This window comes from Clostridium acetobutylicum ATCC 824, from assembly GCF_000008765.1.
GTDB lineage: Bacteria > Bacillota > Clostridia > Clostridiales > Clostridiaceae > Clostridium_S > Clostridium_S acetobutylicum.
This window is the reverse complement of record NC_003030.1, coordinates 3,110,733-3,168,403: the sequence shown is the minus strand read 5'-3', so window position 1 is coordinate 3,168,403 and position 57,671 is coordinate 3,110,733. Positions and strand designations below refer to the sequence as shown.

At 29.9% G+C, this 57,671-nt stretch carries 52 protein-coding genes, 1 riboswitch and 2 other annotated features (1 of these 55 only partly in view); of the genes, 36 read left to right on the top strand and 16 right to left on the bottom strand.

Translation table 11 applies throughout. The features are described 5' to 3' along the window. The 4 genes in view from CA_RS15560 to CA_RS15545 are tightly spaced (at most 17 nt apart) and all read left to right on the top strand, a layout consistent with a single transcriptional unit that may run on beyond the window. Window positions 1-65, top strand: the 3' portion of a protein-coding gene (locus tag CA_RS15560) for a metallophosphoesterase (protein WP_010966309.1). It extends 1,114 nt beyond the left edge of the window; 65 of the gene's 1,179 nt are visible here — the last part of the coding sequence; the start codon falls outside the window, past its left edge; its stop codon occupies window positions 63-65. A 17-nt stretch (window positions 66-82) separates the two neighbouring features. After that, the gene (locus CA_RS15555; protein ID WP_010966308.1) at window positions 83-985 is read left to right on the top strand and encodes an ABC transporter ATP-binding protein; all 903 of its coding nucleotides are present in this window, start codon (window positions 83-85) and stop codon (window positions 983-985) included. Between the two features lie 14 nt (window positions 986-999). Then, window positions 1,000-1,998, top strand: a complete 999-nt coding sequence (locus tag CA_RS15550) for an ABC transporter permease (RefSeq protein ID WP_010966307.1) — start codon at window positions 1,000-1,002, stop codon at window positions 1,996-1,998. Between the two features lie 12 nt (window positions 1,999-2,010). Continuing rightward, window positions 2,011-2,808: an SGNH/GDSL hydrolase family protein gene (locus tag CA_RS15545; RefSeq protein ID WP_010966306.1), complete on the top strand. Its 798-nt coding sequence runs from the start codon at window positions 2,011-2,013 to the stop codon at window positions 2,806-2,808. A 55-nt stretch (window positions 2,809-2,863) separates the two neighbouring features. Here CA_RS15545 and CA_RS15540 read toward each other — a convergent pair whose 3' ends face one another. Beyond that, complete coding sequence (locus CA_RS15540) at window positions 2,864-3,352, bottom strand: hypothetical protein (protein ID WP_010966305.1); 489 nt, start codon at window positions 3,350-3,352, stop codon at window positions 2,864-2,866. A gap of 84 nt (window positions 3,353-3,436) precedes the next feature. On the opposite strand from CA_RS15540, the gene CA_RS15535 reads away from it, so the two are divergent. From CA_RS15535 to CA_RS15520, 4 genes are all read left to right on the top strand, one after another. Beyond that, the gene (locus tag CA_RS15535) at window positions 3,437-4,123 is read left to right on the top strand and encodes an alpha/beta hydrolase (protein ID WP_010966304.1); all 687 of its coding nucleotides are present in this window, start codon (window positions 3,437-3,439) and stop codon (window positions 4,121-4,123) included. 236 nt (window positions 4,124-4,359) lie between these two features. After that, window positions 4,360-5,019: a histidine phosphatase family protein gene (locus CA_RS15530; RefSeq protein WP_010966303.1), complete on the top strand. Its 660-nt coding sequence runs from the start codon at window positions 4,360-4,362 to the stop codon at window positions 5,017-5,019. Window positions 5,020-5,185: 166 nt separating this feature from the next. After that, window positions 5,186-6,352, top strand: coding sequence for a bifunctional glutamate N-acetyltransferase/amino-acid acetyltransferase ArgJ (gene argJ, locus CA_RS15525; RefSeq protein ID WP_010966302.1), 1,167 nt, complete (start codon window positions 5,186-5,188; stop codon window positions 6,350-6,352). Between the two features lie 337 nt (window positions 6,353-6,689). Then, window positions 6,690-7,940, top strand: a complete 1,251-nt coding sequence (locus CA_RS15520; RefSeq protein ID WP_010966301.1) for a putative bifunctional diguanylate cyclase/phosphodiesterase — start codon at window positions 6,690-6,692, stop codon at window positions 7,938-7,940. Between the two features lie 69 nt (window positions 7,941-8,009). Here CA_RS15520 and rbr2 read toward each other — a convergent pair whose 3' ends face one another. The 4 genes from rbr2 to CA_RS15500 form a co-directional block, all read right to left on the bottom strand. Then, window positions 8,010-8,564, bottom strand: coding sequence for a rubrerythrin-2 (gene rbr2 / locus CA_RS15515; protein WP_010966300.1), 555 nt, complete (start codon window positions 8,562-8,564; stop codon window positions 8,010-8,012). A gap of 196 nt (window positions 8,565-8,760) precedes the next feature. Continuing rightward, on the bottom strand, window positions 8,761-9,609 hold the full coding sequence (locus tag CA_RS15510) for a polysaccharide deacetylase family protein (RefSeq protein ID WP_010966299.1): 849 nt from the start codon (window positions 9,607-9,609) through the stop codon (window positions 8,761-8,763). 243 nt (window positions 9,610-9,852) lie between these two features. Beyond that, complete coding sequence (locus CA_RS15505) at window positions 9,853-10,866, bottom strand: lysylphosphatidylglycerol synthase transmembrane domain-containing protein (protein ID WP_010966298.1); 1,014 nt, start codon at window positions 10,864-10,866, stop codon at window positions 9,853-9,855. Further along, the gene (locus CA_RS15500; protein ID WP_010966297.1) at window positions 10,847-11,914 is read right to left on the bottom strand and encodes a glycosyltransferase family 4 protein; all 1,068 of its coding nucleotides are present in this window, start codon (window positions 11,912-11,914) and stop codon (window positions 10,847-10,849) included. Before CA_RS15500 ends, CA_RS15505 begins: the two co-directional genes overlap by 20 nt. Window positions 11,915-12,137: 223 nt before the next feature. Next, window positions 12,138-12,286: riboswitch (TPP riboswitch) on the top strand. 92 nt (window positions 12,287-12,378) lie between these two features. Here CA_RS15500 and thiC point away from each other — a divergent pair. After that, window positions 12,379-13,689, top strand: a complete 1,311-nt coding sequence (gene thiC / locus CA_RS15495) for a phosphomethylpyrimidine synthase ThiC (RefSeq protein WP_010966296.1) — start codon at window positions 12,379-12,381, stop codon at window positions 13,687-13,689. 125 nt (window positions 13,690-13,814) lie between these two features. Next, window positions 13,815-14,543: a DUF2161 domain-containing phosphodiesterase gene (locus tag CA_RS15490; RefSeq protein ID WP_010966295.1), complete on the top strand. Its 729-nt coding sequence runs from the start codon at window positions 13,815-13,817 to the stop codon at window positions 14,541-14,543. 115 nt (window positions 14,544-14,658) lie between these two features. On the opposite strand, the gene CA_RS15485 is transcribed toward CA_RS15490, so the two are convergent. Continuing rightward, entirely contained in the window at window positions 14,659-16,557 is a 1,899-nt protein-coding gene (locus CA_RS15485; protein WP_010966294.1) for an ABC-F family ATP-binding cassette domain-containing protein, read from the bottom strand. Window positions 16,558-16,952: 395 nt separating this feature from the next. On the opposite strand from CA_RS15485, the gene CA_RS15475 reads away from it, so the two are divergent. Next, window positions 16,953-18,539 carry a DEAD/DEAH box helicase gene (locus tag CA_RS15475; RefSeq protein ID WP_010966292.1) on the top strand — a complete coding sequence of 529 codons (1,587 nt, stop codon included), beginning with the start codon at window positions 16,953-16,955 and terminating at the stop codon, window positions 18,537-18,539. A gap of 105 nt (window positions 18,540-18,644) precedes the next feature. Beyond that, a complete protein-coding gene (pdaA, locus tag CA_RS15470; RefSeq protein ID WP_010966291.1) occupies window positions 18,645-19,532 on the top strand; it encodes a delta-lactam-biosynthetic de-N-acetylase in 888 nt (295 codons plus the stop codon). A gap of 125 nt (window positions 19,533-19,657) precedes the next feature. Here the strand turns inward: pdaA and CA_RS15465 are convergent, their stop codons facing one another. Beyond that, on the bottom strand, window positions 19,658-20,059 hold the full coding sequence (locus CA_RS15465; protein ID WP_010966290.1) for a CBS domain-containing protein: 402 nt from the start codon (window positions 20,057-20,059) through the stop codon (window positions 19,658-19,660). 442 nt (window positions 20,060-20,501) lie between these two features. Between CA_RS15465 and abc-f the strand changes: the two genes are divergently transcribed. Both abc-f and CA_RS15455 read left to right on the top strand, forming a co-directional pair. Then, the gene (abc-f, locus tag CA_RS15460) at window positions 20,502-22,088 is read left to right on the top strand and encodes a ribosomal protection-like ABC-F family protein (protein ID WP_010966289.1); all 1,587 of its coding nucleotides are present in this window, start codon (window positions 20,502-20,504) and stop codon (window positions 22,086-22,088) included. Between the two features lie 117 nt (window positions 22,089-22,205). Further along, complete coding sequence (locus tag CA_RS15455) at window positions 22,206-25,136, top strand: insulinase family protein (protein ID WP_010966288.1); 2,931 nt, start codon at window positions 22,206-22,208, stop codon at window positions 25,134-25,136. Between the two features lie 37 nt (window positions 25,137-25,173). On the opposite strand, the gene add is transcribed toward CA_RS15455, so the two are convergent. From add to CA_RS15435, 4 genes are all read right to left on the bottom strand, one after another. Next, entirely contained in the window at window positions 25,174-26,178 is a 1,005-nt protein-coding gene (gene add, locus CA_RS15450; RefSeq protein ID WP_010966287.1) for an adenosine deaminase, read from the bottom strand. A 3-nt stretch (window positions 26,179-26,181) separates the two neighbouring features. Then, window positions 26,182-26,643: a dihydrofolate reductase gene (locus tag CA_RS15445; RefSeq protein WP_010966286.1), complete on the bottom strand. Its 462-nt coding sequence runs from the start codon at window positions 26,641-26,643 to the stop codon at window positions 26,182-26,184. Next, window positions 26,643-27,434, bottom strand: a complete 792-nt coding sequence (locus CA_RS15440; protein WP_010966285.1) for a thymidylate synthase — start codon at window positions 27,432-27,434, stop codon at window positions 26,643-26,645. Before CA_RS15440 ends, CA_RS15445 begins: the two co-directional genes overlap by 1 nt. Window positions 27,435-27,724: 290 nt before the next feature. Then, the gene (locus tag CA_RS15435) at window positions 27,725-28,288 is read right to left on the bottom strand and encodes a rubrerythrin (RefSeq protein WP_010966284.1); all 564 of its coding nucleotides are present in this window, start codon (window positions 28,286-28,288) and stop codon (window positions 27,725-27,727) included. Between the two features lie 228 nt (window positions 28,289-28,516). On the opposite strand from CA_RS15435, the gene CA_RS15430 reads away from it, so the two are divergent. The 3 genes from CA_RS15430 to CA_RS15420 are packed head-to-tail and all read left to right on the top strand — an operon-like array spanning window position 28,517 to window position 29,561. Beyond that, the gene (locus CA_RS15430) at window positions 28,517-28,912 is read left to right on the top strand and encodes a DUF2089 domain-containing protein (protein WP_010966283.1); all 396 of its coding nucleotides are present in this window, start codon (window positions 28,517-28,519) and stop codon (window positions 28,910-28,912) included. 1 nt (window position 28,913) lies between these two features. After that, window positions 28,914-29,297 (top strand): SHOCT-like domain-containing protein, encoded by a 384-nt coding sequence (locus tag CA_RS15425; protein WP_010966282.1) that lies wholly within the window; start codon window positions 28,914-28,916, stop codon window positions 29,295-29,297. Window positions 29,298-29,309: 12 nt separating this feature from the next. Then, entirely contained in the window at window positions 29,310-29,561 is a 252-nt protein-coding gene (locus CA_RS15420; protein ID WP_010966281.1) for a hypothetical protein, read from the top strand. Between the two features lie 35 nt (window positions 29,562-29,596). Here CA_RS15420 and CA_RS15415 read toward each other — a convergent pair whose 3' ends face one another. After that, window positions 29,597-30,685, bottom strand: coding sequence for a tetratricopeptide repeat protein (locus CA_RS15415; protein WP_010966280.1), 1,089 nt, complete (start codon window positions 30,683-30,685; stop codon window positions 29,597-29,599). Window positions 30,686-30,937: 252 nt separating this feature from the next. Between CA_RS15415 and CA_RS15410 the strand changes: the two genes are divergently transcribed. The 3 genes from CA_RS15410 (at window position 30,938) to CA_RS15400 (ending at window position 35,295) form a co-directional block, all read left to right on the top strand. Beyond that, entirely contained in the window at window positions 30,938-31,558 is a 621-nt protein-coding gene (locus CA_RS15410; RefSeq protein WP_010966279.1) for a uracil-DNA glycosylase, read from the top strand. Between the two features lie 14 nt (window positions 31,559-31,572). Further along, entirely contained in the window at window positions 31,573-34,731 is a 3,159-nt protein-coding gene (locus tag CA_RS15405) for an SNF2 helicase associated domain-containing protein (RefSeq protein ID WP_010966278.1), read from the top strand. A gap of 90 nt (window positions 34,732-34,821) precedes the next feature. Continuing rightward, window positions 34,822-35,295, top strand: coding sequence for a PTS sugar transporter subunit IIA (locus CA_RS15400; protein ID WP_010966277.1), 474 nt, complete (start codon window positions 34,822-34,824; stop codon window positions 35,293-35,295). Between the two features lie 64 nt (window positions 35,296-35,359). On the opposite strand, the gene CA_RS15395 is transcribed toward CA_RS15400, so the two are convergent. Next, entirely contained in the window at window positions 35,360-36,487 is a 1,128-nt protein-coding gene (locus CA_RS15395) for a toxic anion resistance protein (protein WP_010966276.1), read from the bottom strand. Between the two features lie 28 nt (window positions 36,488-36,515). After that, window positions 36,516-37,502, bottom strand: coding sequence for a YceG family protein (locus tag CA_RS15390; protein WP_010966275.1), 987 nt, complete (start codon window positions 37,500-37,502; stop codon window positions 36,516-36,518). 196 nt (window positions 37,503-37,698) lie between these two features. Here CA_RS15390 and CA_RS15385 point away from each other — a divergent pair, with 196 nt between their 5' ends. Next, entirely contained in the window at window positions 37,699-38,487 is a 789-nt protein-coding gene (locus tag CA_RS15385; RefSeq protein WP_010966274.1) for an SDR family NAD(P)-dependent oxidoreductase, read from the top strand. Between the two features lie 65 nt (window positions 38,488-38,552). Further along, window positions 38,553-38,799: a binding site (T-box leader), on the top strand. 60 nt (window positions 38,800-38,859) lie between these two features. Next, on the top strand, window positions 38,860-40,794 hold the full coding sequence (metG, locus tag CA_RS15380; RefSeq protein ID WP_010966273.1) for a methionine--tRNA ligase: 1,935 nt from the start codon (window positions 38,860-38,862) through the stop codon (window positions 40,792-40,794). A 53-nt stretch (window positions 40,795-40,847) separates the two neighbouring features. Here the strand turns inward: metG and CA_RS15375 are convergent, their stop codons facing one another. Beyond that, on the bottom strand, window positions 40,848-41,045 hold the full coding sequence (locus CA_RS15375; RefSeq protein ID WP_010966272.1) for a cold-shock protein: 198 nt from the start codon (window positions 41,043-41,045) through the stop codon (window positions 40,848-40,850). A 468-nt stretch (window positions 41,046-41,513) separates the two neighbouring features. On the opposite strand from CA_RS15375, the gene CA_RS15370 reads away from it, so the two are divergent. The 13 genes from CA_RS15370 (at window position 41,514) to gatB (ending at window position 56,913) form a co-directional block, all read left to right on the top strand. Beyond that, window positions 41,514-42,275 carry a TatD family hydrolase gene (locus tag CA_RS15370; RefSeq protein ID WP_010966271.1) on the top strand — a complete coding sequence of 254 codons (762 nt, stop codon included), beginning with the start codon at window positions 41,514-41,516 and terminating at the stop codon, window positions 42,273-42,275. A 314-nt stretch (window positions 42,276-42,589) separates the two neighbouring features. Continuing rightward, window positions 42,590-43,657, top strand: a complete 1,068-nt coding sequence (locus CA_RS15365) for a G5 and 3D domain-containing protein (RefSeq protein WP_014519025.1) — start codon at window positions 42,590-42,592, stop codon at window positions 43,655-43,657. A 177-nt stretch (window positions 43,658-43,834) separates the two neighbouring features. Next, the gene (gene rnmV, locus CA_RS15360; protein WP_010966269.1) at window positions 43,835-44,392 is read left to right on the top strand and encodes a ribonuclease M5; all 558 of its coding nucleotides are present in this window, start codon (window positions 43,835-43,837) and stop codon (window positions 44,390-44,392) included. Further along, window positions 44,379-45,209: a 16S rRNA (adenine(1518)-N(6)/adenine(1519)-N(6))-dimethyltransferase RsmA gene (gene rsmA / locus CA_RS15355; protein ID WP_010966268.1), complete on the top strand. Its 831-nt coding sequence runs from the start codon at window positions 44,379-44,381 to the stop codon at window positions 45,207-45,209. The genes rnmV and rsmA overlap by 14 nt, the downstream gene beginning before the upstream one ends. Window positions 45,210-45,274: 65 nt before the next feature. Then, complete coding sequence (locus CA_RS15350; protein ID WP_010966267.1) at window positions 45,275-46,750, top strand: hypothetical protein; 1,476 nt, start codon at window positions 45,275-45,277, stop codon at window positions 46,748-46,750. Between the two features lie 32 nt (window positions 46,751-46,782). Beyond that, window positions 46,783-47,448, top strand: a complete 666-nt coding sequence (locus tag CA_RS15345; protein WP_010966266.1) for a hypothetical protein — start codon at window positions 46,783-46,785, stop codon at window positions 47,446-47,448. Window positions 47,449-47,521: 73 nt separating this feature from the next. Then, complete coding sequence (locus CA_RS15340) at window positions 47,522-48,376, top strand: hypothetical protein (RefSeq protein ID WP_010966265.1); 855 nt, start codon at window positions 47,522-47,524, stop codon at window positions 48,374-48,376. Window positions 48,377-48,429: 53 nt separating this feature from the next. Continuing rightward, window positions 48,430-49,263 (top strand): Mrp/NBP35 family ATP-binding protein, encoded by an 834-nt coding sequence (locus CA_RS15335; RefSeq protein WP_010966264.1) that lies wholly within the window; start codon window positions 48,430-48,432, stop codon window positions 49,261-49,263. Between the two features lie 308 nt (window positions 49,264-49,571). Beyond that, window positions 49,572-52,019, top strand: coding sequence for a sugar phosphate nucleotidyltransferase (locus CA_RS15330; protein ID WP_010966263.1), 2,448 nt, complete (start codon window positions 49,572-49,574; stop codon window positions 52,017-52,019). 65 nt (window positions 52,020-52,084) lie between these two features. After that, window positions 52,085-52,338: a binding site (T-box leader), on the top strand. A 55-nt stretch (window positions 52,339-52,393) separates the two neighbouring features. Further along, window positions 52,394-53,686, top strand: a complete 1,293-nt coding sequence (gene aspS / locus CA_RS15325; RefSeq protein WP_010966262.1) for an aspartate--tRNA(Asn) ligase — start codon at window positions 52,394-52,396, stop codon at window positions 53,684-53,686. A 42-nt stretch (window positions 53,687-53,728) separates the two neighbouring features. Then, the gene (gene gatC / locus CA_RS15320) at window positions 53,729-54,022 is read left to right on the top strand and encodes an Asp-tRNA(Asn)/Glu-tRNA(Gln) amidotransferase subunit GatC (protein ID WP_010966261.1); all 294 of its coding nucleotides are present in this window, start codon (window positions 53,729-53,731) and stop codon (window positions 54,020-54,022) included. 14 nt (window positions 54,023-54,036) lie between these two features. Further along, window positions 54,037-55,473 (top strand): Asp-tRNA(Asn)/Glu-tRNA(Gln) amidotransferase subunit GatA, encoded by a 1,437-nt coding sequence (gene gatA / locus CA_RS15315; RefSeq protein ID WP_010966260.1) that lies wholly within the window; start codon window positions 54,037-54,039, stop codon window positions 55,471-55,473. A gap of 3 nt (window positions 55,474-55,476) precedes the next feature. Continuing rightward, window positions 55,477-56,913, top strand: coding sequence for an Asp-tRNA(Asn)/Glu-tRNA(Gln) amidotransferase subunit GatB (gene gatB, locus CA_RS15310; protein ID WP_010966259.1), 1,437 nt, complete (start codon window positions 55,477-55,479; stop codon window positions 56,911-56,913). A 50-nt stretch (window positions 56,914-56,963) separates the two neighbouring features. Here the strand turns inward: gatB and CA_RS15305 are convergent, their stop codons facing one another. After that, window positions 56,964-57,119, bottom strand: a complete 156-nt coding sequence (locus tag CA_RS15305) for a hypothetical protein (RefSeq protein ID WP_158306569.1) — start codon at window positions 57,117-57,119, stop codon at window positions 56,964-56,966. A gap of 166 nt (window positions 57,120-57,285) precedes the next feature. Between CA_RS15305 and CA_RS15300 the strand changes: the two genes are divergently transcribed. Beyond that, window positions 57,286-57,540 (top strand): hypothetical protein, encoded by a 255-nt coding sequence (locus CA_RS15300; protein WP_014519021.1) that lies wholly within the window; start codon window positions 57,286-57,288, stop codon window positions 57,538-57,540. Window positions 57,541-57,671: the final 131 nt, after the last annotated feature.

The window sequence follows — 57,671 nt, the reverse complement described above, 5'->3', positions numbered from 1 at the left end:
GTCCGCCTATAAGAATTGGAACAAAAGGAGAAATAGTTAATATAAAAATTGACTTTATGAATTAAACGGGAGAAGGTGTTTTATGAATAAAAGAATTTTACTTGTTGAAGATGTGCATAAAGTAATACGAGGTAGGGAAATTATAAAGGGTATAAATTTTTCTATAGATGAAGGTGAGGTTTTAGGGTTTTTAGGACCCAATGGATCAGGAAAATCCACAACACTTAGAATGATTGTTGGACTTTCAAAACCAAGTTCGGGTAAAATTGAGATTTGTGGTTATTCCATTTTACATAATTATGTGAAGGCTATGGAAAGTGTAGGTTGTATAGTAGAAGGACCAGACTTATACGAGTATATGAGTGGAGAAGACAATCTAGAAATGCTTGCAGCTATGGACAAAAATGTTACTAATGAAGATATAGAATATGCAGTTAATTTAGTTAATATGGAGAAGAGTATTAAAGATAAGATTTCAACATATTCTCTTGGGATGAAGCAAAGAATGGGCATTGCACAGGCCCTTATGAAAAGACCAAAACTTCTTATTCTAGATGAGCCAACAAATGGACTTGATCCTGCAGGTATAAATGATCTTAGAAATTTGATACAAAGGTTATCTAAGGAGGAAAAGATATCTGTTCTTATTTCAAGTCATTTAATTGCTGAAATTGAACTTATATGCGATAAGGTATCTATAATTAAGGATGGAGAAATTCTTAAAAATGCTTCAGTTGCAGAACTTTTAAAAACTAAGGAAGTGTTTTGGGAGCTTAATGATAATGAGAAGGGTAGAGAAGTATTAAAAAATAGTTGGAGGATTGATAGTAGGATTAATGGCAGTAAGCTTGAGGCTTCGGTGGATGAAGAAAAGCTTATAAGTATAAATGATTCTTTTTTAAGTAATGGAATAAAAATAAAATTTGCCAGCAGTAAGCAGAGAAATCTTGAGGATTTATTTTTAAATATTACTGAAGATAAATGAAGGGTGGTGGAAAGGTGATAAAGTTAATTAAAAATGAAATAATAAAAATGCTGTTTAAAAAGAAAGTAATTTTGATTATGGCGATTATTTTAATAGAAGCCTGTGCTTTTGCATACGGACAAAATAATAAGTATCAAAGAACAGTGAGAAGCTATGTTAACAGCAATAGTTCAAGTTATAATTGGAGACCTCTTATAAATCAGCAAATTCAAGACCTACAGAGTAAGTTAAAATATAGAACTGTAAAAAAATCAGAAGAAAAAAGTATAAATATTCAAATGGAACAGTACAGGTATTATCTTAAAAATAACATAAACCCAATAACACCCACAGCAGGAAATTTTACCTCAAATATAATGGCGCAGTCAGTTACTTTGTTATTACCACTTCTCGTAATAATATTAGCTTCAGATATTGTTTCGTCAGAATTTTCTAGTAGAACAATAAAAGTTCTATTGACAAGAGCCGTTCCAAGGTGGAAAATACTCTTGAGTAAATATATAGCTCTCATTATAATGTCAGCCTTTGTAGTATTTTTGACAACAATAATACCGCTAATAGTTTCTTTAGTTGTTTTTAAGCGTACTGGCTTTGGAGAACCAGTTATAACAGGATATAAGGTAATAGCGGGAAAGGTTGATGCTTCTAATGTGGTTGGGATATACCAGTGGTATTATATATTAATTATGTCTGCTTTAAGTTTCTTTATATCAATAGTTGTGGGTTCAATATCTTTTATGATATCCATTTTCGTAAAAAGTATTGGAGCATCAATAGGAATAATGATGTCAGCATTAATAGGAGGAAACATTTTAAGCGTATTTTTAGATGATATAGAAGCTGCAAAGTACTTTTTTGTAGTGAATCTAAATTTACCACAGTATCTTACGGGTAAAATGAGGATAGTGTCAGGAATGAATTTTGATTTTTCTATAATGGTTTTATTAATTTGGAGTATGGCTTCCATTGTAATAAGTTTTTATGTATTTAATAAAAAGGATGTACTTGTTTAGAGGGGTGAAGAAATGCTAAAAAAATTGACTATAGGGTTTGTTGTTATTGCGGCAGGTATAGTTTTGCTATTATCTATTTTTGGAATTAAAGAAGCGGCAAGTTTAACATCATCTCCTGTGGACAAGTATATAAGTAAGAGTAGTAAAGAGACGGTAGTTAGTAAAAAGAATAATTATGATACTGTCTCCAATTCGTACAATATACTTGTAATGGGAGATTCACTGGCAAAGGGTACAGGTGATGAGAAAGGTAAAGGCTTTAGTGGATATTTTGCAGATTATTTTAGGGTGAAAAATAATAGAAATGTTAGGTTGGATAATATAGCTGTTAATGGTGATGTATCAAACGGACTTCTTCAAATAGTTAAGAATAAAGATACTGAAAATTTGATAAAAAAATCCAATATGATATTCATATCTATTGGAGGTAATGAGGTAAGTAAATTTAAATTTGAAGGGAATGTTTCGGCAGCTGATTTAAAAGACACAGAGAATAAATATTTGAATAATGTTAGAGATATATTTAGGCTGATAAGAGATAATAATTCTAAGTGTACCATTGTATTTATAGGTCTATATAATCCATTTGGAAGTTCTATAGGGACCGATAAAATAGAGTTGCTTAACTCCTGGAATTATCAAACACAAAATATAATTTCGGTTGATTCAAATGCTGTCTTTATTCCTACCTATGATTTATTTGAATATGATACAGAGAAGTATCTTACTATAGATAATTTCCATCCAAATAGCTCTGGCTATAAGGCAATAGCTCAAAGAATAGAAGAAGTTTTAAAAAATCATAAATAAAAATAGTGCTGTAGGCAAGTCTTATAAAGAACTATTTGCAGCACTATTTTTTATATTAGTTAAATTCTATATACACAATGCCGTTATGAGCTTTTTTAGCTGTAACTTCAATATTAAATCCATTACTATCAACTCCAGTTACATTTAAGGTTATGTTTGAATTTACGCTTTTGTTAGAAATAGTCTTATCAAAAATAATAATATTATTATTTTTCTTCAATTTTAAGTTTAAATCTCCTGTTTTAACTTTAGATAAAATTCTTATACTACACTTTGATGATTTTGGTTTTATATTTCTAATGTCCCTGCCATCCAAATAATAAAACTTTACATTGTAGGTGTTACCAGAAGTATTGTCAGTGTACATTATACCTTCAATATCTTGTGATATATTTTTTATATTAGTTAAATTAGTATGATTATTATTCGCTGCTTTTACATATTTAAAGCTCAAATAGCTTATAATTGATAAAAATAGCAAACATATAATAATAATTAAAGATATAACAACTTTCTTATTCTTTAAAAATCCCATTATTAACATCTTCCCTCCAAAGTGATATTATAATATAATATACTGCCTTATACAGTAAAAGGCAATATAAACTTTTTATGTAAGAGGGTTATTATGAATAAAATAAAAATAAAAAATATTCCGGCTATTTTGTGGGGAGAAACTTCGGATAAAGTATACATATTTGTTCATGGAAAAATGTCAAGTAAGGAAAGTGCACATGAATTTGCGACAATAGCAGTAGAAAGAGGATATCAAGTTCTTAGTTTTGATCTTCCAGAACATGGCGAGAGAAAAAATGAAGATTATAAATGCAATGTTTGGAATGGTGTACATGACCTTAAAGTGATTGGAGACTATGCCAAAAGAAACTGGAAAAGCATAAGTTTATTTGGATGCAGTCTCGGTGCATATTTTAGTTTGCTTGCATATAAAAACTTTTCCATAAATAAATGCTTATTTCAGTCACCAATTGTTGATATGGAACATCTTATAGGAAAGATGTTCAAATGGTTCAATGTAACAGAAGAATTACTTAGAGAAAAAAAGGAAATAAGTACGCCAGTAGAAATTCTTTCATGGGATTACTACTGTTATGTGAAAGATCACCCAATTGATAAATGGTGTGTACCAACTGCAATTATTTATGGAACAAAAGATAATTTGCAAAGCTCTTATGTTATAGATACTTTTGCAAAAAGATTCAAGAGTGATCTAACTGTGTCAGTTGATAGTGAACATGATTTTCATACAAAGGAGCAGGCAGAGGCAGTTATAGAGTGGTTTAAGAAGTGTATCTGACTATCCTTGATTTATATAGAAAGAGAGCGAAATTATATTTTGTAGTTAAAAGAGTGCATGAAGGATGAAGAGAGATAGAATTTCTAAAAAGAACTAAATCACCGAAGCAAGTACAATATAAACCTAAAACCTGTTATATTTTGTACTTGCTTCGGTGAAAGTTCTTTTAAGAAATTCTAGGTTTGACAGCTTCTTTAAGGGGTTGTATAATAGCCACATAAAAGGATGTGGTGATTATGAAAACAACGGTTTTGCTGGTTAGACATGGAGAGACTGAATGGAATGTTCAGGGAAGGTTTCAGGGATGCCATGATATAAACCTTACAGATAACGGAATTGAACAAGCTAAGAGAGTTGCAAAGCGATTAGAAGGAAGTTTTGATTGTGTTTATGCAAGTCCATTGAAGAGAGCCTTTAATACTGCTAAATTAATTGCTTCGACTAAAGGGATTAGTCCAATAATAGAAGACGACTTAAGAGAAATAAATTTTGGACTTTGGGAAGGTTTAACCATTAAGGAAATGAAAAGTAAGTTTCCGAAGGAATTTGACATTTGGAGAAATGATACTGAGGATGGACCTTTGTGTGGAGGAGATTTAAGTATAAAAAGAGCTTCAATAAGAGTTGAACATGCTGTATTAAAAATTGTAAATGACAATAAAGGTAAAAACATTGTAGTAGTTGCTCATGGAGGGATAATAAAAGCAGCGCTTATAGCTCTTTTTAACTGGAATATGGCAATGTATCATAGAATTTTATTAGGCAATACATCTATATGCAAAATAGAATTTAATGAAAATAATATACCTAAAATAGTAACAATTAATGATGTCAGCCATCTTCCGGAAGAATATGCAGAAAAGGACCCGATGCATGATAAGAAAGAAATAGTATAGTATAAGCTTTTCTTATGTAAATACATAGTTTTTATTAAAATATGTGTTATGTAGGAAGAGCTTTGTTTTTTATTATAAATGCATAAATATAAATTATATTGAATAATTATAAAAACGGCTATATAATATATTACATGCACATAGTGTTTAAGGAGATGTAGTATATATGATTAATTATATGATTCCAAAAGGGTTTTTATGCTGCGGTAAGCATGTTGGAATAAAAAAAAGAAAATTAGATTTAGGTGTTGTATATTCAGAAAAATTGTGCAGTGCAGCTGCAGTTTTTACAAAAAATAAGTTCTGTGGGATTCCAATTATTGTTGGCAAAGAAAATATTAAGGATAATAAGCTTCAGTCTATTGTTGTTACCAGTGGTGTTGCAAATGTAGCAACAGGAGAAGAAGGGCTTAAAAATACCTATAGAATATTAAATAAGCTGTCTTGTGAACTAAATATAAAAAGTGAAAATATACTTCCTTCATCTACAGGAATAATAGGTAAACAACTGCCTATAGATTGTATTATTACTGGGATAAATGGAATAAAGTCTTCTTTAAGTAAATATAATTGGGAAGAATTTAATAGGGCAATTATGACAACTGATAAAGAACTTAAAATAAAAAGTTGTAAGATTGGAGACGCAACTGTATTAGGAATTGCAAAGGGATCTGGGATGATTGAACCTAATATGGCTACTATGCTTGCATATTTTTTTACGGATGCTTCTATTAAAGCTGTAGAACTTAAAGGGATTTTAAAAAGAGCAGTGGACAAATCTTTTAATATGATAAGTATAGACCATGATACAAGTACAAGTGACACAGCGGCAATCCTTGCAAATGGATATGTTGGAAATGTTAATTTGGAGGTTTTTGAGAAAACTTTTACAGATATGTGCATTGATATGGCTAAAGATATAGTTAGAGATGGGGAGGGAGTTTCTAAGCTTATAGAAGCTACAGTAATGGGCTGTAGTAGCTTTGAGAGTGCTAAAGTAATAGCTAAATCAATTATAAACTCACCGCTTGTTAAAATTGCGATTTATGGCTCTGATCCAAATTGGGGAAGGATAGCTATGGCCATAGGAAAATCATTTGAGGATGATGTAGATCCTTTGAAAATAGAAATAGCCTTCAATTCTAATGTTATATATGATAAGGGAAAAATATATGAAGAAAACTTTGATTGTATCGAAAGATATCTTAGGGATAATAATGAATGTAAAATACAGGCTAATTTAAATGTAGGTGATTTTGCTGCAACTGTTTGGGGATCAGATTTTACAGAAGACTATATTAGAATAAATTCTTATTATACTAAAAGAAAATAAGGAATATCAAAAAAACAATTTGATAAAACCATCCACAGAAAGAAAAATAGGTATTAATATAAATAATTATATCGAATTTGGCATATTTTAATAAGGATTATAATGTAAATAAAAAACATATATTAATATTTGTGGTTTAAGTTATACTATGATATAATTAGTAAATAAAATGTAATATTTAAATTTTAAATTTATGCTAAACATAGGAAAATTAGTGAAAATATTAAGTGAAGTACATAGCATTATGTTTTGAAAGTTAGCTTTATGAAATGTGCATAACTTAAGATTTTTCTTGGTTTTCCTACATAATAATAAAGGGTATGAAAGCAGTGATTTTATGTGGAGGGATATAATAAATTTTACTGAAAAATGTAAAAAAGATAAATTACTACTTAGTGACAATAAATTCGCACTGTATCTCATAGATATATCTAAGTTTAGAGTTTATAATTACAAATATGGATATGAAAATGGAGATAGGTTACTAAGGGAGATTTCTATTAATTTAAAAAATAACTTGGAAGATAGTTGTCAAGCAACAAGGATAAGGGGAGACAAATTTGTTGTTCTATTTCCTTTTAAGGAAAGAAGAGAATTCAAGATTATGGCACAAAGTATAGTTGAGTTTTTTCATTCATATGCAATTAAATATCATACAAGTTTTAGGGTTGATATAAATATGGGTGTTTCATTATATCCATATAATGGCGATAATGTAGAGAGTGTTTTAAGCTGTGCAGAAGTTGCTTTAAGTATTGCTAAGAATTCTGAAAAAAGTTGCTATGAAGTTTTTGACTATAAATCTTGTGAAAAGTTATTTAAAGATGAGAGAATACTTCATGATATAAGTCATGCTTTGCAAAATAAAGAGTTTGAACTATATTATCAGCCTCAGGTAGATACTAATAATAAGGATATTTATGGCTTAGAAGCTCTTTTAAGATGGCGTCATCCACAAAAGGGAATATTAGGGCCTAATTATTTTATAGCTATGGTTGAAAGAAATGGCATGATAAATTCAATTGGAAAGTTTGTTATAAAAGAAGCTTTGGCGGAACTTAGAAGATTTAATGATATGGGATATGAAAAGTTGAGTATGTCTATTAATATAGCAGAAAGTCAGCTTTGTGAAGAGTCTTTTGTAAGTTTTGTTAAAGAAACCGTAGAAAATGAAGGTGTGAATTCTAGAAATATTATATTTGAAATAATTGAAAGAACAGCCTTAAGTGAAAAGGTTCTTTGTGTCTTAAATCAATTAAGAGAGTTAGGTATAAGAATATACATTGATGACTTTGGGACTATGTACTCATCACTAAATTATTTATATAATATACCTTTAGATGGCATAAAGCTTGATAAATCTTTTGTTGATAAGCTTTATAGTTCTAACCGCAATCTTATTGTTACAAGGAACATAATCAATCTTGCAAGAGATTTGGATATTGATATAATAGCAGAGGGTGTAGAGTATAGAGAACAACTTAAGTGTTTGAACAGTATGAATTGTAGTAAAATACAAGGATTTATTTTTAGCAAGCCAGTTGATTCAAATAGTGTTATGGATTTTTTTAGAAATTTTAAAATTTAGTGAGAATATACTAAAGGGTGTTGTAATAGTACTGCAACACCCTTTTTAGGTAAGGAGAAAGTGTACCCCCTAGAAAGCTTGAAATTTATCCTTTTTAACGCCGCAAATAGGACATTGTTCTATATTCTCATCAAGAGTTGTAAAACCACAAACAGGACAAATATAAACTTTTCCTATATTAATATCTTTATTCTCTTTAGCAGAATCTTGAGCATCTTGAAATAGTTTTGCATGAATTTTTTCAGCTTCTAAAGCATAGTGAAAGGTTCTTTCAGCTTCTTTTTCTTCTTGATATCTAGCAGTTTCTAAATATACAGGATACATTTGTTTTATTTCATGTAATTCTCCATTTATTGCACCTTGAAGATTATCTATTAAATTTGTACTTCCGAATACAGCACCAGCAACTACAGAGGAATCATATAAGTCTTCCTTTAAAACATTAAAATGGTTTTTTGCATGAATATGTTCTGAGTAGGCAATTGCCTTAAATAATCTACCTATGTTTGGATAATTAGAATTTTCAGCTTCTTCTCCCCAAATTAAGTACCTCATATGTGCCATACTCTCTCCACCGTAGGCTGAACGTAAAAAGTCGGCTGTCATTGCATTTTTAACACTCATAATAATATACTTCCTTTCATTATTTGACTTGAAATTCTATATATAGTATAAGTAGAAAAAAAAATATAATACGGATAAACTTTATAAATATTTTATCTTTTTATTATATATATTTTATCACCGTATGATAAAATTTAAATAAGCTTGAAGTAGTATAGAAAGTAAATTATTCATACACTTATGGTGTATGAATAATTTATGTTATTTTATCGAATGAATAGCCTAGGCTTTTCAAATAATCAATTATAGTTGGCAATGCTTCAACAGTAGTCGTTTTTGCAGGAGCATCATGCATTAGAATTACTACCGTTTGTTGATTTCCAGTGTATCTCTTAATATTTTGTATTAATTGTTGAGTTGAGACATAAGGGTGTTCCGCATCACCATTCATATCATTCCAATCTACAAATCTAAAGCCGGCAGAGGTTACTGCATCTTTAAAAGGTTTTAGCCTATTTCCAAAAGAACCTCCAGGAAATCTAATTAATTTAGGCGTATATCTATCACCTAAAATTGATTTTAGGACAGAATCGCAATGATTAATATCATCTAAAAACTGTTGTGGAGTCTCTCTATAAGATATCATATGAGAATATGTATGATTACCTATAGAATGTCCATCATTAGCCTCATCTTTAACCAAATCAGGATATCTTTCTGCATTTTGACCAATTAGAAAAAATGTAGCTTTAATTTGATTTGCATCTAATATACTCAATATCTTTTTTGTATTGTTTGATGGTCCGTCGTCAAAAGTTAAGTAGGCTACTTTTTTATTGTCTGTTCTCTTAATTAGCCATGGTTGAAAATCTCCTGGTACTATTGTTGAAGTTTGTTTTGCTTGCTTGTCTTTTTTCTTATCGTGATTTTTTGATTTCGCCAGCATACTCTTTTTATGAGCTGTATGGGCCGTTGCTACGTTTTTTTTACGATAGTATGTCCCAAAGATAAAAAAAGATGTCCAGCATATTATTACAATTGAGAATACTATTATAGACCTCATAATCAAAAGTTTTCTTCTCTTTTTTTGTTTTTCATTATTCAAGAAATTCACCCTCTAAAATATTATAATTACCATTAATAAAAACTACATATTAATATATTAGTTTACAGTTGTTTTAATTCATACAAAATAATTACAAGGTGCATAGTTGCAGAGTTAAAAATTATAATTGTAGATTAACCAGTTACTCACCTTCTTCCTTAAACATTATAACTCATAATATATATATATTAGAATAGTATTTTGTTAAATCTTTGAATATTTTTTGTAGATAAATAGTGTATTTTATTTTTTTATTGGTTTTTTAGAGGATATCATTGAAAACAAACTCCCGGAAAGAATACAAGAATAATAAGAAAGTATTCTCCAAATTAGTATGGCTGATAGAATAATTTTTCTAGGAAAAAATAAACCAAATATTAAGAAAAAGCCTCCTTCAGCACCACCTTCACCACCAGGAAGAGGTATACAAGACATAATTATTGTTAAAAAAACTTGAGCTGATATCATAGTGAAAATACTTGCTGAACTGAACCCAAAGCTTCTATAGACACAATAGGGAATTGAGTAATATATTGTCCATTGAATAAAGGTTAAAATACAAGCATTAAAACACACTATTTTGTTATTCCATATTATCGATGAATTTTTATGAAAATTAACCAAGCCAGCTTTTATTTTTTCAAATCTTTTTTCTGGATTCTTTAGAATTCTAATTTTGCCTAAAAAGTGTGTTATAACATAAAGCAATTTTTCAGTTAACTTGTGGTTTATTAAGAAAGAGCATGCAACTACAATAATTAAAGTATTAAAGGTAAAACCTGCAACCCAAAAGTATGTGAAATATTTTATATTGTTCTTAAAATAATTAAATTTAAATAGTACAACCAGTATAGAATATATTGTGAATACCGTTTGGTGAACTATAAATTTTATCATTAGTATTGAGCTTGCACTAGCTCCAGGAATTCCGTATTCTGTCATAGCATAGAATTGAGCTGGTTGACTACCAGATGCAAAAGGAGTAATTGATCCCCAAAATTGACCTATCATAGCGAACTTTATGGATTTAGTAAATAGGTGTTTAGATTTATGAATTATTATAGTTATAATATGAAGTATTATAGATTCAAGTATCCAAAATATAACCATAAAAAACAAAGCTATGATTATCCAATAAATATTTAAGCTTGATATAATTGAAACTAAGGATGCTGAATTTTTGTTAAATAGAAAGAAAGATAAAAATATGCAAGCGCATAATACTACTACGATTAAATTAAATATTTTGTTTCCCATTAATATTATTACTCCTGGATTTTATTTTTTTATAGGATATCTTATAGTAAAATGATTCCCATTGTTTTAAAACATGTTCTTTAGAATAAAAATTGTGACAGCGCGCTGAGTTTTCAGACCACTTATTATAGATAGTATTATCATTTTTAAGATTTCTTATTATATTAGCAAAATCATTGACACTATTTCCTTTTAAATAGTAATCGAATAATATAGCGTTATATATGTCTATATCGCGTAAAAGAACTGGTAATTTTAATGAAAGTGCTTCTAATATTGACATTGGAAATAATTCATTATAAGAAGGTAAAAACATTAAATCTGCAATATTATAAAGAGAATTCATTTTGTCTCTATCTATAATTCCTAAAAATTTCACATTAGCAGGAGGATTTTTTACTATCTTTTTTAATTCTTCATAACCTTCAGTTATACTACCAAAGGAAAAACCACCTGCCCATATGAATTGAATATCAGGAAGCTTTTTTGCGGTTTCTATAAAATCTAAAACTCCTTTTCTAGTTTGTACCTGGCCAACACCTAAAACTATAAATTTACTTGTTTCAACGCCAAAAGATTTTTTTAAGGTGACTCTTTTTTCTTCATCGTATTTATAAAAATTATCTTCTGATACGAAGTTTGGTATATAAGTAACCCTTGATTTATCTATACCGTAATTTGATAAGACATCTATAAAATATGGGTTTACAACTACCAAATAATCAACACTTTTGTAAAACCAAATTATGTATTTATAAAAAATTTTCTTGATTATAAAGGGAAGCTTAAGACTATTTTCAATGGTTTCAGGTACAAAGTGAACGTATGCTACTGTAGTACCTTTAAGTTTGAAAAGCGGTATACTAAGAAAAAATTTGAAGTCTATAGTGTGATAGTGGGTTATATCGCAAAACTTAAATTTATTTATATAAGTTCGGAAACTTGAATTAAGTTCGGTTTTAACTAAATTAACCTGTTCAAGATAGGCTGACATAACACCTTGACCTTTAACTTTTTCTGCTGAAGATAACATGTTGATTGTATGCATAAATAAGTCTCCTTTGAATAGTTAATTGGTTTATAGAAATATTGCATAATTAAATACAACTGTTAATCATTTATTTCCATACAAATTCTATTATATACCATAAACATTAAAAATCACTTTAAAATTTCTTAATAATTTCTTTTGTTATTCATATTTTAATGAGTGATAAATAAGTACTTGATGCATAGGAGTGTAAAGTGATATAATTAAGGAAAATTAAATATATTTTAGCTAGGGGTGCCTTTTAAGGCTTTTATAGTTGATATCATTAAAAATATTTAACTAATAAAAGACTTTAGGCTGAGAGGAGAAATCCAACCCTTTGAACTTGATGTAGTTAATACTACCGTAGGGAAGCAGTGCATTGTATATTATAGAAGTTTAGTAAGCTTGCCCTTTTGGCGAGCTTTTTTTATTTTTATGATGCAACTGAATCCTAATATAAAATTAAAGGAGAGTATATTATGGATTACACAACGCAAATGGATGCAGCGAAAAAAAATGTGACAACTAAGGAAATGGAGGTTGTTGCAGAAAAAGAACAAATGGAAATCAGTGAATTAAAAATGCTAATGGCAGAAGGTAAGATAGTAATACCAGCTAATAAAAACCATAAGTCATTAAGTGCAGAAGGTGTTGGACAAGGACTTAAGACAAAAATAAATGTAAATTTAGGTATATCTAAGGATTGTCAAAATGTAGATATGGAGATGAAAAAAGTTGAAATAGCAATAGCTATGAAAGCAGAAGCAATTATGGATTTAAGTTCTTTTGGTAAGACGGAGGAATTTAGAAAAAAATTAATTAATATGTCAAAAGCTATGATTGGAACTGTGCCCATATATGATGCTATTGGATTTTATGATAAGGAATTAAAGGATATAACAGCAGAAGAAATGATAGGTGTTGTTGAAAAACAAGCTAAAGAGGGCGTTGACTTTATGACTATTCACGCTGGAATAAATAGAGAAACTGCTGAAACTTTTAAAAGAAATAAAAGGGCTATGAACATAGTTTCAAGAGGAGGCTCTCTTTTATATGCTTGGATGGAGTTAAATAATAAAGAGAATCCGTTTTATGAATACTATGATAAAATACTTGATATATGTGAAAAATATGATGTAACAATAAGTCTTGGCGATGCATGTAGACCGGGCTGTATAGATGATTCTACAGATGCAAGTCAAATAACAGAACTTATTAAATTAGGAGAACTTACAAAAAGAGCATGGGATAGAAATGTGCAGGTTATGGTTGAAGGTCCAGGACATATGGCATTAAATGAAATACAATCTAATATGATTATTGAAAAAAAGCTATGCCATGGAGCACCATTTTATGTGTTAGGACCTATTGTTACTGATATAGCACCGGGATATGACCATATAACTAGTGCTATAGGAGGAGCTGTTGCTGCTGCTAGTGGAGCAGATTTCTTGTGCTATGTAACCCCAGCAGAACATTTGAGGCTTCCTAATATTGAGGATATGAAGGAAGGTATTGTAGCGTCAAAAATTGCTGCACATGCTGCTGATATTGCTAAAAATGTAAAGGGAGCTAGAGATTGGGATAATAAAATGGCAGAAGCTAGACAAAAATTAGATTGGAAGGCTATGTTTGATTTATCAATAGATCCTGAAAAGGCTATAAGATATAGAAAAGAGTCTACGCCTGAAGATCCTGATACTTGCACTATGTGTGGTAAAATGTGTTCAGTTAGAAATATGAATAAGGTTATGGCAGGTAAGGATGTTAATATATTAAGAGAGGATTAATTTTTAAGTAAGTTAGGTACAAGAAAAGTTAAATTAGCTTTTTTTGTACCTTTTATTTATATAATTAGACTAACTTTAAAACCTCGTGTATTATTATATATTATAAGATAATTTAGGGGGAAAATATGGCTGCTAAAGATAGAACAGAATCAGATATGAGTAAACCCATTGAAGATTTTTTTACAAACGATGGGTATGTGGTTAGAAATGAAGTTGAGGATTGTGATGTAACTGCTATTAAGGAAGATATATTAATTGTTATTGAACTTAAAAAGAATTTAACTGTAAAGTTACTTTCGCAAGCTGTAAAAAGGCAAAAGACCGCAGATCTTGTGTATATTGCTGTTCTGAAACCTAAGAAGATGAAAATGAATTCTAGCTTAAGGGATATATATCATTTAATAAGAAGGCTTGAATTAGGTTTAATATGGGTTTCGTTTGTAGGCAATAAAGGAATTCTTGAAATAGCGATAGAGCCAGAAGCTTTTGATAGGAAGAAAATCGTAAGTATGAACAAAAAAAAGAGGGACAAAATAATAAATGAAATAAAAAATAGACATAAAAATTTCAATGTTGGCGGAAGCGTACATAAAAAGCTTATAACGGCATATAGAGAGCAAGCTATTTTTATTGCGTGCTGCCTTAAAGAGTTTGGGTCTATGTCACCAGCTTCTTTAAAAAAGTTAGGTACAGATGAGAAAAAGACATCTTCTATATTATATGTCAATCATTATGGGTGGTTTGATAGGGTTGGTAGAGGAATATATAAACTAAATGATATGGGTTACAAGGCTCTAGAAACCTATAAAGAAATTGCTGAATATTACTATGAAAAAATAAACCAAAATACATAGAGGTAAAATAGGAATTTTATATATGAAATTTTTTATTTTGGCTATTGAATTCATTTTAAAATACTAAAAAGCTGAATTGATTAAGGGTATGCGTATCAATTCAGCTTTTTAGTTGTTAGCTGTTTTTAATCCTTTCAGCTAATTCATTTAAATATTCCCATCTATCATATAAAGTTTGAAGTTTTTCCTCTAGCTCTTTCTTTTGAGGCATAAGATCTTCTAGAAGCATATAATCGCTTCCAGCGGAATTAATTTTAGCTTCAATTGAAGTTAATTCGTTTTCAGCAGCTTCAATTACGGAATCTATTTTTTCATATTCCATTTGTTCTTTAAAAGAAAACTTAAGCTTTGTAGATTTGGGTTTTTCTGATTTTACTTTATTTTTAGTAGGTGTATTAGCCATTTCTAACTTTTCTTCAGATTTTGATTTCTCAAGGTAGTCAGAATAGTTTCCAGTATTATAATCAATAACGCCGTTTCCCTTAAATATTAAAAGTTTGTTCGCAAGCTTATCAAGGAAGTATCTGTCATGTGATACTGTTAGTATAGTACCTTCAAAATATTGGAGATAATCTTCTAGTATAGTTAGTGTTTGTATATCTAAGTCGTTGGTAGGTTCATCTAAAATAAGTACATTTGGAGCTTCCATTAAAATTCTAAGAAGATATAACCTTCTTCTTTCTCCTCCAGATAACTTTAATATAGGTGTCCACTGCATTTCTGAGGAAAACAAAAATTTTTCAAGCATTTTTGACGCGCTTATGAGCTCGTTATTTGAATCTCTTATGAATTCAGCGCCTTCTTTTATATAGTCAATAACACGTAAATTTTCATTCATATTTGAAGAATCTTGAGAAAAATAACCTATTTTAACTGTTGCACCTAAATCAATTGTTCCACTATCAGGTGATGTTTTGCCGCATATAATGTTTAAAAGGGTAGACTTCCCGATACCATTATGTCCTACAATACCAATTCTATCTCCTTTTGAGAAAATGAAACTAAAATTTTTTATGAATTCGGTGCCATTAAAGGATTTGTTAAGATTTTTAATTTCAATTACTTTTTTTCCTAATCTAGAACCAGAAGTTGAAATTTCAATTTTATCTTGAATTATAGTGTCATCTTGACTATTTAACTCATCAAATCTTTGAATTCTGGCTTTTTGTTTTGTTGATCTAGCTTTTGCACCTCGCCTAATCCAAGCAAGCTCTCTTCTTAATAAATTATCCTTTTTTTGCTTTGAAGATATTTCAAGTTGCTCTCTTTCTAGCTTTTTTTCAAGATAAACGCTGTAGTTACCAACGTAGGAATAAAGATTTCCGTTATACAGCTCAAAGATTTTATTTGAAATTCTGTCAAGAAAGTATCTATCATGAGTTATCATAAATACAGAACTTTTTGTTGAAGTTAGGTACTGTTCAAGCCATTCTATTGTTTCATTATCTAGATGATTTGTAGGCTCATCTAAAACTAAAAGGTTTGAAGGAGTTATAAGAGTTTGAGCAAGACAAATACGTTTCTTTTGACCACCTGATAAGGTTTTTATTTTAGCATTGAAATTTTTTATACCTAATTTAGTGAGTATCGTCTTAGCATTACTCTCTATATTCCATAAATCTAGTGCATCCATTTGCTCAGTTAAATTAAGAAGTGTTTTTTGAACTTTTTCGTCATCAGGATGCATAGCGGAATTTTCAAGAGCAGTCTCATATTCTCTAAGAAGATTCATTTCTTTAGAATTTCCTTGAAAAATTTGTTCTAGTACTGTGGCATTGTCGTAGAAGTTTTCGTTTTGAGAAAGATAACTCATAGACAAGCTATTTGAGGTTATTATATTTCCACTGTCATACTCCTGAATTCCACATAAAATTTTGAGGAGTGTTGATTTACCTGTACCATTGATACCTATGAGACCTATTTTTTCGCCTTCACTTATGCTGAGTGAAATTTTATTTAAAAGAGTTTTTTCTCCATAACTCTTTGATATATTTTCTAAAGTTATTAAATTCATAATTGAAATCCTTTCTTATTATATAGGATGTTTTAGCAGATATTTCAGTGAGAAGTTTATTCTGCTAGCTATTTTATATAGATTATAACATGTCTTGAGTAAGCATGGCTACAGGAAGCTTATTTAAAATACGGAGAACAAAGAGTTTAATAATAAATATAATGGGCTTCGCCCAAACCTTGATAGGTTTATTTTCATTTAAACGTATACTTAGGTTGCTTATTGCTTTACTGTATGTTAATATTGTTTATGGTAAAATACTTATATTTTTTACTGGTGCATGAAAATTTTTAATTTGGGCAATACTAAAACTATAGTTTGATTTTAGTGGCTGTTGATGCGTCAACAGCTTTTTTTTAGAGCGAAAGTTATGAAGTACAGGAAGGAAAGATTTAATGGAAAACAAAAAATTTAGTGATTTAAAATTGAACAGTAGTGTTCTAAAAGCAATAGATGACATGGGGTTTGAGGAGCCATCGAAAATACAAGCAGAAGCTATTCCAGTTGTTATAGATGGATATGATATGATAGGTCAGGCTCAAACAGGAACGGGAAAGACTGTTGCATTCGGAGCACCAATAATAAGTAAAATAAAAGACATTGATGAAAAAGAGGGCGTACAGGCAATTATATTAACTCCTACAAGAGAACTTGCCATTCAAATAACTGATGAATTAACAAGATTGTCTAAATATGCAAGAGTAAGGGTACTACCAATATACGGTGGACAGTCAATAGAAAGACAAATGAGAGCCATTAAAAGAGGAGTAGATGTTATAGTTGCAACTCCTGGAAGAATAATGGATCATATAAAAAGAAAAACAGTAAAATTAGATAAAGTTAAGTTTTTGGTTTTAGATGAAGCGGACGAAATGCTTGATATGGGATTTATAGATGATATAGAAGGCATAATAAAGAATATAAGCGGTGATAGGCAAACAATGCTTTTCTCAGCTACAATGCCAGCACCTATAAAGAAGTTAGCATCTAATTATATGAAAAAAGAAGTTAAACATATAGCGATAATAAAAAATTCTTTAACAGTAGAAAGAATACAACAATTTTATTTTGAAGTAAAGAATAAAGATAAATTTGAAGCTCTATGTAGGATAATAGATGTAGAAGAACCTGAAACAACCATTATATTCTGTAGAACTAAGAGAGGTGTAGATGAACTAGTTGAATCTATGCAATTTAGAGGATACAATGTTGAGGGTATGCATGGAGATATGAGCCAAAATCAAAGAATAAATACACTTAAAAAGTTTAAAGAAAATAATATTGACTTTTTAGTTGCGACAGATGTAGCAGCTAGAGGAATAGATGTTCATAATGTATCTCATGTAATAAACTATGATATACCTCAAGATATGGAATCATACGTTCATAGAATAGGAAGAACTGGAAGAGCAAATGCAGAAGGTATAGCTTATTCATTAGTAACTCCAAGAGAGTATGTAATGATTAAACAAATTGAAAAATTTACAAAGAGCAAAATAAGAAGAAAAGAAATACCTACAATAGATGATATTTTTGAAACTAAATACAATACTTTGACAGATAAAATAACAAAAAATATCGAAAAAGATGATTTTAAAAAGTATATCCCATTTGTACAAAAGCTTGATGATGAATTTAATTTAGTAGATGTATCAGCAGCTTTAGTAAAAATGATTTTTGATAAGGAAATGGGCTTTGATTATTCTGATGACGATAAGCTTAAGAGTGATGAAAGTGTTAGATTATTCTTTAGTGCAGGAAGAAAAGATAAACTAACAGTTAAAAAACTTCTTGAGTTTATAGATAATGCATCAGGTGTTGAAGGAAATGAGATAGGAGATATTGATATCCTTGATAAATTTACATTTGTTGATGTTCCAGAGAGACTAAGAGATGTTATAATAAGAACCTGTGATGGTAAGAAATTAAATGGAAGAAAAGTAAATATAGAAGTAGCAAAGTCTAAAAAGAAATCTAAATAATATTTTAAAAAACACTTTAGGATAAAAAGCCCTAAAGTGTTTTTTTTTACTTAAAATATATTTTAAAAAAGGGAACATAATAAATATGAAAAGGAAGTGTTACAGGTGAAAAAAAGATTTATCTTAATTTTAGTTGTGATATTAGTAAGCGTTATAGTATTACCGAATAAAGTTGCGGCTGTTAATGTACCTGTTATGCAAGAAAACACTAGATTTGATGGGGCAGAGGAACAAAAGCTTTTAGACAAAATAAAAAATACATTTTTGAATAGAGAATATAGAGGATTTAAAACTCAACCACATGAATGGTATTATATGAATAAAGGAAAGGCTTCAGAACAAGGACCTCCAAAGGAAACTTCTGAGTATGTTCCTAAATATAATTGTTATTACATTGGGGATTCTTCTAAGAAGGTAATATATCTAACCTTTGATGAAGGATACGAGAGAGGCTATACACCAAAGATTTTAGATGTTTTAAAGAAGCATAAGGCAAAGGCTGCTTTTTTTGTAGTTAAACCTTATATAACCTCAAGTCCAGAGATAGTAAAGAGAATGGAAAAAGAGGGGCACTATGTATGTAATCACAGTGTTCATCATAAATCTATGCCAAGTATATATGATGAAGCAAAGTTTAAGAGTGAGCTGGATGGTGTCGAAGAGGAATATAAAAAAGTTACAGGGAAAGAGATGCCTAAATATTTTCGACCTCCAATGGGCAAATATAGTGAATTATCTCTATATTATACTCAAAAGTTAGGATATAAGACTATATTTTGGAGCTTTGCTTATGGAGATTGGGAACCTGATCATCAGCCGGGAAAAGCAGAAGCTAAGAAAAAGATATTAGAAAAAACTCATAATGGAACAGTACTTCTTTTACATGCGGTTTCAAAAACCAATGCTGATGTATTAGATGAACTTTTAACTCATTGGGAAAAAGAGGGCTATAAAATTGGAACGTTAGATGATTTAACTATGAAAAAAAAATAAGTTACTTTATAATTCAAAATGAGTATCCTGGTAGACTTAGGATACTCATTTTTGAGGAATTCTAAAATTTATTTATCAATTAAAGGTGCAGCATTCACAAAGAATTTATTGTATATTTAAATGAATTAAACAGCATATGATTTTGAATAGTTTAAAATATCATCTTTTTTAACTATTCCTATAAATTTGTTATTATCATCTGCAACAGGTACGAAATTAGTATTACACATTGGTATGGAGATATCTTCAACGTTGTAGTTTATATTTATAGGATTATTTATTACATGTTTAATTATATCTAAAATGCCAACCTTATTAAAATCTTTTAAGTGAAGGTTTGGCGAATTCTTTATCTTTTTAACAAGATCTTCTTTGGTAATAAAACCAACATATTCACCTTTATCATTTAAAATTATAAGTTCGTGGCATTTATAATATTTCATTCTTTCAAAGGCCTGTCTTAAAGTAGAAGTTAATTTTGCGTATACAACTTGTTTTTTTGGTGTTATAAAAAACGCTATATTCATGTTTATTAACCTCTTTTCTCTTAATTACTATTACAATACTTATTATATAATACATTGTTTAAAAAGTCCATATTTTTATTGATAAATTAATAAAAATATGCAATTAAATTAATAAATTGTTAATAATACTATTGGGTTGAATTTAAAACCTATGTAAGATAAAATATAAGAAAGAAAATAATGAAAGGTAAGGTATATACAGGTGCGAAAGTAATCTTTTTTAGAATCATTAAACAAAAAGTGCATAAATTTAGTATGTTTTTTTGTTGTATTTAAAATTCTAGAGAGGATTACAAACTTAATAATTTTTATATAATGATGATAGGTTAAAGTATGTAATTAGCTTTGATACCTAAATTTTTTGTTATAGTATTAACTATTAAAGTCTAATTCTCTCTTGATAGCTGTTATGTAAGAGCTATTACTAATAGGAGGGATTTTTTTGTTGTATTTAGAAATTAATAATTTAAAAAAATATTTTAAGGATAGATTAATATTAGAGATAAATAACCTAAAAATATATAGTGGAGATAAAATAGGAGTGGTAGGCGTAAATGGTGCAGGTAAGACTACACTTCTTAATATACTATCAGGAAAAATTAAAGCTGAAGAAGGAGTTGTAAAGCTGCAAGCTTCTTATTCATATATAAGCCAGCTTGATGATATGTATTCACAGCGTGAGAAAAATTTAAGCGGGGGAGAAAGAACGAAATTAAAGATAAAAAACTCATTTAAAGAAAATGCAGAAATATTAATGGCGGATGAACCTACAGCAAATCTTGATATAGCTGCTTCAAATAAATTAGAAAAGATGCTTCTTGACTTTAATGGGGCTTTAATTTTGGTATCTCATGATAGAGAGCTTCTTGATAAGGTGTGTAATAAAATAATTGAAATTGAGAATGGAAAAGAAACTTTGTATAATAGTAATTTTTCTGGGTTCTTAAAGCAAAAAGAACTTGAAGTAAGGAGAAAAGAGTTTGAATATATCAGTTATGTAAATGAAAAGAAAAGACTTGTGAAGGTTATGAATAATATACACGATAAGACGCAGTCTATAAATAAAACACCCAAAAGAATGGGAAATTCTGAGGCTAGGCTTCATAGGATGGGAGGTCAAAAAGGAAAAGCAAATTTAGATAAGAGAAGAAAGGCAGTAGAGTCCAGAATTAAGCATATGACTGAAAAAGAAAAGCCAGCTGAGGTTATAAAATCGAAAATAGATTTTATATATTCTAAAAAAATATATTCTAAAATAATTATAAAAGGAAATAATATAAATAAGAGGTTTGGCGAAAAAATAATATTTGAAAATGCTGAGTTTAGTATACCAAATGGAATAAAGGCTGCGCTTATTGGAGAAAATGGGGCAGGCAAAACAACGTTACTTAAAATGATAATGACACATAATAAAGGTATAATTACAGCTGAAAATGCTCAAATAGGATATTTTAGTCAAGAACTTGATGTAATTTCGAAGAATAAAACTATATTAGAAAATGTTATGGAAAAGTGTATTTACGATGAGAGTTTTGCAAGACTTACACTTGCTAGATTATTATTTAAAAGTGAAGATGTTGATAAAAAGGTTTCTGAGTTAAGTGGAGGAGAAAGAGTTAAGGTGTCATTTGCCAAGATAATATTAAGTGGAAATAATGTACTTATATTAGATGAGCCTACAAATTATCTTGATGTGTATTCTATGAATGCGTTAGAAGAGGTACTTAAGGATTATGCAGGAACGGTAATTTTTGTATCACATGATAGAAGGTTTGTAAATAATATTGCTAATTTTATAATAACAATAAAGAATAACAGGATAGAACAATTTGATGGAACATACAGTGAGTATGTAAAAAAGTTAGGCAAAGGTGAAGAGGATAAAAACACTAAGGAGAAAAAAATGATTTTACAAAATAGGTTATCCAATATTATTGGGAGGATATCAGTACCATCTAAAAATGATAACTTAGAAGAATTAGATAAAGAGTATAAATTCATATTAGAAAAACTAAAAGAATTTAAGTAGGATTTTTGGATAAATTATTAATTATAGGAAATATTCTTGTAAAGATTGGGCAAAGTACCTTATAATATGTATATATTGTCACAACGTTGTTGAATTTAAATTAAGGAGTGATATTGAGTGAATTGTTTTAAAAAGGATAGCATTTATCATGGTTTTAAGTTTGTAAGTGAAGAAGATATAAATGAAATAAATTCAAAGGCTTTTATGTTTGAGCATGTAAAAAGCGGAGCTAGACTACTATATTTACAAAATGAAGATAAAAATAAGGTTTTTTCAATAAGTTTTAGAACACCACCTAAAGATAGTACAGGAGTTTTTCATATACTTGAACATTCTGTTTTATGTGGATCAGATAAATACCCTGTTAAGGAACCATTTGTTGAATTACTAAAGGGATCTTTAAATACATTTCTAAATGCATTTACTTTTAGTGACAAAACAATGTATCCGGTTGCAAGCCAAAACGATAAGGATTTCTTGAATCTTATGGATGTATATCTCGACGCTGTTTTTCATCCAAATATTTATAAGTATGAAGAGATATTTCAGCAAGAAGGTTGGCATTATGAGTTAAATAATAAAGATGAAAACATAAGTTATAAGGGTGTTGTTTACAATGAGATGAAAGGTGCTTTTTCATCCCCAGAGGGAGTTCTTATGAGAAAGATACAAAACTCTTTGTTCCCTGACAATACTTATGGTTTTGAATCTGGTGGAGACCCTGATGATATACCAGATTTAACATACGATGCTTTTTTGGATTCTCATAAGAAATATTATAGCCCTAGCAATAGTTATATATATTTATATGGAGATATGGATATAGATGAAAAACTAAAATATATCGATGAAGAATATCTAAAGAATTATGATAGGATAGAAGTGGATTCTAAAATAGAACCACAAAAGCCTATTGGAAAGTTAGTTGAGTCTTCACATGAATATCCAATACTTCAAGATGAAGGAGAAAAAGATAAAACTTATTTAAGTCTTAATTTTGTTGTAAGTAGTCCTACTGACAATGAAAAGTATTTAGCTTTCGATATGCTTGAGTACATTCTTCTTGAAAGTGAGGCTGCACCTCTTAAAAAGGCAATTATAAAAGCTGGGCTTGGAAAAGATGTATTTGGAATCTATGACAATGGAATAATGCAGACTTATTTTAGTGTGATAGTTAAAAATTCTAATGAAGAGAGAAAAGAAGAATTTAAGAAATTAGTTTTTGATACCTTGAACGATTTAGTTAAGAATGGTATAGACAAAAAATTAATAGAAGCAGCAATAAATATAAGAGAATTCGAACTTAGAGAAGCAGATTTCAAAAGTTATCCTAGAGGATTAGGATATAGTATAAAGACAATGGATAGCTGGCTTTACGATGCCAATCCAACTAATAATTTAAGATTTGAAGATGCTCTTAAAAATATTAAAAAGTCTCTTACAGAGAACTATTTTGAAAAGCTAATTGAAGATTACCTAATAAACTCTAATCACAGCAGTTTAGTAATTGTAAAACCTTCAAAAACAGTTGAGGTTAAAAAAAGTAAGAAAGAAAGTGAAGAGTTAAGTAGTTTGAAAAGTTCTCTAAGCGATGAAGAATTAAATAAAATTATTTCAGATACTAAGAAATTAAGAGAAAGGCAAACTAGTGAAGACTCTGAAGAGGATTTGAGAAAGATACCTATGCTTTCTTTAAAGGATGTAAACAAAGAAGTAGAAAAACTTCCACTTGAAGAAAGAGAAGAAGATAAAATAAAGGTTTTATACCATAATGTATTTACAAATAAAATACTTTATTTAAGGATGTATTTTGAATCTGGTGTAGTTAAATATGATGACTTGCCTTATCTCGGACTTCTTGAGAATATTCTTGGAAAAGTAAATACAGAAAAGTATAAATATGAGGATTTGGCAAATGAGATAAATATAAAAACTGGGGATATCAGTTTTGAAAATAATCTTTTTACATCAAAGGATGATGATAAGGACTATACCACAAAGTTTGTTTGCAAAACTAAAGTTATAATGGATAAGGTTGGAGATGCATTCCAGCTAATAGATGAGATAATATATCATAGTTTATTTGATGATGAAAAAAGAATTAAGGAAATAATTCAGGAAATGAGATCTAGACTTGAGATGATTATAAACCAAAGTGGAAATTCCATAGCAGCTATTAGACTTAAATCATATTTTTCACCATCTGGGGAATATAGTGAAAGACTTAATGGAATTAGTTTCTACAAGTTTATATGTAACTTAGATGAGAATTTTAGTGAAAAATTTGATGAGGTAAAGAACAAATTAAAGGGAATATGCGATACTATATTTAATAAAGATAATGTTATTATAAGTGTAACAGGTAATGATGAAGTTTATAATAAGTTTAAAGAACAATTGCCAAAGATTAAGTTAAAGAGTTTTGAGGTGCCAGCTAAATCAGAAGAATATAATAAAGTAGCTCAGTCCAATAATGAAGGATTAATTACTTCTAGTAAGGTTCAATATGCGGCTAAAGGATTTAATTTTAGAAGGCTTGGGTATGATTACTCAGGAAAAATGAAAGTTTTAAAAAGCATAATAAGTTTAAGTTACTTGTGGAATAATGTAAGAGTAATGGGAGGAGCATATGGCTGCTCTGCATACATTCAAAGAAATGGAAGTATACTCTTTGCATCTTATAGAGATCCAAATTTAACAGAAACACTTAAAATATATGATGAAGTTTATAAATACATTGAGAATTTCAATGCAGATGATTATGAAATGACAAAGTATATATTAGGAACAATATCTTCAATTGATCAGCCTCTTTTACCAAAGCAAATTGGGCAAAAATCAGATTCTTACTACTTTAATAAATTAACATATGAGGATTTACAAAAAGAAAGAGATGAGATTTTAAGCACGAAAAAGGAAGAAATAAAATCATATTCTAAACTTCTCAAGGATGTTATGGAACAAAATTATATATGCGTCCTTGGAAATGATGTTAAAATAACAGAGAACAAGGATATATTTGGAAGATTAATAAATGTATTTGAATAAAAATAAGGAGCATTTGCTCCTTATTTTTATTCTGAATTTAATCTAATTTTTTTAAAAGGTTAACTTTAAACTCTTCAGTGGCAAAAGATGCACTTATGCCATTTCTTATAACGGTTTTAATTTCTTCAATCCCGAAATCAAAAATATTTGCTAAATTTAAATATTCATCAACTAGCGAAACGTTTGATACGGTTCTGTTATCTGTATTTAATGTTACTTTAACTCCTAAATCAAAATACTTTTTAAAAGGATGATTTTTATAATTTTTTACTGCTTTAGTATCTACATTGCTTTTAGGACACATTTCCAGTGGAACTTGATTTTCGATAACATATTGCAAAATTTCTTCACTTTTATAGGCAAAAATTCCATGACCTATTCTATCTGCATGGAGAAGTTTTATAGATTTTAATATGTTTTCAGCTATTCCGGTTTCTCCAGCATGTATAGTTATTTTAATACCGTTATCATATGCTAAGTCGAAAGCTTCCTTATGTAGTTCTGGTGGAAAATCACTTTCGTTTCCAGCCAAATCCACAGCACAAACACCCTCATTATAGCTGTTAGCAAGATTAACAAGATCTATTGAACGTTCTACAGGATCATGCCTAAGAGAGCAAAGAATTAGATTTGAGTGTATACCCAGTTTACTTTCGCCATCTTGTAATGCTTCTAGAGCTGCTTCTACAACATCATTTTCATTTAAATCTTGTTCCGTGTGCTGAAAAGGTGCAAATCTTATTTCGGTATATTCAATACCATCTTTTTTTGAATCCTCAAGAAGTTCCATAGTAACTCTATATATATTTTCTTTTTTTTGCATTACCCTAATTGGAAAATAGAATTTTTCTAAATATTCCTTTAAAGAGCTACAGTTCTTAGAAATTTTTAAAGAGGACTTAAAATCTTCAGGATTTTCGTATGGTATATTTATGTTTTCTTTTAAACACAAGTCGAGTACAGTTTCTGGTCTTAAACTTCCATCCAAGTGACAGTGAAGTTCAACCTTAGGTAAATTTATAATTTGTTCTTTTATATTCATGCTTTACCTCCTTTTAAATGTTACAAAGTCATAGTCTCCATGTTTTTCAGTTGCAATTATTGAATAGTCATTTTCATCAAATTTTGGGAAAAAAGCATCTCCAGTTTGATTAGAATGAACTTTAGTTAAATAGAGAATACTGCAATACGGGATAAGTGCTCTGTATATTTCCCCTCCACCTATTATAAAATTTTCCTCGGTAGTATCTTTGAGTTCTATTATTTCATCTATACTGTGTACTATTGATACATTTTCTCTAGAGTAATTAAGGTTTTTGGTTATTACAATATGTTTTCTATTAGGCAGAACACCAGGAAGAGATTCGAAGGTCTTTCTTCCCATTATGATTGTTTTTCCTGTAGTTAATTTTTTAAACCTTTTTAAATCATCAGATATATGCCATATAAGCTTATTTTCATTTCCTATTACATAATTTTCATTTAATGCAGCTATTATACTAAGCATTACACGGCCACCTCCATTTTTATTTTATCGTGATGTTTGTAATCTATTAATTTAATGTCATCAGCTGTAAAATCATAAAAATTTTTAATGTTAGGATTTATCCACAGCTTTGGTGCTTCGTATGCCTTATCTCTTCTTTTAAGTTGAATTTTCATACCTTCAATTTGATTTTTATATATATGAGCATTATTTATCACATGAGTAAAGAGACCTGGTTTAAGGCCAGTAACCTGGGCTATTAAATGTACTAAAACTGCATATTGGCACATATTAAAAGGTACACCTAAAGGCATGTCACCACTTCTTTGAACTAGCATACAATTTAGTTTGCCATTTTGTACATCCCACAGTGTTTCATAGCAGCAAGGTGTAAGAGACATATCCTTTAAGTCGGCTATATTCCATAAGGATATAAGCATTCGTCTACTTTGAGGGTCCGTTTTTAAGGTGTCTATTAGATTGTCAATTTGTTTAAATTTAGCTACTTGATAACCGTAAGCTTTTCCTATAGTGCCGTCTTCGAGCATCCATTCATCCCATATGGTAACATTCTCATTTTGAAGTTTTCTCACATCGTTTGATTGATCTTTATATATCCACAAAAGCTCCTTTACAGAAGTTTTAAAAGCAACAAATTTTGTTGTGAGTATTGGAAACTCTTTGGACAAGTCAAACTGCATAATTTGATGAGGAAGCTTATAGGTTTCAATTCCTGTTCTATTGTTATCATAATAACCATTTTCTAAAATGTTTTCTATTATATCTAAATATTTTTCATCAGCTTTGCTCATATTTATTCCTCCAAAAGTGTGATTAAAGAAAATAAGACATGCCTATTTTCCACATAAGTAAACCAGATTTAAAATTAAGTTGAACTGGTTTTTCATCTATTTAATTATACATGTATATAAGAATTAAATGAAGTTTAAAATGTAGGAAACTAAATGAGAGGCTTAACTTAAATTAGAGCACTAAAAATTTGCCGATAAAATTATTTATAAATTAATTTTCTAAGAAATTAGATGAAAACTGAACAAAAGGACTGCTATATTATATCTATAACAGTCCTTTTTAAGATAGGTTATCTTGATGGGTTTAGATTAAGAAGCATATTGTAAAGAGATGCATGCCTTAATTCATCAGAAAGTATTTCTGTCAACATGTTTATGTGAACTCTATTTTGAAGTGCAAAGAGAATAGTTCTATAACGCTTAACAGCGTCTGTTTCTCCAATAATAGATTGCCTTATGCCATCAATATAAGAGGATGGTTTTTGGAAAGTTCCATCTTGACCTTGTGGCAATGTTCTTCTTGTAAGTTGAGTGTAGATTCGTCTGAGCATTACATTGTGTTTTCTTTCATCATCTCTTATTCCTGTTATTATACGTTTGGCTTCTGCGTTTGGAGCCACGCTAAGTAAATAGTTATAAAACAGTTCATCCTCTCTTTCACCACCTACTGATTCCTCTATTAATCTAATTGCACCTGCTAGATTTTGAGGATAAGAGTATATATTGGTGACTGTGCTAGGTGTGTTTTCTGTTCTGTATAGGTCATCATAATTATAGTTATTATAATCATAATCATCATTATAGCTATAATCATCGTAATCATTTGTGTAATTAAAAGGACAGTTATAATACATTGTAGACCTCCAAGAATTACATACATAAATAGTATATTAACTCTCGGAGAAATATGTTACAAAAAATATATTTAATCACATGAGGCTTTGAATAAAATTAATATATATATTAATAATATTAATGTATACTTTAAAAAAATTAAAAAAATTAATTTTCTAATTGAATAAATCAAATATATATGCTATATTATAGATAGTGATTAATATTTATGTAAATGAGGTGACAATTTGTCATATAAAGTTATAAATAGATGTCCTGTATGTGGAAGAAAACTTATTATTACCAGGCTAAAGTGCAGTAATTGTGAGACAACTATAGAAAATAACTTCAAAATGTCAAAGTTTGAGTACTTAACAAGTGATCAACTTATGTTCGTAGAGGTATTTCTTAAATGTAGGGGAAGTATAAAGGAAGTTGAAAAGGAATTAAATATATCATATCCAACAGTTAGAACAAAGTTAGATGAGGTTATAAGAGCTCTTGGGTATAATACTGATTCTGAAAATTCAGTTAATATTGGGAAAAAGAAAATAATAGACATGCTTGAAAAAGGAGAAATAAGTCCTGATGATGCTATAAAAATGTTAAATAAGGAAGGTAATACAAATAATGGAGGAGAATAAAATGAGCGAAGAAATGTTGAAAATATTAAAGATGGTTGAAGATGGTAAAATCAATTCTGAAAAGGCACAGGAATTAATAGAGGCGCTTGATGTAAGTAATGGCAAAGGTGAAATACAAGTAATAAATAATGAAGATATAATGGATAAAATGCTTAAGATAAAAGTTAATTCAGCAGATGGAGATAATGTAGATATAAAATTACCTATAAAACTTATAAAAACTCTTCTTAAGACTTTAGGTAAACTTCCAATAAAGGAAACAACCCCAGGAATGGAAAATATAGATTTAGAGGTTATTTCTGAAGCCATAGATAATGGTCTTATAGGAAAAATAATTGATGTTAAAAGTGCTAAAGGAGATAACGTAGAGGTTGTAATAGAGTAGGAAGTGGTTTCTTTGAGAATATATATTAAAAATAAAAATATGAGATTTGTAATACCTATACCCAATTTTTTTATAAGATTTTCCTTAAAATTTATTCAAAAGCCATTCATTCTTAGAAATATTCCTCTTAAGGATAGAAAGTATATCGAGATGATTGATTTTGATGCTTTGTATAGATGTGTTGATATACTAAAAGAATACAAGGGATTAAAAGTTGTAGATGTTGAAGATAAAGAAGGGACTAAAGTCATAATAAAAATATAAAATTTAGGAGAGTGACATGTTCACTCTCCTAAATGCTACAATGCATTTGCCTTCTTTTGAAATTCTTCAGCTTCTTTTGTCTTTCCCATTCTTTTTAAAATAAAGCTCTTGTTTGTGTAAAAATCTTTTGATTCAGGGTTTATCTCAATTGCTTTATTAATACTTTTTAGAGCATCTTCAAGATTGCCTTTATCTGCAAGAACACAAGCTTTATCATTATACGCTGCACTATTATAAGAATTGTATTTTATTGCATTATCAAATTCTTTTACAGCATCTTCTAGCTTATTAAGTGAGCGAAGTGCAAGACCTTTTGCATCATAAGCATTTGAGTATTTTGAATTTAATGAAATAGCTTTGTTAAATAGATCAATGGCTTCTGTATAATTATTACTATCGGTTAATACAAGACCTTTATTGTAATAAAGTACAGCATTTTTAGGAGATAATGAAATAGCTTTATCTAAGCAAGCTTTTGCATCATCATACAGACCCGCTGACTGAAAAAGTAATCCTTCTTTATTGTAAAAATCAGTTTTATTGGTGCTCAACTTAAGAGCCTCATCTAAGCAGCTCTTTGCATCTGTATAGTTCTTGTTGTTAACTAATGCCGAGGCTTTGTTTAAGTAGGCATCATAATATTTTGGATTGATTTTTATTGCTTCAGTTAAAGGATCAACTGCGAGATCACTTCTACCTATTTTTATTAAATCATAACCTCTTTCGTTTAAGGTTTTAGAATCTTTAAATTTTAATTCTATAGCCTTATCTAAATATTTTAATGCATCAATATAATTGCCTTGTCTTGAGAGCGCAATTCCTTTGTAAGCGTAGGCTTTTCCAAGATTTTTATTCTGTTTTATTGCACTTTCAGCACAGGAAACTGCTTCAGGATATCTTTTTAGCATAATAAAAGCGTAGGCTTTTCCTGTAATAGCATCGGTATTGGATTTATCAGAATTAATTGCAGAAGAGTAATAGTTAAGTGCTTTAGTATACTGTTTATTTGCCATTGAACTGTTAGCCTTTTCTAAAAATCCCTCACTTCTTGAGGAACAGCCAGACAAAATAAGAGTTGTAATCAAAAATATTATTGACGCATATATTGTATAATTTTTTCTCATAAAAATACCCCCCAGTGTAAACCTTTATACGTTAATTATATCATTTATATTATCGGTAAAGATATATGTTTTGATAGTATTTCTCGAGAAATGTTTGTATGTGTAATATTATTTAAAAAGTTGCTAAATATTAATAAATAAAAGTCTATACTATATGGCAACAATGTTAGTGAGTGGATTATGTAAATGTAACTTAATTAAGTTTAACTATAGAACGTCTATATGATATACTAAAATTGAGGTGATGATACAATGCTTCAATGGAGAGAATTGTATAATGAGTGTATAGAATGTCAAAAGTGCAGACTTGGAGAAAATAGAACAAATATGGTTTTTGGCGAAGGGAACCCTGAAGCAAAATTGATGTTTGTTGGGGAAGCACCGGGAGCAGACGAGGATAGACTCGGAAGGCCATTTGTCGGAAGAGCAGGACAGCTTTTGACTAAAGGATTAACAGCCCTCAATTTATCAAGAGATAGGGATTATTATATAGCAAATGTGTGTAAATGTAGGCCAGAAAAAAATAGAACACCTTATGAGGATGAAGCTGAAGCGTGCATGCCATACTTGAGAAACCAATTCGCACTTATAAAGCCTAAGATATTAGTATGCCTAGGTTCCACAGCAATGAAGTTTATTATGGAACCAGCGCTTAATAAAATCCTACAACAGAACAATACTATAGAAGAGGAAAATCTAATATGGAAGAATGGACAAATGAGAATTACTAGAGATAGAGGAAAATGGCTTAAGGTAAAGGGAATTTATATGATGGCAACCTTTCATCCAGCTGCATTATTTAGAGATGAAAATAAAAAAACAGCGTTTTGGGAGGATTTGAAATTAATTAAGGCTAAATACGTTGATCTATGATGAGGTGGTAGTTTATGTTCAACATAACCAAAGATAATATTAGAAAGCTTATGAAGCCCAAAACATATAAAGAAGCTTTGGATTTATATAATGGTAATAAGGTTTTTAATATAGTTGTAAATGAGAACCACAATGATTTTTATGATGCGAATTTTGTGAAGATTAATGCAGAAGTTATGGATGGAAGCGGAAATGATTATACTTGCATGATATTATTTAACAACAAAACAGGAATAAATATTATTAAGTGTAATTGCAGTAATGTAAAAAATAATGATATTTGCTCTCATGTAGGTGCTGTGCTTATAAAATATATAGATGGTAAAAACAATGTAAAAAGCGATTATAGTAAAAGGCTTTTGTATGGTTTAAAGCAAAGTATTATAAAGAGAGAAATAAAGGGCAAACCAATTAATATAGAGGTTAAACTTCACTATTTTACAGAAACCACAAAAAAAAGCTACATTAATATTAGAGTTGGGGAAGATAGATTATATGTAGTTAAAGATGTCTCTACGTTTTTAAAATCAATTCTTGAAAATAAACAAATAAAAATAGGAGAAAAATTTACATATTATCCTTATAAGTATTCTATAAAAAAACGTGATGAAGAGCTTTTTGAGTTATTGTTTGCCATATATCACGATAATGAAGATGTGGTAAAAGATAAGGAAAAGAGCATTTTAGGTAAAAATATATATCTAACAGAATCAGGTTTAAGTAGATTGATGATAATTTTAGAAGATAGAGATTTTAGTATTTTAATTAATGATGAAGGAATAACCGATTGTTATATAGTGGTCGATGAATTTCCAAAGATAAATCTTACTATAGAAGAAAAAGAGGAAAGTGTAAAACTAACATTATCTGGAGGAGAGCCGATATCTTTAGTTCGCGGTAATAAGTATGTATTTTATCAAGGAAAGGTATACAAGCTAGACCAATATAAGATAAATATTTATAGTCTTTTGATTAAAGTATTTTCAAATAGTAAAGTAGTAAAATATTATAAGGAAGATAGACAAGATGTATTGTCATATGTATATCCTGTTTTGAAGGAACTAGGCATAGCAGCTTGCAAAAATGTAATTAACTATGATTATTTAAAACCTAAAGTTTATATGGATAAAATTGATGAGAACATGCTTATAAACATCAAATTTGAGAATAATGATAAAAAGCTTAAGGATGTAAATGGAGAAGTATATATAATAAAGATATTGCAGGATTTTGGATTTTATAAGGATGGTGAAATAATATATATAAATGATTCTTTAGATAAAATGGTTGAGTTCATGTCTGTAGGATTGGATAAAATCCAAAGTAAGGGATATGAAATCTATTACTCAGAAAATATTAAAAAATTCAAGGTGTATTCTCCTCATATGTACAAAGGGAGTTTAAAGGTTAATGAAGGTAATATGATTGAAGTATCATTTGAAATTGATGGTATTGATAACAGTGAACTATATAATATATTTGAGGCATTGAGACTTAAAAAGAAATATTACAAACTAAAAGAAGGAGAAATTGTAGATTTAAGCAATAAGGTTATAAAAAAGATAGCTGATATGTTTAAATATATGGATTTGGACTATTCGAAGATTAACCAAAAACCAGCCATTCTTTCAAAAGAAAATGCTGCATATATTAATAGATATATTGATGAGGAAAATCTAATGTTTTTTGATAAAGACACTAGATTTGAAAGAATGGTTAAATTATCAAAAGGCTTGGAAAATATGAAAGTTGGCATTCCTAATGAATTTAATAGTATAATGAGAGATTATCAAAAAAGGGGATTTAGGTGGTTTAAGTCATTAGACCATTTTGGTGTAGGGGGAATATTAGCAGATGAGATGGGGCTTGGGAAAACCCTTCAGACAATTGCATTTATTTCATCAGGTACAGGGCATAAAGAAACTAGTATTATAATAGTACCTACATCCATAGTTTATAATTGGAAAGAGGAAATAGAAAAATTCTCTAAGAATCTCAAGACATTAATAATATCAGGGACTAAAAGAGAAAGAGCTGAAGCTATAGGAGAGTATTATAATTACGATGTCCTAATAACGTCTTATTCACTTATAAGAATGGATATAGAGGAGTACTCCAAAATAAAATTTAAATATTGTATTTTGGATGAGGCTCAGTATATAAAAAATAAAAATTCGTTGATTACAAAAGCAGTAAAAAAAATAAGGGCTAAAAATTGCTTTGCACTTACAGGAACACCAATAGAAAATTGTCTTTCAGAGTTATGGTCTATATTTGATTTTATAATGCCCGGATATCTTTTAAGCTACTCAAAGTTTGTAAATAAATATGAAAATCCAATAATAAAGGAAAAGGATAAGAGGGCTCTTTACGAGTTAAATAGACATATTGAACCTTTTATCTTGAGAAGGCTTAAAGAAAGTGTAGTAAAAGAACTTCCCTCTAAGGTTGAGCATAAGATACTTATTGAAATGTCTCAAAAACAAAAAGAAGTATATTATGCATATCTTAAAAATGCTAGAGAAAAGATATATAGAAGTATAGAAGAAAAGGGAATTAATAATAGCAAGTTTATAATATTTTCACTTTTGACAAGACTTAGGCAGATATGCAGCAATCCAAGAACTGTAGTGGAAAACTATAATGGAAAAAATGCGAAAATGGATGTTCTTATGGATACCATAAAAACATCCATAGCTAATAGGCATAGAATTTTGGTTTTTTCTCAATTCACTAGTGTTCTTAAAAGTATAAAAGATAAGTTAATTGAAAAAGATATAGATGTTATGTATCTTGATGGAAATACTAAGATGAAGGATAGATTTCAGCTTGCGGATGAATTTAATAAGGGTAAGGGAGAAGTGTTCTTAATATCGCTTAAGGCAGGTGGAACAGGTCTTAATTTAACAGGAGCGGATATTGTTGTGCACTTTGACCCATGGTGGAATCCAGCAGTAGAAAATCAAGCTTCAGATAGAGCTCACAGAATAGGGCAAAAGAAAAATGTTGAGATTATAAAGCTTATAACTCGTGGTACCATTGAAGAAAAAATATATAAATTACAACAAGAAAAGAAAAAAATGGTCGATAATGTATTAGGTGACAAAATGTTCTCAGAAGAGAATGTACTATTAAACTTAGATGAACAAAAAATAAAAAACATATTTGGTTAAGGGGTATAAAAAATATAGGGAGAAGAACATAAACTTAACTTACAACTATATAAAATTAATATACTATGGTATTAAAAAGGAGGAATATAATTGATTTGTGAGGATTGTGATGAAAAAAAGATATTGGTTAAGTCTCCAGCAGAAGGAGAAATAATTGATATTTCAGATGTGAATGACTATGTGTTTTCAAAAAAGCTTGTGGGTGATGGAGTAGCTGTAAAAATTAAAACAAGTGAAATCGTGGCACCAGTTGATGGAACTGTTAAACTTATATTACCAACTAAGCATGGTATTGGAATAGAAACTAGTGAGGGTATAGATATACTTCTTCATGTAAATATGGATGAAGCAGATTTTCCAAATGAACTATTTCATTCAATAGTCAAAGAGGAGGATAAGGTATCAGTAGGTGATAAATTGCTGCTTGTAAATGAAAATTTACTCAAAGATAGAGAATTAGTTCTCTGCATTGTGGTTGCAAATATGAGTGTTGTTAAGGAGATAAAAAAGAATTATAAGAATGACATATCCAAAGAAGATACTTTATTTGAAATTACAATTTAGTGGATTTTTAACTAAAGATAAAACATGCATGCTAATACAATGTAATATTAACATGCATGCAGGATTATTTTATTCTTTTTATATATTCAATTTTTAGTTTTCCTAGCTTATCGATTCCATCAGTTCGCAATTTCTTGTTTTCCTCTTCAATTTTTTCAGTTTCATTTATTCCATCCATTATTATTTTCCAGGTTTCTTCAAGAGTGTCTATTTTTATTGAGGGGGAACCAGTTATTTTAGATATATCTATACTTTGCTCTTTTATAGTATTAGCGTTTTTTATGAGAAGCTCATTTGTGGCGTTATCCAAAGCTTCCATGGATTTTGCTACTAACTTTTGTCTTTTCAATGTTACAGCTTGGATAAGACCATTTTTAAATATAGGAATAGTAATTATAAACGCAGAATGAATTTTGCCAATTAATTTGTAGTTGCCTTTTTGTATTGTTCTGATTTGAGGAGCAGTTTGAAGTGCAACCATTTTGGCCATTTCAAGATCATAATGCCTTTGTTTTAACATTTCAAGAGAATATTGCACTTCTTGAAGTTTAAGGATATCCTCTTGCGAACCAGTTTGTGCTTTTTCTTTAAAGTAAGGTATATCTTCACATTCTATTTCTCTTATGGTTAATTCACAGGCAGCGGAGTATTTTTCTAGATTAATGTAATAATTAAAGTTTTCGTGAAACATTTCCTCCAGCATTTTATTAGTTTTAAGTATTTCTGATTTATAAGAACTTATGCTGGAATAAATCCTGTCTATTTCAGTTCCAAAGGTTTGATATTTACTTAAAATACCTTGGATTGTTTTTTTACTAGAGTTAAATATTTTTGAAAAAAATCCTCCTGGCTTTTCCTCTAATTCTTGCTTATCAAATTTATTCATTACTGCAGTTAATTCTTTAAGAAGAACACTTGAATTTTCTACACTCTCTAATTTCATAGTATTTAAAATCTTATCAGAAAACTGTGAAATTTTTTCGGCGGGGGTGCTTCCAAACTCCATTATTGAATTAATATCTGTAACATTAATATTTTTGGATATTTCAATTACTTCAGGTGAATTTTTTAATTCATCGTCTATTTTTTTTAGTTTCTCTTCAATTTCCTTATCTGTATTTTCAGGAAGTTTTGCAGCATCAACATAAGTATTTTGTGTTTTTTCATTTTCTGTATCAAAGTTAAATCTCATAAAGTTCATCTCCTCTTGAATTTAAGGTTTATGATTTATTAAAATGCTCTTTGATTTTTCTAACAATACGTATAAAAAAATTATTTTTTCTGTATTTAAGATTTTCATTTATAAACTGAAGTCTATGTAAATCGAAATAGGATTCATTTATAAAATTTTCAATATCGTTTGTGCCCGCTGGATTAAATATTATGATATCCACTCCCATAGAATTCATAAACATTATTTGGACAGCATCAGAGAAAGAAAAATTACCACTTTTACTATTGTTGTAAATTACTATTTTAGGAACACCTAGAGGGTAATCAAAATTTTGAAGTAAATTTAGAAGATTTTTATCAAGCTTAAGCATAATATTCAGTATAGACATCTTCATTAGAAGTTTTTCTTTGGCTGTTGTATCATTTTTATATGTTAAAAGGTTAGCAAATTTATCAAGCAGAGAAAAGTGAATATCTATGGAAAAACATTTTAGTTTCCAAAAATCAGGAAGTTCACAAAATTCAATGATTCGCTCTGCTATGTTTTCTTGAATGCCTGTTTTTAAACTACTGTATTTCCAATATTCTGATCCAAGTAGTTTTTCTTTGTCTATTTTCCCTTTATTATTTAGAAGTGATGAATAAATTTTAGATATATTTCTTTCTGAAGTAATGTGGAACATCGGAAAGTGTTTGAAAAAGAGTACATTTTTTTGCCCTATAAGAGAATTAATTTCATCACGATATTTTACAATATCACTATAAACACCACTTATTTTTGAAAAAATATTTGGCACATGAACCTTATTGCCATCTACTTTCCAACCAGGGCGTATTATAGCTTCCTCCTTGCTCCATATATTAATTTCATCGTATGTGGTTTTTAGTGTGTCTGCAGAAACCTCGTAATCTGCAAACTGCCAAGGTTCATAAAAAAAAGAGTCCTTATTATGAAACTTTTCTTTAAATTCCTTAGTAGCCTTAAAAGCATCAGTTTCTGTTCTTGATGATGTAAACTCGTTTTTTTCTGACACTTTATATTCTCCTCCTAAAATAAGATAAATAAAATTCACATTATTAATTATTATATCAAAAAAAACAACTTCTAGGACGAATATAACTATATATTTTATGGTTTATGAGTATTTAATTGGAAGTTTAGTAATGTACACTAATTATAATTTTTAGTGATATAATATTTTATTATACGTTATTGTAAGGAGAGTATTTATGACGGTACTTATAACAGGAGCTTCTACAGGAATAGGATATGAAATTACGAGGATATTTGCTAGAAATGGTTATGATGTCGTAATTACAGCTAGAGATGAAAAAAGACTCATAGAATTAGCTAAAAATATTAACACAAAGGTTACAGTGATAAAAAAGGATCTTTCAAGGCCAGATTCTGCTAATGAGCTTTTCAATGAGATTAAGGAAAATAATATTGAAGTTGATATATTGGTTAACAATGCAGGTATGGGAGATACTGGATTATTTCACAAATCAAGTGTTGATAAAATTAATGAAATGCTTGAACTTAATATAAAAAGTTTAACTATTTTAACTAGACTTGTTTCAGCTGAAATGGTGAAAAAAAGAAGTGGTATGATTTTGAATGTGGCATCTACAGGTTCATATATGCCGGGACCATTTATTGCAGTGTATTATGCTACAAAAGCTTATGTTTTATCTTTTACTGAAGCTATTGGAGAAGAATTAAAGAAATTCAATGTCAAAGTGTCTGCTTTATGTCCAGGCGCCACGGCTACTGAATTTTCTAAAAGGGCAGGAAAACTTGAGCTTAAAGGTGCTATGAGTGCTAAAAGTGTAGCTGAAATTGCTTACAAAGAATTTATGAACGGAAAAAAAGTAATAATTCCTGGATGTTTTAATAAAGTAGGGATACTTTTTTCTAAAATCCTTCCGAGAAATATGATGGGTAAAATAATAGGAAAAAGTCAGAAGAAATTACATGAAGAATTTATGATTAAAAATAACATCAGTGGTAAAGAATAATATAATGAATTTACTAAATAGTACATTTTACTTGACAACTATTAGGTTATGTACTAACATAATATTCAAAAGCATTGATGGGAAGAGTAGTAAGTTAAGGTTTTTAAAGAGAGCTGATGTTTGGTGAGATTCAGCATTGCCAAGATTTATGAATATGGCCCCTGAGCTTAATATTTGAAGAATAGTAGGATATTACGTAAGCAGGCGTTACACTGCAGGGTGATAAATAACTGTAAGTTAGAGTCACTTGTTGAGATTTTCATTGTGAGATGAAAGTGAATTAGAGTGGTAAAGCGAAATCACGCCTCTAAATAAAGGATTAACCCTTTGTTTAGAGGCTTTTATTTTTATATTAAAAAAGGAGAGAATTAAATGTCAGAGAAGAAAAAGTTTTATATTACAACACCTATTTATTATCCATCTGCAAAGCTTCATATAGGTAATACATATACAACAGTTGCGTCAGATGCGCTTGTAAGATTCAAAAGGCTTCAAGGCTATGATGCCTTTATGCTTACAGGAACAGATGAGCATGGACAAAAAATTCAGAGAATAGCAGAAGATAAGGGAATTACTCCAAAAGCTTATGTTGATGAAATAGTTGCAGGAATAAAGGATTTATGGAAGATGATGAACATAAGCTATGATAAGTTTATAAGAACTACAGACGAAGAGCATGTAAAAGCAGTTCAGAAAATAGTTAAAAAATTCTATGATAATGGAGACATATATAAATCAGCTTATGAAGGCTGGTACTGTACTCCTTGTGAGTCCTTCTGGACAGAAACTCAACTTGTGGATGGAAAGTGTCCTGATTGTGGAAGACCAGTAGAAAAGACAAAGGAAGAAGCTTATTTCTTCAAAATGTCAAAATATGCTGATAGACTTATAAAATATATAGAAGATCATCCTGATTTTATACAGCCTGAATCTAGAAAAAATGAGATGCTCAATAATTTCTTAAAACCAGGTCTTCAAGATTTATGTATATCAAGATCCTCTTTTGATTGGGGAATTCCAATAACTTTTGATGAAAAGCATGTAATTTATGTTTGGATAGATGCACTTTCAAACTACATAACAGCTTTAGGTTATGGAAGTGATAATGATGAACTTTATAATAAATTTTGGCCAGCTGATTTACACCTTGTAGGAAAAGATATAATAAGATTCCATACTATATATTGGCCAATTATGTTAATGGCTTTAGACTTGCCACTTCCAAAGCAAGTATTTGGTCACGGCTGGTTATTGGTTGATGGAGGAAAAATGTCAAAATCCAAAGGAAATGTTGTAGATCCAGTAGTACTAATAAATGAATTTGGAACGGATCCTGTTAGGTATTATCTTCTTCATGAAATACCATTTGGTTCAGATGGTTTGTTTAACAATGAGATATTTATAAAGAAAATAAATTCAGATCTTGCAAATGATCTTGGAAATTTGGTTTCAAGAACTGCTGCTATGATTGAAAAGTATTTTGATGGTTCAATTCAACCTCCAGTTGATAAGGAAGAAATTGATAATGAACTTATTGATATGGCTATAAGTCTTCCTGAAAAATTGGATGAAGACATAAAGAAACTGAAAATACCAGAAGCACTTGATCATATATGGGATCTCATAAAGAGAGCAAATAAGTATATAGATGAAACAACTCCATGGGTTCTTGCTAAGGATGAAAATAAGAAGGCAAGACTTGGTACTGTATTATATAATTTAGTAGAGAGTTTAAGATTTGTTGCGACAACATTAACTCCATTCTTACCTGAAACAGGAGAGAAAATAAAGACACAACTTAATATAGAACTTGATACATGGGAAAGTCTTTCTGCTTTTGATGGAACTCGTGCAGGTACTAAGGTTTCAAAGGGAGAAGTAATATTCCCTAGAATAGATGTTGATAAAAAAATAGAAGAACTTAATAAATTAAAAGAAGAGCAGCTTAAGGCTACTAGAAAAATGCAGCCTTTAAAACCTGAAATAAGCATAGATGATGTTGATAAGTTGGATTTAAGAGTAGTTAAGGTTTTAGAATGTGAGCCAGTTAAAAAATCTAAAAAACTTCTTAAGCTTAAGGTTGAACTAGGTGGAGAAGAAAGACAGGTTCTATCTGGAATTTCTCAATTCTATAAACCAGAAGATCTTATTGGAAAGAAAGTTGTTCTTGTAGCTAATTTGAAACCTGCAAAATTAATGGGTCAGCTTTCACAAGGAATGATACTTGCTGTTGCAACTGACGATGACAGTAAATTATATACTTTAGATATACCAGAAGATATACCAACTGGAAGTATTGTAAGATAAAAAAATAATCCTCATATGAGGATTATTTTTTTAATTTAATTTATGTGAAAGGCTTAATGTTTTACAACATTAACTGCTTGCTCGCCCTTTTGACCTTCAGTTAAATCAAATTCAACTTCCTGACCTTCTTCTAAAGTCTTAAAGCCATTATCTTTGATACCTGAATAGTGAACGAATACATCGTTACCTTCTTGGGTAGTTATGAAACCATATCCTTTCTGAGAATTAAACCATTTAACTGTTCCTAACATAAAAAAACCTCCGTAAATTGAATATAAGATGAAATACTTTACTTCACCCACTTAATAGTATATCACTAAATAATACTAATATTCAGCGTTTTTGTGCAAATTATTATTAAGTACTATAAAATAACGAAATGCACAGAAAAATAAAGAAAAATAGAATTATTATGAATGGATACAAAATCATAACCATAATTACCGGTAAATAATGATATTTGGTACGGATTGAATGCCCATGACCATAATAACTGGTTTATACCATTAAATGTTACTATAGAAAAAAATATAGCTGGTGATATAATATTAAAGTATTATGTTTTCTACATTTTATAGTATTTCAAAATACACGGAACTTATGTATGAAATGCTCATAAATTTAACTTACTATAATGAATAAATTTGGTTTTTAATTAAAAAGACTATATAGGAAATATATTAACTTACTATAAATAATTAATAAAGGAGAGTTTTAAAATGATATTTGATGCTCATGCACATTATGATGATGATGAATTTAATGAGGATAGAGATAAAGTTATAAATGAACTTAAAAGTAATGGAGTAATAGGAGTATTAAACTGTGGTTCATCTATGGAAGGAACACTAAAGTCTGTTGAACTAGCAGAAAAATATGATTTTTTTTATGCGGCAGTTGGTATACATCCTGAATATGCAGATAAATTTGATGAAAATACATTAAAAGAAATAGAAGCATTGACTAAGAGTAGCAAGGTTAAAGCAATAGGTGAGATAGGATTAGATTATTATTATGATGAAAATCCACCTAGAGAGGTTCAAAAGAAAGTATTTATAAAACAGATGGAACTAGCAGAAAAACTTAATTTACCTGTAATTATTCATGATAGGGATGCTCATGGTGATACTTTAGATATAATAAAGCAGTTTCCAAAGGTTAAAGGTGAAATTCATTGCTTTTCTGGAAGCGTGGAGTTTGCTAAAGAATGCCTAAAACTTGGATATTACCTTGGTTTTACTGGAGTAGTTACTTTTAAAAATGCAAAAAAAGTAGTTAAAGTGGTGAGAGAGATTCCACTAGATAAAATACTTGTAGAGACTGATTGTCCTTACATGGCACCGGTTCCTAATAGAGGAAAAAGGAATAGATCAGAGTATATTGAGTATATAGTAGAGAAAATAGCAGATATAAAGAGCATTTTACCAATAAATGTAAAAGAACAAACTGCTTCTAATGTCAGAAAGTTGCTTAATGTATAATTATGGTGTACAATTAAAACATAAATTACTTGTAACAGTGAGTTGAACATAAAGAATTTTATGAATAATTATAACTTTTATATGAGAATGAATAAGTTATACTTCTAAAGAGTATAACTTTTCATATATTAATAATATAATACTATCTCACAAACGAAAATCAGTAAATCAAACGCTATTATATATATAATTTTCTTATAAATGCTTAAATGGCATATACTGATTTTAGGTTACTTGGGCTTGAAAATTTGACATTATTACAAAATTGTTGTTATAATGTTAAAGACTTTTGCCTTTTGGGGGGAGGTATTATTATGTTAGAAGCGCTGAAAAGTAAGTTTGAGCTTAAGTTAGATTTAAACAAGAGCAACTTCAAATCAAAATTTAGAACTTACTTTTCAACTGGTCCTAAGGTATTAGCCGCATCTTTATTGGCAGTCATATTAATGGTTGCAGTGATTTTTACTATAATTAGTTCAATGAAGAAGAATATTACAGTTAATATTGATGGAAAAACATCAAAAATTATTACCTATAAGAGTAATGAAGGAAGTATTTTAAGTAAGAATAACATACTGGTAGGACCAAAGGATAAGATTCAACCAGCATTAGACACTAACTTGAAAAATGGAGACAAAATATATATAAAAAAAGCAATAAGCGTTGAAGTTGCGGTAGATGGAAAAGTACGAAGAGTTAAATCTTCGGAGGAAACAGTAAGTAAAATGCTTAAAGCGGAAAAAATTCCACTTAGTAAAGTGGATAAGGTAAATATTTCAAGAAATGCAGCAATCAAAAAGAATATGAAAATTTCGATTACCAGGGTTAATTCCCAGATAACAAAGGAGAATCAGCAGGTTGATTTTCCTACTGAGGTTATCTCAGATGATAGTATGGGAAATGATGAAAAACAGGTTATCCAGCAAGGGCAAGCTGGTGAAAAAGAAGTTTTCACAAAGATAGTTTATGAAGATGGAAAAGCTGTATCAAAAGAGATAGTAGGAGAAGTTATAAAGAAAGAACCAACAAAACAAGTTTTTAAGGTTGGAACTTTGGGAGTATTAAAGCCAGACAGAGGTGGACGCGTGCTTTATAAAAAGTCCCTTCAGGTGCTTGCAACTGCATATACTGATGATTTCAGTTTTGGTATAACAGCATCAGGTACGAAAGTTAAAAGAGATTCTGATGGTTATAGTTCAATTGCAGTAGATCCCACGGTTATTCCGCTTGGCACAAAATTGTATGTTCCCGGTTATGGTTATGGCGTTGCAGAGGATACAGGTGGAGCTATAAAGGGTAACAGATTGGACTTGTTTTTTACAAGTGAAAGAGAATGTTACGACTGGGGAGCAAAAAATGTTACAGTTTATATACTTAAATAAGGAGCTTAGGCTCCTAATTTTTTTGCTATTAAGTTAATGTATAAATTAATTGTTGCCATTAAAACACTATAGTATAATTAATTATAGGAAAGTTCAATCTTACATATTTTAAAAAAGAAAGGAGAAAGAGAAAACTTTAAAATAGTATATATTTGGTAGTGGTTTTCTTGTACATATATGATTAAGGAAGTAATTGTTGTTGAAGGAAGAGATGATATAACTGCTGTAAAAAGGGCTGTAGATGCAGAAATGATTGCGGTAGGTGGTTTTGGTATAAATTCTAAAATTATAAGTAAAATAAAAGAAGCGCAGAAGCGAAGGGGAGTTATTGTTTTAACCGATCCAGATTTTGCTGGAGAGAAAATTAGAAGTATAATAAGTAAAAGGGTTAAAGGTATAAAACATGCGCGCATATCTCAAAGTGAAGGTACAAAGAACGGAGATATAGGAGTTGAAAATGCTTCTCCGGAATCTATAATACGAGCACTTAATAATGCTAAATGTGAAACTCAGAAAAAGACATATGAGTTTACCATTGAAGATATGTTATTCTTTAAATTAGTCGGAAATTCGGAAGCTAAAAAAAGAAGGGATTTAGTTGGAAATGAGCTTGGAATAGGTTATTCAAATGGTGCACAATTTCTATCTAGATTAAATAACTTTGGCATATCAAAAGAGGAACTTATAAATGCCGTTAATACAGTTAATAGGAGATATTATGATGAAGGAATTTAATACAAGACAAATAGTTGAAAAATATAATTTTAGATTTTCTAAAAGATTAGGTCAAAACTTTTTAACTGATAATACTGTATTGGATGATATAGTTGAAAATGCAGAAATACAAAAAGATGATTTTATTATAGAAATAGGACCAGGTGTAGGAACACTTACACGAAGACTTTTAGAAAAAGCCAAAAAGGTTTGTGCTATAGAGCTTGATGAAAGTTTAATACCTATAATAACTAACGAGATGAAAGAATATGATAATTTTACACTGATACATAATGATGCGTTAAAGGTTGATTTTAATAACATAATAGGTGAGGAGCAATCTGTAAAATTAGTTGCTAATCTTCCTTATTATGTAACTACACCTATAATATCAAAGCTTCTCAATGAAGGATATAATTTTAAATCTCTTACAATAATGATTCAAAAAGAAGTTGGAGATAGAATTGCAGCAAAGCCTAGTACAAAAGATTATGGTGCACTAACATTACTTGTCCAATATTATTGTGATGTTAAGGTTGTAAGAGTTGTTAAACCTTCATGTTTTATACCACAGCCTAAGGTAGATTCTCTTGTTATAAGATTAGATAAACTTGAAAAGCCTAGAGTTCAGGTTAAGGATGAGAAATTATTTTTTAATGTAATAAGAAGCGCTTTTAATATGAGAAGAAAAACATTGTGGAATGCAATGAAAGGTCTCAAGCTATCCAGTGAAGATTTAGAGAAGGCATTTGAGGCAGCTGGCATTGATTCTAAAAGGCGTGGAGAAACACTTTCTATAGAAGAGTTCGGAAAATTGTCAGACGAAATATACAGATAATTATTCATTTTTTTAAAAATCCTCTCATATATTATATTAAATAAATTTAATGGGAGGACACTAAGTTGAGCCAGAAAAGGAATTATAGTAGAAGTTTCATAATTCTTCAAGAGAATGAAAAGGGATATGGATTATCTTCTGATAAGCTTCCTACAGGTTATGCTAAAATAGAAATAAAAAATGGCAAATGTAAAATATCCTTTTATGTTCAGAATCTGAAAAAGGTATCTAAACCGTATAATATGCTTTTGGTTTGTAATAAGAAGGATACAAAAAAAATAATTAATCTAGGCAAAATTAACATAGATGAATATGGAAGGTCAGAAATAAGCAGAGAGTTCGAGGAAAGTGATGTAGCAGGAAGCGGTATAGCTGTAGATAGAGTTGTAGGTGCATCTATTTCTCAGTTTATAGAGGACAACATTATTGTTGTAATGAGCGGATTCAATGCTTCTGATGTGTCAGATTCATGGAAATCATATCCTGTAGTTGAAATGAAGGAGGAAGCTCCTCAGGTTAAAAGAGAAGAAGTTAAACCAGTAAAAAAACAGGATAAGAAAGTCGAGACTAAGGAAGAATCAACAACAGATAAGAAAGAGAATTTAAATAGAAATATATTTGATAAGTATGAAGAGAAGATTGAAAAAGAAAAGAAGAATATAGAGGAAAAGAATAATCATGAGATAGAAGAAAAAAAAGAAGTAAATACAAAGAAAGAAGATCCGAAGTTAGAAAAAGAAGAAACTAATGTGGATAAGAAAGAGCCTAGGGTAGAAGAAAAAAAAGAGACTGAGGTAGTGAAAGAAAAAATTGAAGTAAAGAAAAAAGAAGAAACTAAAGAGGAATCTAGAAAAGAAGAAGTAAAAGCAGAAGTAAAAGCAGAAGTAAAAGCAGAAGAAGATCCAGTAGAAGAAAAGCCGGAGTTAGAAGAGGTAAAGGTTGAAGAAGTAGATGTAGAAGAGGTAAAGGTTGAGGCTGAAGATAAAGAAGAAAGATTAGATAATAATAATCAAAATGAAATAGGATATTACTCATACGAGAATACAGAGGATACAAGAGACGAAAATGAAGATAATCAAGATAAACAAGAAGATTTTGATGAATTTCCAAGAGGAAAGATAGGACATTTCTTTAGGGGACTTACTGATGGACTTGAAGATTTAGGAGAAGCTTTTCCAGATGTGAAGAACTGTAAATGGTATAAAGTTTCAGCTGAATATCCACAAAATATGCTTGATTGTCAAAGTTACAATAGGTATACTGTAATATATTATCCAATGCTCATGTATTATCCATATATCCAAAAATATGGACACTATTTAATGGGATATAAATATGATAAAGAAGGCAATATGAAGTATATAGTATATGCTGTTCCAGGAACACGCAGAAAAAGAGAACAGCCTTTTGATGGTAGAACAGGCTTTGTTTCATGGATTCCTCTTGTAAATGGTGAAGAAGAAGAGGGTTCACTTGGATACTGGCTTATGTTTTATGATTTCAAAAACTCAATTATAGCCGTGCCTAAGAGTAAATTATAACAAAAGTATATTTGAAATTCGCAGGTGATAGTATGAAATTTATATTAGTAGACGGTAAGAAACTAGGGGCTATAATAATAGTGGTTGGACTTATGCTCGTATTATTTGGAATAGGAAATAATTTTAATGATAAGATAAGATCTACTGCCTATATACAGAGTAATTTGGGACAGCTAAAGGAATATAAAATAAATGATATAAATCTAAATTATATGCTCCCGGAAAAGTGGGTAACTGAAACAGAGAAATTTGATGGTAGCGAAATATTATATCATAATAATTTTAGTGATAAAGCTTCTGGAATAAATGGTTTTGTAGAGGTTTGGAAGATACAAAAGGATTTAAAAACATTTTTGAATAACAGTAAAGAGGCTAGTATGCAGCAGAATGTGGTTGAAAATTATAACATAGTGACTTTAAATACGAATATAGGAAATGGCTATTTTGTTAAATATATAATTAAAGATAAAGATGAAAAAAGCTATGTTGCAAATGAATATTTTATAAAAACTGGAAAGAACTTTGTACGATTTGCTTTTTATGTAGACCAAGATAAGTATAAAAACAGTATGCAGCCGATTTTTAAAGCAATAGTTGAGACATTAAAATATGAAAAGAGTGTAAATTTAATTGATAAAAGTCAGTTTAAGTATTATAATAGGAGAAGTCAAACAACTTCTTCTTTTTTATTTAGGTAATTTATTAGAATTTTAAACAGCAATAAACGAAATATATATACAAATTAAGTAACTTCAATTAGGGGGAATTCAGTTGAAGCATAGGAGGCTTTTAGGCTTTTTTTTAATTTCAATTATGATTTTTAGCATGATTACTTTTACTGGTTGCCAAAGTATAGGTGATAGTGTTAGTAAAGTTAAGGTTAAATTAGGTTTTAAAAATAAGGATTTTGAATATATAAGACAAGGGAAAATAAGCAAGATAGTTATACAAAGTACTAGAGACAATGGTTTTAGGTTTGTGGTTACAGATGCAAATGTAATTAATGAAATATATGATATGCTTTCTACTGGAAAGCCTGCAAAGAGCAAATCATCCTTGAGGCCAGACTATACCTTCCAATTATATAAAAATGATAAGAAGGTTTATGCTGTATTTAATTATGTAGCGGGAATTGATAAAAAGTCTGGAGGAAACTTTTATAGTGGCAATAAAAGCTATATAGTTTCTAATAGAATTGATAGTGATATAATTAAGAACTTTTGGGAAATAGATGGGACAAGAACGCTTGTGGATTTTGATCAAGTGTATTATAAAATGGCCTTGAATGCTATTAATAAATATATTACTTATAGTAAGAACAGTAATATAGGAGTAGAAATTGATAACGATGTTGAGGCAGCGAAGTTTATATCATCAACTGATTTGGAGGATTTTAAAAAAGAACTTCCTTCAGGTGTTTCAGTTATAGAAAGTACTGAAGATGATAGTAATAAGGATGTTACTTTAAACCTTAATACAGAAGGGTATGATCAAAAGGTATATAAGTGTGTAGCTACATTTTATAATAAAAAGACTATGGAGCAAAAGAAGTATTACATGATAGGAAAATATAATAAAGACTATTGGAATATATCAGTACAGGAAAATAAGCCTAGTGATTTTTAAATATATGAGATGAGAATCTTAAATAGAAGATTTATAAAATTAGGAGGAAAATTATGAGTAAATGTGATAGTTGTCCTAGTAAAAGTAACTGCAGCAGTGAGAGCAGCTGTTCAAGTATAAATTGTAAATACGGTAATATAAAGAATATAATAGGAGTCATAAGCGGAAAAGGTGGAGTAGGAAAATCTACTGTTACTGGAATACTTGCTGTGAAATTAAGAAAAAAAGGATATAAGGTAGGAGTTCTTGATGGAGACATAACAGGACCATCTATGCCTAGAATACTTGGAATAAGCGATAAAAGAAGTTTAATAGTGCAGAAAAAGGGAAGCGAGGATGTTAAATTTGTTCCTGTTGAAACTAAGCAAGGAATAAAGGTAATTTCTCTTAATTTAATGATTGAAAGCGAAGATCAACCAGTTATATGGAGAGGTCCAGTAGTAAATAATGTTTTAAATCAAATGTATACTGATACTGAATGGGGAGAACTAGATTATCTTATTATAGATATGCCACCAGGTACAGGCGATGTTGCGCTTACTGTAATGCAGAATATTCCTTTAAGTGGAATGATAATAGTGTCAACACCACAGGATATGGTATCAATGATAGTAAAAAAGGTAGTTACAATGGCTCAAAAGATGAAAGTGAATATGCTTGGAGTTGTTGAGAACATGTCCTATATAGTGTGCAATAAGTGTGGAGATAAAATGCGTGTCTTTAGCAAAAAATCAGCTAAAGAGCAGTCGGAATATCTTGGACTTCCACTAATATGTGAAATGCCTATAGATTTGGATTTAGTTGAAAATTTAGAAAATGGTACTGCAGAAGAGTACATATATAACAGCAGTGAGTATGATGAAATTTTAAATGATGTGATTAAATAGAAATTAAGGGTTAGCCAAAAGGCTGGCCCTTAATTTTATCATAAAAGCATGAAATATTTAACTATTTGTAGGAATTTTGTGTAAGAATAAAATAAAGTAATTGGAAAATTGAAGTGGTATATTAAATATAATAATTATATAGAAGATTAATAAAAGGTATATAGTATAGTATATGAATCAAGTAATGTAAACGTTAATATATTTTCATAGAGAAATAATCAATTTATGAAGAAGAGTTAAATTAACATATATTTTATTTACAAAGTGTTGGGATTTAAAACCTGTGAAGTGTATAAGGGGATGGTATAATGAAAGCAATTATTATGGCAGGAGGTCAGGGTAAAAGACTTAGACCACTTACATGCAATTTACCTAAACCTATGATGCCAATTATGCAAAAGCCTGTTTTACAATATATTATAGAGCTTTTGAAAAAACATGGGATAAATGAAATCGGTATTACACTGCATTACCTTCCAGATGAAGTTATGGATTACTTTGGAGATGGAAAAGAACTTGGAGTAAATATACATTATTTTATAGAGCAAAGTCCTTTGGGAACTGCTGGCAGTGTTAGGAATGCTGAGAGTTTTCTTGATGAAACCTTTGTGGTTATAAGCGGAGATGCTTTAACTGATGTGAATTTAACTAATATCTTACAATACCACAAAGAAAAAAACGCTATGGTAACGATTGTGCTGAAGAAGGTAACTATACCTCTTGAATATGGAGTTGCAATTACGGACACAGAGGGGAGAATAAGTAATTTTATTGAGAAGCCTGGTTGGGGAGAAATATTTAGTGACAAAGCAAATACAGGGATATATGTAATGGAGCCAGGTATATTTGAATTCTATAATAAGGATAAAAAGTTTGATTTTAGTGAGGAATTATTTCCTGAACTTTTAAAGAGTGGCAAAGAGATTTTTGGTTATGTGGTTAATGATTATTGGAGGGATATAGGAAATATAGAGCAATTTATGAAATGTAATTTTGATATATTAAATGGATATGTAGATGTAGATGTAGATATAGATGCTAGTCAGCATCAGAAGGGTGTATGGATTGGAAAAAATACAATAGTAAGTGATAATGTAAAAGTTATTCCACCAGTTTATATAGGAGATAATTCTGAAATACGTTATGGTGCAGAGATAGGGCCTTTTGCCGTTATAGGTAGAAATAATATTATATCTGAAATGGCTACTATAAAGAGAAGTATAATATTTGAAAATTGTTATATAGGAAGTGGTGCAGAACTTAGGGGAAGCGTAGTGTCAAATAATGTTCAAGTGGGCGGGGGAGTATCAACTTTTGAGGAATCTGCCATTGGAACAGGAAGCTTGGTAGGGGAGAAAAGTGTTGTAAAAGCAGGAGTTAAAATATGGCCGGACAAAGTTATAGGAAGTAAAACAATAATAAAGACAAATGTTGTGTGGGGAGAAAATAGGTGTAAGGTGCTTTTCGGTAAAGAAGGTATAAGTGGAGAAATAAATGTAGAATTAACGCCAGAATTTGTATCGAAATTAGCATCTGCATTTGCATCAAACTTAAGGATGAATTCAAAGGTTGTAGTATGTTCAGATTACAATTTGGCAGCTGAAATGCTTAAGTATTCTTTTGTTTCAGGTCTTATTTCAATGGGAATAGAGGTTTATTCTGCAAAAGAGATGACGATACCAATGCTTAGGTTTTCTACAGCATATTTTAAAGCAGATGCTGCTGTATATATATATTGTAAAGGTAGTAATAAAGAAAAAGTAAATATATTATTCATAGATAAGGATGGAATAATGATATCAAGGTCTATGGAGAAAAAAATAGCAAACAGCTTTTTAAGGGAAGATTTCAGAAGAACTAGAGCAAATAACTTTAAAAGATTAAGAGACTTTGGAGAATGTATGGGTTATTATGAAGATTATATTAAAGAAAATTTGTGCATACAAGAAATAAGAAATAGTGGGCTGAAGGTTGCAGTATCAATGGAAAATAAGCTTATAAAAAATGAAGTAAAGAGTATATTTTCAGATCTTAAAATTCAGTATAGTATATATGATAATTATGCGGATTTAGAAGGGTTAAAAAAAGAAGTTATAGAGAAAAAAATGGATTTTGGTGTTTGCATATCTGAGAATTGTGATAAAGCAATAATTATTGATGAAAACGCTAATATAATAAGTACTCAAATGTATGAGAGTATAAAAGCACTGATACTAATAAGTGTATATAAATTTAAAACTATAGTGGCACCTGTTAATTCTTCTAAAGCTTTAAAGTATATAGCTAAGAGATATAATTGCAAATATGTTAAGTCAAAAATTTCAGAAAGATATATTTTAAATGAATATATCTTGAATGAAAAGGATAAAAATATAAAAGAGGTTTTGTTTTCATATCTTTCTAGTACAGATGCTTTAAACATAGTAATAAATATAATTAACATCTTAGCTAGAGGTAAAATAAAGCTCTCTGAGCTTATGGAAAGAATACCAAATTATATTTTAAGAGAAAAAGAAATAGCTTGTTCCTGGGATAATAAGGGCAAAATTATGAGAAGCTTAATAGAAGAAAATATATCAAAGTCAATAGAACTTATTGAGGGAATTAAGGTAAATTATGAAGACGCTTGGGTTCTTATTATACCTGACTCAGATGAACCCATATGTAAGATATATGCTGAATCTAACGATGAAGAAAAAACTGATAAGATTATAAATGAGTTTGAAAGCGAAATAGAATTATTTATGAAAAATTGATAAAAACTATTGATTTTATAAAAAGTTAGTTTTATAATATAATCATTATTGAATATGAGTTTTATAAAATTGCAGTGAAGGAAAGAGTAAATTTAATTAAGTTTTCAGAGAGCCGGGCGTCAAGCTGTGAACCGGTAACGAGATTAAGTTGAAGAACATTCCGGAGTAGTTAACCAAAATCGTTTTGAAAGTAGGCTTAAACGGATGTCCACCGTTAAAGGGAATAGGTATCGATGTCTATAATATGGCATTCGTACTGATTAAGTTAGCAATTTTTTTGCTAAATAGGGTGGCACCGCGTTATATAATCGCCCCTATACCATTTGGTATAGGGGCGATTTTTTTATGTTAAAAAAAATTGGAGGGCTATAATCATGAAAAAAAATTATGTTAAAGATGTGTTTCATATGAGTGAAGGGGAAGAAATAACGCTTCAGGGATGGATTCATAAAATTTATGATTTAGGTCATGTGAATTTTGTGAGATTAAGAGACAAAACAGGGATTGTTCAACTTGTAGCACAGAAGGAACAATTAGCTGGACTTAGAAATGAAACTTGCATAAAAGTAAAGGGTGTTTTAAGTAAAAATGATAAAGCAATTGATGGAATGGAAGTTCAAGTTAAAGAAATAGAAGTTCTAGGAAAGGTTTATTATGATAAGTTACCATTTGATATCAATGGAAAGAAGATAAATGCTGCACTAGAAACACAGCTTGATCATAGAAATGTAAGTCTTAAAAAGCCAAGTGTTATGGCGGTATTTAAAATTCAGGAAGAAATAGGCGAATGTTTTAGAAAATTTTTAAAATTGAATAATTTCACTGAAGTGCATACTCCTAAAATATTAGCTTCAGGAACAGAAGGAGGAAGCGAGTTATTTACAGTAAATTATTTTGATCACAGAGCATTTTTAGCTCAAAGTCCACAATTCTATAAACAAATGATGGTCGGTGTAGGTTTTGAAAAAGTTTTTGAAGTTGGTCACGCTTATAGAGCAGAGCTCCACAATACCTACAGACATTTAAATGAGTATGTGAGTCTTGATGCTGAAATGGGCTTTATAGAAGATGAAAATGAAATAATGGATCTTGAGGAGGGTTTCATAAATTATTTATTTGAAAATTTACGAGAAACTTGTGCACGAGAGCTAAAAATGTATAATATAACATTACCAGAAAAGGTTAGCATACCTAGAATTCCTCTCTCAGAAGCTCAGCAAATAGTTTTTGACAAGTATGGTAAAAGGTCACCTAAGGGAGATCTAAACGCTGAAGGAGAAAGATTGTTTTCCAAGTATGTAAAGGAGAAGTATGATAGTGATTTTGTATATCTTACTAAATATCCACTATCCAAGAGACCTATGTATACAATGCCAGATGACGAAATTGAAGGAGCTTCAAAGAGTTTTGACTTAATATACAAGGGACTTGAAATAACAACTGGAGGACAGAGAATTCATGACCACGATATGCTGGTAGAAGCTATAAAAAATAAAGGGTTTAAGGCTGAAGAGTTTGAGTTTTATACAGAAAACTTTAGATATGGAATGCCACCTCATGGAGGTTTTGCTATAGGACTTGAAAGATTAACAATGCAGATTTTAGGTTTGGAAAACATAAGAGAGGCATCTCTTCTACCAAGAGATATGAAGAGAATTACACCTTAAGCTTATAGAATAGGGCAAAGTATAATAAGAGGAGTGATAGATATGAGTGATAAACATGTTGATATAGATACTGTTAAGTATATTTCAAAGCTTTCAAAGCTTAAGTTTACAGACAATGAAGCTAAAAAACTTGCAGGAGAATTTGAAGCAATACTTGGGCATTTTGAAACAATAGATAAGGTTGATTTATCTGATATAAATGTAAATGAATTTGATGAGGTAAACACAGAATTTAGAAAAGATGTTCCTAAGGTTTTTGAAGATAAAAAGAAGCTTATGCAAAATGTTAAGAGTTTAAGAGATGGTGCGATAGAGGTGCCTAAGATAATAGAGTAGGGAGGCTTTTGATCATGGAAATACTTGATATGACAGTAGAACAGCTTAGAAATGCAATTTTAGATAAACATTTAAAATCAGAAGATATAGTAAAGGCTTATTTTGATAATATAAAAAGAAATGAACCAGAAATAAATGCATACATAACACTATGTGAGGATTATGCACTTAAAGAAGCTAAAGATGTGGATAAAAAGATTGCAAATGGGGATAAGGTTGGAAGACTTGCAGGAATACCTATTGCAATAAAGGATAATATATGCACAGATGGGATAAAAACTACATGTGCATCAAAGATGCTATATGATTTTGTTCCTCCATATGATGCTACGGTAATAAAAAAATTAAAAGCTGAGGACGCAATAATAATAGGAAAAGTAAATATGGATGAGTTCGCCATGGGATCTTCAACTGAAAACTCAGCTTTTAAAATTACTAAAAATCCAAGAGATATAACTAGGGTTCCAGGAGGTTCATCTGGTGGCTCCGCTGCCGTTGTTGCAGCTAAAATGGCTCCTATTTCATTAGGTTCGGACACAGGAGGTTCAATAAGACAGCCAGCAGCTTTTTGCGGAGTTGTAGGACTTAAGCCAACTTATGGATTAGTATCAAGATTTGGATTAATTGCCTTTGCTTCTTCACTTGATCAAATAGGACCTTTGGGAAAAACAGTAAAAGATTGTGCGGAATTATTAGAAGTAATCTCGGGAGAAGATGAATTAGATAACACAAGTTCTAAAAAACATGAAAAAGAAGATTATCTTGAAGGAATAGATGATGGTATTAAAGGTATGAAAATAGGGATGCCAAAGGAATTCTTAAATGATGGTTTAGATCCAGAGATAAGAAAATGTATAGATGATACAATAGAGAAGCTTAAAAGTCTTGGGGCTGAGGTTTGCGAAATGAGCCTTCCAATAACTGAAGAGGGACTTTCGGCTTACTATATTATTTCGTCAGCAGAGGCTAGTTCAAACTTAGCTAGATTTGATGGAATAAGGTACGGATATAGGCCAGATGATTTCGAAGATGTATATGATCTTATGGAAACATCAAGATCAGAAGCCTTTGGGGATGAGGTAAAAAGGAGAATAATGCTTGGAACTTACGCACTTTCATCGGGATATTATGATGCCTATTATAAAAGAGCACTCAAGCTTAAAAAGAAGATAAAAAATGAATTTAAAGAAGCCTTTGAAAACTATGATTTAATTTTAAGCCCAGTTTCACCTGTACTACCATTTAAAATAGGGGAGAAAAAAGCAGACCCTTTACAAATGTATCTGGCAGATATATACACAGTTAACATAAACCTTGCTGGAATACCTGCAATATCGCTACCATGTTCAGTTAGTAAAGAGGGGCTTCCTATAGGTCTTCAACTGTTAGGACCTCATTTTGGAGAGAAGAAAATATTTAGAGCGGCAAGAGCACTTGAAAAGGAGAGATAAAAAATGAGTTATGAAACCGTAATTGGTCTTGAAGTACATGCTGAGTTAAGCACAAAAACTAAAATATTTTGTAACTGTTCAACTAAATTCGGTGCTAAACCAAATGAAAACACATGTCCAATATGTATGGGACTTCCAGGAACTCTTCCTGTTTTAAATGAAGAAGTTGTTCACCTTGCAGTAAAGGCTGGAGAGGCACTTCATTGCAAAATAAATAAGTTAAATAAAATGGATAGAAAAAACTATTTTTATCCTGATCTTCCTAAAGCTTATCAGATATCTCAGTTTGATATTCCAATCTGCAGCGGCGGATATGTTGAAATACCAACTAAAGATGGAGTTAAAAAAGTTAGGCTTAATAGAATTCATATAGAAGAAGATGCTGGTAAGCTTGTTCATTTGGAATATGAGCCTCATTCTCTTATAGATTATAACCGTGTTGGAGTGCCACTTGTAGAGATAGTTTCAGAACCTGATATGCGTTCTCCAGAGGAAGCGGTTGAGTTTATGAAAACTTTAAGAGCTATGCTTCAATATGCAAATATATCGGACTGCCGCATGGATCAAGGTTCTATGAGATGTGATGCTAATATATCTTTAAGAGAAGTTGGAAGTACAGAGTACAATACAAAGGTTGAAATAAAAAATATAAACTCTTTTAGAGAGCTTCAAAAAGCGCTTGAAAAAGAAGAAAAACGTCAAAAGGAGCTTTATGACTTTAATGAAGGTTTTAGAATAAAGCAGGAAACTAGAAGATGGGATTCAGGTAAGGGTAAAACTGTTACTATGAGAACAAAGGAAGATGCTAATGACTACAGATATTTTCCTGAACCAGATATAATTCCGATAGTAGTAAAGGATGAGCTTTTAGAAAAGGTAAAGGAAGAAATGCCGGAGCTTCCTGTAGAGAGAAAGGCTAGATTTGAAGATCAGTATAAGCTTGGAAGTAAGGAAATAGAAATACTTATTGAAGATAAAGCATTAGCAGATTACTTTGAAAAGCTAGTAGAGGCAGGTTGTGAAAGTAAAACGGCTTCAAATTGGATACTTGGAGATATGCTTAGACTTATGAGAGAAACGGAAACAGACTCAAAGGCAATACCTGTACCAGTTGAGCATATGAATCAGCTTATAGAAATGATAAAAACAAAAGAAATAAGTAATACTGCTGCGAAAGAAGTCTTTGAAGAGATGTTTAAAACTTCAAAGGAGCCTAAAGTTGTAGTTAAAGAAAAAGGACTTTCCCAAATTAGTGATGAGAGTGCTCTTCAAAAGATGGTTGAAGATGTTATAAATAACAATGAAAAGTCAGTTTTAGATTACAAGGCAGGTAAAAAACAGGCTATTGGATATCTAGTAGGTCAAGTAATGAAACAAAGCAAAGGAAAAGCAAATCCACCTATGGTAAAGGAACTTCTTGAAAAAGTATTAAGTGAATAATAAGGAAAAGGACTGTGAGTACACAGCCCTTTTTATCTTATATTAATAAATTATCTTCTGCCATCTTTTCTATTATCTTTTCTGTCTCTATTATTTCTATCTTTATTATCAGCACTTATTTCATCAGAAGCTTCAACGTTTAATTTACCTAAATCATTTCTTCTTTTTTCATCATTTCTGTTATTTTTATTGTCTCTTTTTGCCATTTGAAAGGCCTCCTATATGATTTATTTTTGCTACAATATAAGTTTGCCCAAAATTGAAGTAAATATAGTTAACAGATTATTAATACTTTTTTAAGTGATATTGTATACTGCTTACACTAATTGTGATATAATACTTTTATAAAGTTAGAGAAAGAGAGTGATGCAAATGAGCTTTTTAAATAAAGATATATTTAGAAATATTGCGATTTTAGGTATAGTAATTTTAGCAGCACTGTTATTTATAAAATTAATTCCTGTTATAATAATAGGTGGACTAGCTATATGGGGAGTATCAAAAATTTCAAAAATGAAAAAAGTAAAAAAGAAAGATCCAATTGATGATTTTAATAAAGAAGATACAACTTTTAGCTCTGATAAAGATACTATAATTGATGTTGATTATACAGAAGTTAGGCGTTAAATAAATGCAGGGTAAAAGAGTAGAGGACACATAGATAAGGTACTGAAGCATTAATTAGTTTTCGGTGCCTTATTTTTGTTGAGATATAAGCTAAATATTAATTAATGCTTTATAATTTTCAACTTAATTAA

Coding starts and splice junctions, on each gene's coding strand:
- CA_RS15520 (WP_010966301.1), top strand. CDS start 6,690: ATGTGGAGGGATATAATAAATTTTACTGAAAAATGTAAAAAAGATAAA.
- CA_RS15485 (WP_010966294.1), bottom strand. CDS start 16,557: ATGAATTTAATAACTTTAGAAAATATATCAAAGAGTTATGGAGAAAAA.
- CA_RS15540 (WP_010966305.1), bottom strand. CDS start 3,352: ATGTTAATAATGGGATTTTTAAAGAATAAGAAAGTTGTTATATCTTTA.
- CA_RS15335 (WP_010966264.1), top strand. CDS start 48,430: ATGAGTAAATGTGATAGTTGTCCTAGTAAAAGTAACTGCAGCAGTGAG.
- aspS (WP_010966262.1), top strand. CDS start 52,394: ATGAAAAAAAATTATGTTAAAGATGTGTTTCATATGAGTGAAGGGGAA.
- CA_RS15445 (WP_010966286.1), bottom strand. CDS start 26,643: ATGCTTAGTATAATAGCTGCATTAAATGAAAATTATGTAATAGGAAAT.
- CA_RS15425 (WP_010966282.1), top strand. CDS start 28,914: ATGAGCGAAGAAATGTTGAAAATATTAAAGATGGTTGAAGATGGTAAA.
- rsmA (WP_010966268.1), top strand. CDS start 44,379: ATGAAGGAATTTAATACAAGACAAATAGTTGAAAAATATAATTTTAGA.
- CA_RS15530 (WP_010966303.1), top strand. CDS start 4,360: ATGAAAACAACGGTTTTGCTGGTTAGACATGGAGAGACTGAATGGAAT.
- CA_RS15365 (WP_014519025.1), top strand. CDS start 42,590: ATGTTAGAAGCGCTGAAAAGTAAGTTTGAGCTTAAGTTAGATTTAAAC.
- CA_RS15545 (WP_010966306.1), top strand. CDS start 2,011: ATGCTAAAAAAATTGACTATAGGGTTTGTTGTTATTGCGGCAGGTATA.
- CA_RS15385 (WP_010966274.1), top strand. CDS start 37,699: ATGACGGTACTTATAACAGGAGCTTCTACAGGAATAGGATATGAAATT.
- gatC (WP_010966261.1), top strand. CDS start 53,729: ATGAGTGATAAACATGTTGATATAGATACTGTTAAGTATATTTCAAAG.
- rbr2 (WP_010966300.1), bottom strand. CDS start 8,564: ATGAGTGTTAAAAATGCAATGACAGCCGACTTTTTACGTTCAGCCTAC.
- CA_RS15440 (WP_010966285.1), bottom strand. CDS start 27,434: ATGAGCAAAGCTGATGAAAAATATTTAGATATAATAGAAAACATTTTA.
- CA_RS15410 (WP_010966279.1), top strand. CDS start 30,938: ATGCTTCAATGGAGAGAATTGTATAATGAGTGTATAGAATGTCAAAAG.
- CA_RS15300 (WP_014519021.1), top strand. CDS start 57,286: ATGAGCTTTTTAAATAAAGATATATTTAGAAATATTGCGATTTTAGGT.
- CA_RS15305 (WP_158306569.1), bottom strand. CDS start 57,119: ATGGCAAAAAGAGACAATAAAAATAACAGAAATGATGAAAAAAGAAGA.
- CA_RS15475 (WP_010966292.1), top strand. CDS start 16,953: ATGGAAAACAAAAAATTTAGTGATTTAAAATTGAACAGTAGTGTTCTA.
- CA_RS15465 (WP_010966290.1), bottom strand. CDS start 20,059: ATGAATATAGCGTTTTTTATAACACCAAAAAAACAAGTTGTATACGCA.
- CA_RS15535 (WP_010966304.1), top strand. CDS start 3,437: ATGAATAAAATAAAAATAAAAAATATTCCGGCTATTTTGTGGGGAGAA.
- CA_RS15505 (WP_010966298.1), bottom strand. CDS start 10,866: ATGGGAAACAAAATATTTAATTTAATCGTAGTAGTATTATGCGCTTGC.
- CA_RS15435 (WP_010966284.1), bottom strand. CDS start 28,288: ATGTATTATAACTGTCCTTTTAATTACACAAATGATTACGATGATTAT.
- gatB (WP_010966259.1), top strand. CDS start 55,477: ATGAGTTATGAAACCGTAATTGGTCTTGAAGTACATGCTGAGTTAAGC.
- metG (WP_010966273.1), top strand. CDS start 38,860: ATGTCAGAGAAGAAAAAGTTTTATATTACAACACCTATTTATTATCCA.
- CA_RS15345 (WP_010966266.1), top strand. CDS start 46,783: ATGAAATTTATATTAGTAGACGGTAAGAAACTAGGGGCTATAATAATA.
- CA_RS15500 (WP_010966297.1), bottom strand. CDS start 11,914: ATGCATACAATCAACATGTTATCTTCAGCAGAAAAAGTTAAAGGTCAA.
- CA_RS15395 (WP_010966276.1), bottom strand. CDS start 36,487: ATGAGATTTAACTTTGATACAGAAAATGAAAAAACACAAAATACTTAT.
- CA_RS15490 (WP_010966295.1), top strand. CDS start 13,815: ATGGCTGCTAAAGATAGAACAGAATCAGATATGAGTAAACCCATTGAA.
- rnmV (WP_010966269.1), top strand. CDS start 43,835: ATGATTAAGGAAGTAATTGTTGTTGAAGGAAGAGATGATATAACTGCT.
- gatA (WP_010966260.1), top strand. CDS start 54,037: ATGGAAATACTTGATATGACAGTAGAACAGCTTAGAAATGCAATTTTA.
- add (WP_010966287.1), bottom strand. CDS start 26,178: ATGAATATAAAAGAACAAATTATAAATTTACCTAAGGTTGAACTTCAC.
- CA_RS15415 (WP_010966280.1), bottom strand. CDS start 30,685: ATGAGAAAAAATTATACAATATATGCGTCAATAATATTTTTGATTACA.
- CA_RS15375 (WP_010966272.1), bottom strand. CDS start 41,045: ATGTTAGGAACAGTTAAATGGTTTAATTCTCAGAAAGGATATGGTTTC.
- argJ (WP_010966302.1), top strand. CDS start 5,186: ATGATTAATTATATGATTCCAAAAGGGTTTTTATGCTGCGGTAAGCAT.
- CA_RS15555 (WP_010966308.1), top strand. CDS start 83: ATGAATAAAAGAATTTTACTTGTTGAAGATGTGCATAAAGTAATACGA.
- CA_RS15370 (WP_010966271.1), top strand. CDS start 41,514: ATGATATTTGATGCTCATGCACATTATGATGATGATGAATTTAATGAG.
- CA_RS15330 (WP_010966263.1), top strand. CDS start 49,572: ATGAAAGCAATTATTATGGCAGGAGGTCAGGGTAAAAGACTTAGACCA.
- thiC (WP_010966296.1), top strand. CDS start 12,379: ATGGATTACACAACGCAAATGGATGCAGCGAAAAAAAATGTGACAACT.
- CA_RS15405 (WP_010966278.1), top strand. CDS start 31,573: ATGTTCAACATAACCAAAGATAATATTAGAAAGCTTATGAAGCCCAAA.